The sequence below is a fragment of the Corallococcus carmarthensis genome (assembly GCF_003611695.1).
GTDB lineage: Bacteria > Myxococcota > Myxococcia > Myxococcales > Myxococcaceae > Corallococcus > Corallococcus carmarthensis.
In genome coordinates, this window is sequence record NZ_RAWE01000063.1 from 1 (window position 1) to 45,901 (window position 45,901).

General features: G+C 69.9%; 41 protein-coding genes. 17 read left to right on the forward strand and 24 right to left on the reverse strand.

What is annotated here, in order from left to right; translation table 11 throughout:
- Positions 1 to 410 precede the first annotated feature (410 nt).
- The 4 genes from D7X32_RS18675 to D7X32_RS18690 all read left to right on the forward strand — a co-directional run bounded on the left by D7X32_RS18675 (position 411) and on the right by D7X32_RS18690 (position 5,682).
- On the forward strand, positions 411 to 872 hold the full coding sequence (locus D7X32_RS18675; RefSeq protein ID WP_120603917.1) for a hypothetical protein: 462 nt from the start codon (positions 411 to 413) through the stop codon (positions 870 to 872).
- 65 nt (positions 873 to 937) lie between these two features.
- A complete protein-coding gene (locus D7X32_RS18680) occupies positions 938 to 2,365 on the forward strand; it encodes a sensor histidine kinase (RefSeq protein ID WP_120603918.1) in 1,428 nt (475 codons plus the stop codon).
- Positions 2,362 to 3,723 carry a sigma-54-dependent transcriptional regulator gene (locus tag D7X32_RS18685; RefSeq protein ID WP_120603919.1) on the forward strand — a complete coding sequence of 454 codons (1,362 nt, stop codon included), beginning with the start codon at positions 2,362 to 2,364 and terminating at the stop codon, positions 3,721 to 3,723. Before D7X32_RS18680 ends, D7X32_RS18685 begins: the two co-directional genes overlap by 4 nt.
- Before the next feature lie 141 nt (positions 3,724 to 3,864).
- Entirely contained in the window at positions 3,865 to 5,682 is a 1,818-nt protein-coding gene (locus tag D7X32_RS18690; RefSeq protein WP_120603920.1) for a L,D-transpeptidase family protein, read from the forward strand.
- Here D7X32_RS18690 and D7X32_RS18695 read toward each other — a convergent pair.
- The 3 genes from D7X32_RS18695 to D7X32_RS18705 are packed head-to-tail and all read right to left on the reverse strand — an operon-like array spanning position 5,679 to position 7,552.
- Positions 5,679 to 6,095, reverse strand: a complete 417-nt coding sequence (locus D7X32_RS18695; protein ID WP_120603921.1) for a secondary thiamine-phosphate synthase enzyme YjbQ — start codon at positions 6,093 to 6,095, stop codon at positions 5,679 to 5,681. The two genes, D7X32_RS18690 and D7X32_RS18695, sit on opposite strands and share 4 nt — an antisense overlap.
- 21 nt (positions 6,096 to 6,116) lie before the next feature.
- The gene (locus tag D7X32_RS18700) at positions 6,117 to 6,851 is read right to left on the reverse strand and encodes an alpha/beta hydrolase (RefSeq protein WP_120603922.1); all 735 of its coding nucleotides are present in this window, start codon (positions 6,849 to 6,851) and stop codon (positions 6,117 to 6,119) included.
- Positions 6,848 to 7,552: a peptidylprolyl isomerase gene (locus D7X32_RS18705; protein ID WP_120603923.1), complete on the reverse strand. Its 705-nt coding sequence runs from the start codon at positions 7,550 to 7,552 to the stop codon at positions 6,848 to 6,850. Before D7X32_RS18705 ends, D7X32_RS18700 begins: the two co-directional genes overlap by 4 nt.
- A gap of 74 nt (positions 7,553 to 7,626) precedes the next feature.
- Between D7X32_RS18705 and speD the strand changes: the two genes are divergently transcribed.
- From speD to D7X32_RS18735, 7 genes are read left to right on the forward strand one after another with little or no spacing between them, the layout of a single operon-like run.
- Positions 7,627 to 7,977, forward strand: coding sequence for an adenosylmethionine decarboxylase (gene speD / locus D7X32_RS18710; RefSeq protein WP_120603924.1), 351 nt, complete (start codon positions 7,627 to 7,629; stop codon positions 7,975 to 7,977).
- Positions 7,974 to 9,890: a DUF4178 domain-containing protein gene (locus D7X32_RS18715; protein ID WP_120603925.1), complete on the forward strand. Its 1,917-nt coding sequence runs from the start codon at positions 7,974 to 7,976 to the stop codon at positions 9,888 to 9,890. Before speD ends, D7X32_RS18715 begins: the two co-directional genes overlap by 4 nt.
- A gap of 34 nt (positions 9,891 to 9,924) precedes the next feature.
- Positions 9,925 to 10,086: a hypothetical protein gene (locus D7X32_RS45980; protein WP_167506487.1), complete on the forward strand. Its 162-nt coding sequence runs from the start codon at positions 9,925 to 9,927 to the stop codon at positions 10,084 to 10,086.
- Positions 10,086 to 10,313, forward strand: a complete 228-nt coding sequence (locus D7X32_RS18720) for a DUF350 domain-containing protein (protein ID WP_120603926.1) — start codon at positions 10,086 to 10,088, stop codon at positions 10,311 to 10,313. The genes D7X32_RS45980 and D7X32_RS18720 overlap by 1 nt, the downstream gene beginning before the upstream one ends.
- Positions 10,314 to 10,326: 13 nt before the next feature.
- Complete coding sequence (locus tag D7X32_RS18725) at positions 10,327 to 11,823, forward strand: polyamine aminopropyltransferase (RefSeq protein WP_120603927.1); 1,497 nt, start codon at positions 10,327 to 10,329, stop codon at positions 11,821 to 11,823.
- Complete coding sequence (locus D7X32_RS18730) at positions 11,814 to 13,445, forward strand: FAD-dependent oxidoreductase (protein WP_208752471.1); 1,632 nt, start codon at positions 11,814 to 11,816, stop codon at positions 13,443 to 13,445. The genes D7X32_RS18725 and D7X32_RS18730 overlap by 10 nt, the downstream gene beginning before the upstream one ends.
- Before the next feature lie 26 nt (positions 13,446 to 13,471).
- Entirely contained in the window at positions 13,472 to 14,758 is a 1,287-nt protein-coding gene (locus D7X32_RS18735) for a threonine aldolase family protein (protein WP_120603929.1), read from the forward strand.
- Positions 14,759 to 14,831: 73 nt separating this feature from the next.
- Here the strand turns inward: D7X32_RS18735 and D7X32_RS18740 are convergent, their stop codons facing one another.
- The 9 genes from D7X32_RS18740 to D7X32_RS18780 form a co-directional block, all read right to left on the reverse strand.
- Positions 14,832 to 15,263, reverse strand: coding sequence for a cupin domain-containing protein (locus D7X32_RS18740; protein ID WP_120603930.1), 432 nt, complete (start codon positions 15,261 to 15,263; stop codon positions 14,832 to 14,834).
- A gap of 269 nt (positions 15,264 to 15,532) precedes the next feature.
- On the reverse strand, positions 15,533 to 16,687 hold the full coding sequence (locus tag D7X32_RS18745; protein ID WP_120603931.1) for a protein kinase domain-containing protein: 1,155 nt from the start codon (positions 16,685 to 16,687) through the stop codon (positions 15,533 to 15,535).
- A gap of 155 nt (positions 16,688 to 16,842) precedes the next feature.
- Positions 16,843 to 18,657, reverse strand: coding sequence for a serine/threonine protein kinase (locus tag D7X32_RS18750; protein WP_120603932.1), 1,815 nt, complete (start codon positions 18,655 to 18,657; stop codon positions 16,843 to 16,845).
- The gene (locus D7X32_RS18755; protein ID WP_120603933.1) at positions 18,654 to 19,523 is read right to left on the reverse strand and encodes a DUF2381 family protein; all 870 of its coding nucleotides are present in this window, start codon (positions 19,521 to 19,523) and stop codon (positions 18,654 to 18,656) included. The genes D7X32_RS18750 and D7X32_RS18755 overlap by 4 nt, the downstream gene beginning before the upstream one ends.
- A 100-nt stretch (positions 19,524 to 19,623) precedes the next feature.
- The gene (locus D7X32_RS18760; protein WP_120603934.1) at positions 19,624 to 20,379 is read right to left on the reverse strand and encodes a DUF5953 family protein; all 756 of its coding nucleotides are present in this window, start codon (positions 20,377 to 20,379) and stop codon (positions 19,624 to 19,626) included.
- On the reverse strand, positions 20,376 to 21,014 hold the full coding sequence (locus D7X32_RS18765; RefSeq protein ID WP_306414651.1) for a DUF6310 domain-containing protein: 639 nt from the start codon (positions 21,012 to 21,014) through the stop codon (positions 20,376 to 20,378). Before D7X32_RS18765 ends, D7X32_RS18760 begins: the two co-directional genes overlap by 4 nt.
- A gap of 367 nt (positions 21,015 to 21,381) precedes the next feature.
- Positions 21,382 to 21,783 carry an arsenate-mycothiol transferase ArsC gene (locus D7X32_RS18770; protein WP_120603936.1) on the reverse strand — a complete coding sequence of 134 codons (402 nt, stop codon included), beginning with the start codon at positions 21,781 to 21,783 and terminating at the stop codon, positions 21,382 to 21,384.
- The gene (arsB, locus tag D7X32_RS18775; protein WP_120603949.1) at positions 21,780 to 22,901 is read right to left on the reverse strand and encodes an ACR3 family arsenite efflux transporter; all 1,122 of its coding nucleotides are present in this window, start codon (positions 22,899 to 22,901) and stop codon (positions 21,780 to 21,782) included. The genes D7X32_RS18770 and arsB overlap by 4 nt, the downstream gene beginning before the upstream one ends.
- 32 nt (positions 22,902 to 22,933) lie before the next feature.
- Positions 22,934 to 23,296, reverse strand: a complete 363-nt coding sequence (locus tag D7X32_RS18780; protein WP_120603937.1) for an ArsR/SmtB family transcription factor — start codon at positions 23,294 to 23,296, stop codon at positions 22,934 to 22,936.
- Positions 23,297 to 23,577: 281 nt separating this feature from the next.
- On the opposite strand from D7X32_RS18780, the gene D7X32_RS18785 reads away from it, so the two are divergent.
- Positions 23,578 to 24,720 (forward strand): hypothetical protein, encoded by a 1,143-nt coding sequence (locus D7X32_RS18785; RefSeq protein ID WP_120603938.1) that lies wholly within the window; start codon positions 23,578 to 23,580, stop codon positions 24,718 to 24,720.
- Positions 24,721 to 24,733: 13 nt separating this feature from the next.
- A complete protein-coding gene (locus tag D7X32_RS18790) occupies positions 24,734 to 26,905 on the forward strand; it encodes a bifunctional alpha,alpha-trehalose-phosphate synthase (UDP-forming)/trehalose-phosphatase (protein WP_120603939.1) in 2,172 nt (723 codons plus the stop codon).
- A gap of 21 nt (positions 26,906 to 26,926) precedes the next feature.
- Here D7X32_RS18790 and D7X32_RS18795 read toward each other — a convergent pair whose 3' ends face one another.
- The 5 genes from D7X32_RS18795 to D7X32_RS18815 form a co-directional block, all read right to left on the reverse strand.
- Complete coding sequence (locus D7X32_RS18795; RefSeq protein ID WP_208752472.1) at positions 26,927 to 29,218, reverse strand: hypothetical protein; 2,292 nt, start codon at positions 29,216 to 29,218, stop codon at positions 26,927 to 26,929.
- Positions 29,219 to 29,302: 84 nt separating this feature from the next.
- Entirely contained in the window at positions 29,303 to 32,965 is a 3,663-nt protein-coding gene (locus D7X32_RS18800) for a DUF3857 domain-containing protein (RefSeq protein WP_120603940.1), read from the reverse strand.
- 256 nt (positions 32,966 to 33,221) lie between these two features.
- Positions 33,222 to 35,258 carry a glycosyl hydrolase family 18 protein gene (locus tag D7X32_RS18805; RefSeq protein WP_120603941.1) on the reverse strand — a complete coding sequence of 679 codons (2,037 nt, stop codon included), beginning with the start codon at positions 35,256 to 35,258 and terminating at the stop codon, positions 33,222 to 33,224.
- 57 nt (positions 35,259 to 35,315) lie between these two features.
- A complete protein-coding gene (nagA, locus tag D7X32_RS18810) occupies positions 35,316 to 36,488 on the reverse strand; it encodes an N-acetylglucosamine-6-phosphate deacetylase (protein ID WP_120603942.1) in 1,173 nt (390 codons plus the stop codon).
- A 100-nt stretch (positions 36,489 to 36,588) separates the two neighbouring features.
- Entirely contained in the window at positions 36,589 to 37,635 is a 1,047-nt protein-coding gene (locus D7X32_RS18815) for an SIS domain-containing protein (RefSeq protein ID WP_244239070.1), read from the reverse strand.
- Between the two features lie 266 nt (positions 37,636 to 37,901).
- Here D7X32_RS18815 and D7X32_RS18820 point away from each other — a divergent pair, with 266 nt between their 5' ends.
- Positions 37,902 to 38,219, forward strand: coding sequence for a DUF3817 domain-containing protein (locus tag D7X32_RS18820; protein WP_120603943.1), 318 nt, complete (start codon positions 37,902 to 37,904; stop codon positions 38,217 to 38,219).
- Position 38,220: 1 nt separating this feature from the next.
- Here the strand turns inward: D7X32_RS18820 and D7X32_RS18825 are convergent, their stop codons facing one another.
- A complete protein-coding gene (locus D7X32_RS18825; protein WP_120603944.1) occupies positions 38,221 to 38,469 on the reverse strand; it encodes a hypothetical protein in 249 nt (82 codons plus the stop codon).
- 338 nt (positions 38,470 to 38,807) lie between these two features.
- Between D7X32_RS18825 and D7X32_RS18830 the strand changes: the two genes are divergently transcribed.
- On the forward strand, positions 38,808 to 39,602 hold the full coding sequence (locus D7X32_RS18830) for a Uma2 family endonuclease (RefSeq protein WP_120603945.1): 795 nt from the start codon (positions 38,808 to 38,810) through the stop codon (positions 39,600 to 39,602).
- A gap of 9 nt (positions 39,603 to 39,611) precedes the next feature.
- On the opposite strand, the gene D7X32_RS46275 is transcribed toward D7X32_RS18830, so the two are convergent.
- The 4 genes from D7X32_RS46275 to rsfS form a co-directional block, all read right to left on the reverse strand.
- Positions 39,612 to 40,313, reverse strand: a complete 702-nt coding sequence (locus tag D7X32_RS46275) for a ComF family protein (protein ID WP_208752473.1) — start codon at positions 40,311 to 40,313, stop codon at positions 39,612 to 39,614.
- 57 nt (positions 40,314 to 40,370) lie between these two features.
- On the reverse strand, positions 40,371 to 41,516 hold the full coding sequence (locus D7X32_RS18845) for an RNA ligase RtcB family protein (protein ID WP_120603946.1): 1,146 nt from the start codon (positions 41,514 to 41,516) through the stop codon (positions 40,371 to 40,373).
- A gap of 81 nt (positions 41,517 to 41,597) precedes the next feature.
- Positions 41,598 to 42,062 carry a 23S rRNA (pseudouridine(1915)-N(3))-methyltransferase RlmH gene (locus tag D7X32_RS18850; RefSeq protein WP_120560138.1) on the reverse strand — a complete coding sequence of 155 codons (465 nt, stop codon included), beginning with the start codon at positions 42,060 to 42,062 and terminating at the stop codon, positions 41,598 to 41,600.
- A 4-nt stretch (positions 42,063 to 42,066) separates the two neighbouring features.
- The gene (rsfS, locus tag D7X32_RS18855) at positions 42,067 to 42,612 is read right to left on the reverse strand and encodes a ribosome silencing factor (RefSeq protein WP_171449617.1); all 546 of its coding nucleotides are present in this window, start codon (positions 42,610 to 42,612) and stop codon (positions 42,067 to 42,069) included.
- Between the two features lie 61 nt (positions 42,613 to 42,673).
- Here rsfS and D7X32_RS18860 point away from each other — a divergent pair, with 61 nt between their 5' ends.
- Positions 42,674 to 42,988, forward strand: coding sequence for a tetratricopeptide repeat protein (locus D7X32_RS18860; RefSeq protein ID WP_120603947.1), 315 nt, complete (start codon positions 42,674 to 42,676; stop codon positions 42,986 to 42,988).
- 3 nt (positions 42,989 to 42,991) lie between these two features.
- Here the strand turns inward: D7X32_RS18860 and D7X32_RS18865 are convergent, their stop codons facing one another.
- Complete coding sequence (locus D7X32_RS18865; RefSeq protein WP_120603954.1) at positions 42,992 to 44,047, reverse strand: hypothetical protein; 1,056 nt, start codon at positions 44,045 to 44,047, stop codon at positions 42,992 to 42,994.
- A 136-nt stretch (positions 44,048 to 44,183) separates the two neighbouring features.
- Here D7X32_RS18865 and D7X32_RS18870 point away from each other — a divergent pair, with 136 nt between their 5' ends.
- On the forward strand, positions 44,184 to 44,726 hold the full coding sequence (locus D7X32_RS18870; protein ID WP_171449616.1) for a hypothetical protein: 543 nt from the start codon (positions 44,184 to 44,186) through the stop codon (positions 44,724 to 44,726).
- 19 nt (positions 44,727 to 44,745) lie between these two features.
- On the opposite strand, the gene D7X32_RS18875 is transcribed toward D7X32_RS18870, so the two are convergent.
- Positions 44,746 to 45,789 (reverse strand): TetR family transcriptional regulator, encoded by a 1,044-nt coding sequence (locus D7X32_RS18875; protein WP_120603948.1) that lies wholly within the window; start codon positions 45,787 to 45,789, stop codon positions 44,746 to 44,748.
- Positions 45,790 to 45,901: the final 112 nt, after the last annotated feature.

Sequence of the window (45,901 nt, forward strand, 5' to 3'; positions counted from 1 at the left end):
GGCGGCGGCCGGGGCCGGGGTGTTGGCAAACGCGGCGGAGGCGGCGAACAGGGCGGCGACGATGACGGTCTTCATGGATGGCTCCGGGGACGACACGCCGACGCGGGATTGCATCGGTTGATGCCAGAGCCCTAGAGCACCCGCCGTGCCAGGGCCGGTTTCAAGCAACTTCGCGGGGTTCTCCGGGTGGGAGCGGATCCGCCATGGGGAGAATCTCCTCAGTTGCGATCGAAACAATGGGTGCAAGCTCCCCAGGCAGGCGCACGTTGCTTTGACGGCAACGGCGCTCTTCTGCAAGCTGCACCGCGTCCATGCGTTCCGAGCGCCACGCGCCGGACGTGACATGGAGCATGAAGCCCGGTCGTCCTCGTCGTGCATGCCGCGCGGCCAGGTGTCGGGAGAGATGGCGTATGCGGCACCTGCTGGTGGCATGGAGTGTGGCGTGGCTCGGAGTGGGATGCGCCGCGACCATTCCCCCTGAACGCCTCCAGGCCCAGGTGTCGGAGACGGAGCGCTGGCAGCGCGAGTACCAGGCCGAGCGCGAGCGCACCGAAGCGTTGGCGGCGAGGATGGCGGCCCTGGAGTCCGCGCTGGAGGAGCTGGCGCAGGAGCGCGCGGAGGCGGAACAGGCGCGCGCGGAAGCGGAGCAGGCGCGCGCGACCGCGGTGGACGAGCTGGCGCGGCTGGAGACGGAGCGCCACACGCTGGAGGAGCACAACGCGCAGCTGCTGGCGCGGCAGCGCGAGCTGGCGGCGCTGCACGAGGAGCTGTCGGACGTGTGGTACGAGTCCGCGCTGGAGCGCGCGCGGCGGCGCACCCAGCCTCCGCTGCCGGGCGCTTCCTCCACCGAGGCCAACGGGCCGGTGCCGTAGTCTCTTTTCTTTCGAAGTCTTCTCCGGATTCTTCCAGGGATTCTCCCAGGAGCGTGCCCGTGGCGATGAACTCGCGGACCCCCATCCGTGGATACCGCGCGGGTTTCTTCTTCGTGGTGATGCTCCTGTCGGGCGTCACCGGCTTCATGCTCTGGACGGAGGTGCGCACCGGGCATCAGGTGGACGCGCTGGTGCTGGAGGCCCTGGAGCGCGCGAGCCTCATCGGCCGCATCCGCGTGGACGTGATGTCGCTGGAGTCCGCCATCGAGGCGCACGTGCGCTCCAGCGGCGACGCCGAGCGCAAGGAAGCCGACGCGGTGATGGAGGACATCCTGGGCAGCATCCGCCAGTCCTCGGAGGCGTACATGCGCCACCTGCCGCCCGGCGAGAAGGAGGTCTGGCTGCGCTTCAACGGCGCGTGCCAGGGGCTGGCGGATCAGGTGCGCGCGGCGGCGGTGTTCTCACGTCAGCGTGACGCGGAGCGCGCCCGGCGCCACCTGGTGGAGAGCATCCGCCCGCTGGCGGCGGAGGTGGACCAGCTGGCGGGGCAGCTGGCCACGGAGAACGCGTCCGACGCGCGCGTGCTGGTGGGACGGCTGGGCACGCTGCGGGTGCGCAACACGGCCCTGGGCGCGGCCACCACGCTGCTGGCCATCCTCCTGTCCATGCTGGTGGGCTGGCACATCATCTCCCTGCTCAAGCGCCAGGACGCCACCATCCAGGGACAGTTGGAGGAGTTGGGACGGCACAACCAGGAGCTGGATGCGTTCACCCGCCGCGTGGCGCACGACCTGATGGGGCCGCTGTCTCCGCTCAAGGGCTACCTGACGCTCATCCGGCGCTCCGGCGCGGTGAAGGACCCGGGCGCGCTGGAGATGATTTCGCAGTGCGAATCCAGCGCGGTGCGCATGGGCGAGTTGATTGAAGCGCTGCTGCGCTTCTGCCGCGCCGGCACGCGGGGCGACGGGACGATGGGGGAGCTGGACACGGCGGTGAGCACGCTGCTGTTGGAGGTGAGCCAGACGGCGACGGCGCTGGGCGTGTCGCTGGAGCGCGAGCTGGAGCCGGGCGTGCTGGTGGACTGTCCGGCGCAGTTGCTCCAGGTGGTGGCGCGCAACCTCTTGTCCAACGCGGTGAAGTACACGGCGGGGCGGCCGGATCCGCGCGTGAAGGTGCGGGTGGCGACGGAGGGGACGGACGCGGTGGTGGAGGTGACGGACAACGGGCTGGGGATGAGCGCGGCGACGCAGGCGTCGCTGTTCCAGCCGTTCTTCCGGGCCGCGGAGGTGCGGGGCATTCCGGGGCACGGGCTGGGGCTGGCCACCACCCGGCGCGTGGTGGAGGCGCACGGCGGCACGCTCACGGTGCATTCGGAAGAAGGCAAGGGGACGCGGATCCGCGTCCGGTTCGCGCGTGTGGCGCGCACTCCGGCGCCGCTTGTGGTGGAGTCCGGGCCGCAGCGCGACGCCCACTCCATCCGCAAGGCCTCATGAGCACAGCTCGAATCCTCGTCGTCGATGATGACCCGCATGCGCGGGACCTGCTCCAGCGCCTCCTGGGCGTGCTGGGGCCGGTGACGCAGGCGCCGGACCCCAAGGGCGCGGCGGAGCGGATGGGCGAGCAGTCCTTCGACCTGGTGCTCACGGACATGGCCATGCCCGACCCGGGCGACGGCCTGAAGGTGCTCCAGACGGTGAAGTCGAACCTGCCGGACACGCCGGTGATTGTCGTGACGGCGTTCGGCAACATCGAGGGCGCGCTGGACAGCATCCAGCTGGGCGCCTTCGACTACCTGTCCAAGCCGTTCGACGTGGACGCCATCATGCGGGTGGCGAAGCGGGCGCTGGAGCAGAAGCGGCTGGTGGAGGAGAACCGCACGCTGCGCAAGCAGGTGGAGCGCACGTCGCTGGTGGGCCGCAGCCAGGCGCTGCTGGAGGTCTACAAGCAGGTCGCTCGCGCCGCGACGAGCAACGTGCCGGTGCTGATTACCGGTGAGACGGGCACGGGCAAGGAGATGGTGGCGCGCGCGCTGCACAAGCGTTCGGCGCGTTCGGCGGGGGCGTTCATCCCGGTGGACTGTGGCGCCATCACCGAGTCGCTGATGGAGAGCGAGCTGTTCGGCCACGCGAAGGGCAGCTTCACGGGGGCGTCGGGTGCGCGGCGCGGCCTGTTCGAGGAGGCCAGTGGCGGCACGCTGTTCCTGGACGAGATTGGCGACGTGGGGATGAAGGTCCAGTCGCAGCTCCTGCGCGTGCTCCAGGAGGGAGAGATCCGCCGCGTGGGCGAGAGCGTCCCGGTGAAGGTGGACGTGCGGGTGCTGGCGGCGACGAACAAGGACTTGAAGGCGAGGGTGGCGGAGGGGCTGTTCCGCGAGGACCTGCTGTACCGGCTGGACGTGGTGCACCTGCACCTGCCGCCCCTGCGCGACCGGCGTGAGGACATCCCGGCGCTGGCGGAGCACTTCGCGGCGCTGCACGCGCGGGGCGGGGTGCGGCCGGTGGTGACGGCGGACGCGATGGCGCGGCTCACGGTGTACGACTGGCCGGGCAACGTGCGGCAGTTGGAGAACGTGATGGCGCGGGCGCTCGCGCTGAACGTCACGGGCGTGCTGGGGCCGCCGGACTTCCCGGAGCCCATCGGTGACGCGCCCAAGCGGCTGACGGGGCTCGCGGGGGATCTGCCGAGCCTCGCGGAGCTGTCGCGGCGGTACGCGGCGCACGTGCTCCAGCACGTGGGCGGCAACAAGAGCGAGGCGGCGCGCCTGCTGGGCGTGGACCGCAAGACGCTCTACAAGCTCCTGGAGACGCCGGAAGCGCCCGAGGGGATTCCGCCTGCGGAGGGGCGGAGCTGATCCGCGGAGTCACTTTCCGCCGTTCGTGGCAATCGCCGTTCGGGGCGCATGCCCTGCCCACCCACGCGCTTTCGCGCGCAGGAGATCGCACCTGGGCCGACGTTGAGGATGTCAGCGGGGACCCGTAGCGTTGCGGCCTGTATGCGCCGCCGCTGGTTCCCCCTCGGACTCCCCCTGTTGTTCTTCGCGTGCGCTCCGGTGGAGCCCCCCATTCCCATCGCGCCGGTGGATGCGGGCACCGTGACGGCACAGGCCCCCGCGCCCGAAGCGGAGACCGCGCCGCCGACGGAGTCCGCGCAGGCGCTGCACTCCGCATGGCAGGCCACCGCGCCCGAACCGGCCGATGACGGCGGCGTCACGCATGCGACGGCTCCGGCCCTGCTTGGCGCGGTGGAGGGTTCAGAGGACGCGGGCAGTGCGCTCTCGTTGTCAGTGGAGCCTTCGCTGTCGCAATCCGCCTCCGTCGGAGGGAACTCCGAAGCCCTTCCTGGCGAAGAGGAACCGCAGGTCATCACGGAATCCGAGGTCCCCGTGCTGGAGCTGGGACCGGACGGCGAGCCGTTGATCGACGCGGATGACTCGGCGACCGGTACGGATGCCCTCGCGCAAGCCGATGAGGATGCGCTGGACGGAGGAATCGCTCCAGGCTCGTCCGTTGTCGTGGGCACCGACGGCGATGAGGACGCCATCGCCGATGCACCGCTCACGGACGTCGACGCGGGCATGGAGCCCTACGCCATTCCGTACTCCCCGGACGCGGGCTCTCTGCGCGTGCGCCGCTCCATCGCGGTGCGCTCGGAGCCCCGGCAGGACTCGCCTTCACTTGGCACCGTGGCCCAGGACATGCGCGTGCGCTGGAAGGGCGCGATGCGCGGACCGGACTGCGAGACGTGGGTGGAGCTGGAGCCGCGCGGCTGGGTCTGCGAGCGCTACCTGGAACAGAACTTCCGCGAGCCCCGCGTCCGCCCGCTGCCCCGCGTGGAGGAGGGCGCGCTCACGCCCGGCATCTACGCACGCGTGGTGGGCCGCCGCGTGCGCGCCTACCCGAGCCTCGCGCTCGCCCGGAAGAAACGACAGGGCGTGCTGCTCAAGGGCTCCGTCACCGTGAAGCTCCTGGGCCAGGTGAAGGTTGGCCGGCGCACCTTCTGGCGCACCTCCGACGGCCAGTACTTCGAAGCGCGCGTGCTGCGCGAACACCGCCCCTCCGACTTCAGCGGCCTGGACGCGGAGGCCCTCGCGTCCCTGCCCATGCCCTTCGCCTGGGCGCAGTCCCGCGCCGCCCCCCGCACCGACGTGGTGGTGCGCAAAGCCCCCGACGCGCGAGCCGAACGCGAAACCGTCCTCCCTCCGCGCACGCTCGTCTCCGTGCGAGAGCTGTCCCCCGACGGCCAGTGGGTCCGCATCGCGGAGGACCACTGGGTGGCGCGCGACGACCTGCACGTCGCGTGGTCGCTGGCATCGCCGTCCATCGTGGATCCCGGCGCGCGCTGGCTGGACGTGGACCTGGAGGCGCAGACGCTCATCGCCTACGAGGGCGACCGCCCCGTCTACGCCACGCTCATCTCCTCCGGCAAACCCGGCACCGACACGCCCGAAGGCCTCTTCCGCATCTGGGTGAAGTTCGCGGAAGCCGACATGACGGGCCGCATGGGCAGCGCCAGCTACCGCGTGGCCACCGTGCCGTGGACCATGTTCTTCGAGGGCGACTTCGCCCTGCACACGGCCTACTGGCACGACCGCTTCGGCGAACCCGTGAGCCACGGCTGCATCAACCTGGCCCCGAAGGACGCGCGAGCCCTCTACGGCTGGACCACGCCTGACGTGCCCACCGGCTGGTCCATGGCCCACGCGACGCAGGACGACCCCGGCACCTGGGTGCGCATCCGAGGGCAGGCGCGCGAACAGCCGAAGAAGCGGCGCAACCGCACGGCCGTCGTCGCCACCGTGCGCGACCTCTAGCCGCCCAGCACGGACACCGTGACGCGGCGGCGGTGCGGCGACGTGCGGTGCTCCCAGACGTAGACGCCCTGCCACGTGCCCAGGTCCGCCTCGCCGTCCTTCACGGGCACGCTCAGGGACACCTGCGTCAGCACCGTGCGCACGTGCGCGGGCATGTCGTCCGGCCCCTCCGCGTCGTGCTGGAACAGCGGGTCTCCGTCCTTCACCAGCCGGGAGAAGAACGCCTCCAGGTCGCGCTGGACGACGGGGTCCGCGTTCTCGCTGATGATCAGCGACGCGCTGGTGTGGTGCAGGAACAGCGTGCACAGGCCCTCGCGGATGCCCGTGCCCTTCACCGCCTTCTGCACCTCACCGGTGATGTCCACCAGGCCCCGGCCCCGCGTGGACACCGTCAGCTCCTTCGCCTGATACACCCTGCGCCTCCGTCCCGCGGCTCAGCGTCCGTCCAGCCGCTTCACGAGGAACGCCGCCAGCTGCTCCAGCTCCTCGCTGATGAGGGTGTGCCCACCGTCGAAGGGTAGGAACTCCACCGGCATCCCCGCGCCCGTCAGCAGGTCACGCAGGCGCTCGGCCTCCTGGAAGGGGAGCAGCGGATCCTGCCGGCCATGTCCCTGGAACACCGGCAGGGACGGCCGGGCGCGGGCCTTCGCCGTCCACTCGTCCCGGGCGACCGTGGCCCCGGACAGCAGGCACAGCCCGGCGGGGCACTCCTCCAGCCGCAGCGCCACGTCCGTGGACATCATCGCGCCCTGGCTGAAGCCTCCCAGCACGACGCGATTCAAGGGCACCTGGAGCGCCGCCACCGTGCTCATCAGCGCCCGGCGCGCGGCGGGCATCCCCGCCGGCACGGCCTGGGAGTACTGCGCCCAGTCGCGCTTCTGTCCCATCAGGTACTCCATGGGGATCTCGAACCACATGCGCCCGCCGCCCATGCCCAGATGCTCCATGGTCAGCGGCGCCTCCGGGAACACGAAGCGCACGGACGAGGCCAGCCGGGGCGCGGCCGTCATCAGCTCCGGCGCCAACGCCACCAGGTCCGTGCCCGGCGCGCCCAGGCCGTGGCTCAACACCACCACCAGCTCCGGCGTCGCGCCCTCGGGGAGCGCGTCCACCACGTGGCAGTTCAACTCCCCCAGCTTCGTGCGCACGTGGCGCGGGCGGAGGCTCACGGCTGCGTGTCGCTGATGGTGATGTGCTGGATGACCATCTCCGTCTCCGGGCGGTCCTGCGGTCCGCGCGGCGTGTTGGCGATCTTCACCACCACGTCGTTGTAGCCCTTCACCACCTCACCGAAGATGGTGTGCCGGCCCTTGAGGAACTGCGGCGTGGACGTGGTGATGAAGAACTGGCTGCCGTTGGTGCCCGGGCCCGCGTTGGCCATGGCCAGGAGGCCCGTCTTGTCGAAGTCCCGGTTGCTCTTGAACTCGTCCCCGAAGCGGTAGCCCGGGTCGCCACGGCCGGTGCCCGTGGGGTCGCCGCCCTGGATCATGAAGTCCGGGATGACGCGGTGGAAGATGACGCCGTCGTAGAGCGGCTTGCCCTCCACGCGCTCGCCCGTCCTGGGGTTGATCCACGGCTGTTCGCCGGACGCCAGGCCCACGAAGTTCGCCACCGTCTTGGGCGCGTCCTTGGAGAAGAGCTTGAGCACGATGGTGCCCTGGTTCGTCTCCATCGTGGCCCAGAGGTCCTGGCCCTCCAGGGCCTTCTTCTGGAAGCCCTTCGCGGAGGCCACGTCCGTCTGCAGGCTCACCGTGCGGGTGTCCGGCTCGGAGTTGGCGGGGGCCTTCGCGGCGGGCGGCTGCTCCTTGTCCTTGGAGCACGCGGTCAGGGCGAGGCAGAGGAGTCCAGCGGTCAGGAATCGGGTGCGCATGGGGCGCGCATCCTAGCGGCTTTCGACCGGGCTCCAGCGTGTTAAAGAGGGTGGCATCCCCGGAGGTTTTCCCTGTGACAACCGGACAGGAATGGCTGGTTGACGCGAGCGGCTGCGCGCCGGAGCGGCTCAAGGACGCGGCCGCGCTGGCGGGACTCTTCGAGGAGCTGGTCGTCCTGATGGACCTGAAGGTCGTGGGCCAGCCGCAGTGGCATGTCTTCCCGGAGCCCGGTGGCGTCACCGGACTGGCGCTCCTGGCCGAAAGCCACCTGACCGTCCACACCTTCCCGGAGCACGGCTTCGCCGCGCTCAACGTTTATTGCTGTCGCACCCGCGCGCGTCCGGACTTCGACGCGCTGGCGGCGAAGCATCTGGGCGCCACGTCGTGCCGCGTGCGCGAGCTGTCGAGAGGGGTGGAGGCGTGACGCAGGGGGCGTGTCCGTCGTGTGGCGCGAGCGTGGAGTTCTCCGCCGGGTCCGCGCAGGTGGTCGTCTGCGCCCACTGCCAGACGATGGTGGCGCGCGTGGGCGCGGAGCTGGAGGCCCACGGCAAGGTGGCCCGCATCGTGGAGACGGACTCCCCGCTGCGCCTGGGGCTGGAGGGCCGCGTCAACGGCACCGCGTATCAAATCGTCGGGCACCTCCAGAAGGACCACGGCGCCGGCCCCTGGGACGAGTGGTACGTGGAGATGTCCGACGGCCGCACCGGCTGGCTCAGCGAGTCCGAGGGCGCCTTCCACCTGCTCTCCGACGGGGGCGTGGAGGAGGGCCTCGCATTGCAGGACCTGCACCCCGGCGAGCGCCTGCGCCTGCGCAACCGCCCGCTGGTGGTGGAGGAGCGCGGCCACGGGCGCGTCACTTCCGCGGAGGGACAGCTCCCCAGCGACGTGGATCCGGAGGCGGACAGCTACTACGTGGACGCCACCGGCCCGCGCGGCCTGTTCGTCACGCTGGACTTCGGCACGCGCGACCGCGACCCGGAAGTGTTCCTGGGGCAGAAACTGGAGCTCGTGCAGCTGGGCATCCCCGCGGGGGAGCTGCGCCCGCGCGTGCGCAAGGCGCAGTTGCAGCAGGCGCGCTGTACCCACTGCAACGGCCCGCTGGAGCTGCGCGCGCCGGACCAGACGCTGCGCGTGGCGTGCCCGTACTGCGGCGCGCTGATGAGCGTGGCCCAGGGCAAGCTGGCCTTCCTCAAGCTGCTCCAGAAGCCGGAGCTGCCGGCGGCCCTCGCCCTGGGGCAGAAGGGGACGCTCGACGGCGCGGAGTGGATCTGCATCGGCTACCAGGAGCGCTCGTGCGTGGTGGAGGGCACGCGCTACCCGTGGATGGAGTACCTGCTCTACCACCCGGCGCGCGGCTTCACCTGGCTGATGGAGTCCAACGGCCACTGGGTGTTCCTGAAGCCCCTGGCCGCCGGTGACGCGAGCGTGGTGCCGCAGGTGTCCGCCTTCTACGACCGCCGCCGCTACAAGGCCTTCCAGTCCGTCACCGCCGTCACCGACGCGGTGGTGGGCGAGTTCTACTGGAAGGTCTTCCAGGGCGAGACGGCGCGCGCCACCGAGTACGTCGCGCCGCCGTACTCGGTGAACGAGGACGCCACCGACAACGAGGTCACGTACACGCACGGCGAGTACCTCACGCCAGAGCAGGTGCGCGACGCGTTCAAGCTGAAGGAGCCGCTGCCCAGGCCCCGGGGCATCGCGCCCAGCCAGCCCAACACGCGCCGCGCGGCGATGATGCGGACGCTGCGCTGGTCGGCGCTGTGGCTGCTGGGCTTGTTCGCGCTGGCGGCGGTGCTCCACGCGCGCGCGCTCAACGCGCAGGTGCTGGACATGATGGTGAAGCTGGACCGGGACGCCGCGTCGGGCACGCCGGCCGCCATGCACTTCAGCCAACCCTTCGAGCTCACCCGGGACGGCAACGTGCGCGCCCAGGTGTCCATGGGCAACGCCATCGACAACGCGTGGGTGGGCGTGCAGGGCGACCTGGTGAACCAGGAGACCCAGGACGTGGTGAGCTTCTACGAGGAGATCAGCTACTACCACGGGCGCGACAGCGACGGTTCGTGGAGCGAGGGAGGCCAGCAGGGCAGTGTGTTCCTGTCCGCGATTCCCAAGGGCCGGTACGTGCTGCGCACCACCACGTCGTTCGACCCCGCGCTGGGGCTCAGCGCGGCCAACGGGACAGCGCCCATCGTCTACCGGGTGGTGCTCACGCACGACACGCCCAACGAGAGCTGGTTCGGCATCGCGCTGGTGCTGCTCCTGGTGATTCCGGCGCTGTCGTTCTTCGGCGCCCACAGCTTCGAAACCGAGCGCTGGAAGGAAAGCAACCTGTAGTGCTCAAGGCCCTCGCGGCAAAGGGAGGTGGACGATGCGGTACCTGGGAGGACTGGTGCTCATGGCGTACGCGTGGGCCACCTATACGGGTTGGGCCCCGTTCAGTGAGGAGGAGCGCGGGCGGGTGACCGGTGACGTGAAGCGCGGTCCCGGCGGCGTGCTGCTGTGGACCGGTGGATTCATGGGAGGCAAGTGATGCTGTTGCTCGGAGTGGTGGTCACCCTGCAGGGAGTGCTGGCGAGCATCATCTATTCGCTCATCGGCCTGGTGGTGTTCGTGGCGGGCTTCTACGTCATCCGCCTCATCCTGCCGTACGACGTGCACAAGGAGATCGAGGTCGACCAGAACGTCGCGCTGGGCATCGTCATCGGCTCGTTCATCCTGGGCCTGGCCATCATCATCGCGGCGGCCATCAGCGGCTGAAACACGTGACGCTTTGAACAAGACGCTGCTCTTCCTCACCGTCCTCGTCATCGCGACGTGCGGGCTCATCTACGAGCTCATCGTCGGGACGCTCGCCAGCTATCTGCTGGGGGACAGCATCACCCAGTTCTCCACCGTCATTGGCGGCTACCTCTTCGCCATGGGCATTGGCAGCTACCTGTCGCGCTTCGTGGAGCGCGGGGTGGCCCAGCGCTTCGTGGAGATCGAGCTGGCCGTGGCCCTGGTCGGCGGGCTGTGCGCGCCGATGCTGTTCCTCACCTTCACGCTCACCGGCGTGTTCCCCGTCGTCCTGTACGGCAGCGTGTTGATCATCGGCACGCTGGTGGGGCTGGAGATTCCCCTCCTGCTGCGCATCCTGCAGGACCAGCTCAAGTTCAAGGACCTGGTCAGCCAGGTGCTGACGTTCGACTACCTGGGCGCGCTCGCGGCCAGCGTGGCTTTCCCACTGCTGCTGGTGCCGAAGCTGGGCCTGGTGCGCACGTCGCTGCTCTTCGGACTGCTCAACGCGGGCGTGGGGCTGTGGAGCACGTGGCTGCTGGCGCCCGTGCTGGCCAACCCGGTGCGCCTGCGCGTCAAGGCGGTGTTGCTGTGCGCGGGGCTGCTGGTGTGCTTCGCGTTGGGGGACCGGCTCACCACGTTCTACGAGGACCAGCTCTACGCGGATGAGGTCGTCCACGCCACGAGCTCCCCCTACCAGCGCATCATCGTCACGCGCGGCAAGCGGGGCTTCTCGCTGTTCCTCAACGGCAACCTCCAGTTCGCCAGCATCGATGAGTACCGCTACCACGAGTCCCTGGTGCACCCCGCCATGGTGCGCGCGCAGAAGGTGGAGCACGTGCTCATCCTGGGCGGCGGGGACGGGCTCGCGGCGCGCGAGGTGCTGAAGTATCCGGAGGTGAAGTCCATCACGCTGGTGGACCTGGACCCCGCCATCACCGGGCTCGCCACGGGCTACGGGGAGCTGGCGGCGCTCAACCACCACTCCATGACGCACCCGAAGATGCGCGTCATCAACACGGACGCGATGCAGTTCCTGGCCGAAGGCGCGAACACCTGGGACGTCGTCATCGTGGACTTCCCGGACCCCAACAACTTCGCGCTGGGGAAGCTGTACACGACGGGCTTCTACAAGATTTTGAAGAAGCGCCTGGCGCCGGGCGGGGTGGCGGTCATCCAGAGCACCAGCCCGCTGTTCGCGCGGCGCTCGTTCTGGTGCGTGGAGACCACGCTCAAGGCCGCGGGCTTCTGGACGCAGCCGTACCACGCGCTGGTGCCGTCCTTTGGCGAGTGGGGCTACGTGCTGGTGGCGCAGGAGCGCGCCGGCCGCTACCGCCCGCTGCCGGAGGGGCTGGCGTTCCTGGATGAAGACACGCTGGAGGGGCTCACGCGCTTCTCTCCGGACATGTCGCCGCTGCCGGCGGAGGTGAACCGGCTGAACAACCAGGTGCTGGTGCACTACTACGAAGAGGAGTGGCGCCGGTGGAACTGACGCGGCGCGAGCTGGTGGCCGCGTTCCTGGGCGCCTCCGTGGCGAGCGCCTGTACGCGGCAGGCCGCTCGCGCGCCGGTGCCGGGCGCCATCGTGGACCGGGCGGTGGACACCGGCCACAAGTTGCGCACAGGACCGCTGCCGCGCGCGCAGACCTTCGAGCCGGTGGACGTGCTGATTGTCGGCGCGGGCGCGGCCGGCCTGTCCGCCGCGTGGCGCCTGTCCGCCGCGGGCGTGAAGGACGTGCGCGTGGTGGAGCTGGAGGCGGAGGCCGGCGGTACGTCGCGCTCCGGCCGCAACGGCGTGTCCGCGTTCCCGTGGGGCGCGCACTACCTGCCGTCGCCCCTGGAGGACCGGGGGCCGGTGATGCGCCTGCTGCGGGAGATGGACGCCGTCACCGGCGTGGACGCGGAAGGCCATCCGTCGTTCGCGGAGGAGCTGCTCATCCAGGAGCCCGACGAGCGCGTCTTCTACAAGGGCCACTGGTACGAGGGGCTGTACCTGCGCGCGGGCGCGAGCCCCGAGGACCTGGCGGAGTTGGAGCGCTTCGACGCCAAGATGAACGCCTTCGCCGCCGCGCGCGACGCGAAGGGGCGCAAGGCGTTCGCGGTGCCGGGGGCGCTCTCCAGCGACGACGCGGAGTGGACCGCGCTGGACGCGGTGAGCATGGCGCGGTGGATGGAGGTGGAGGGCTTCCGCTCGCCCCGGCTGAAGTGGTTCGTGGACTACGCGTGCCGCGACGACTACGGCGCCACCTCCGAGCACGTCTCCGCCTGGGCGGGCATCTGGTACTTCGCCGCGCGGCAGAACGGGAAGGGGGAGCGCAGCGACGGCTTCCTCTCCTGGCCCGAGGGCAACGGCCGGCTGGTGAAGCAGCTGGCGTCGTCACTGGGGCCGCGCCAGCTGGAGACCCAGGTGCTGGTGCACACGGTGGAGCCAGGGGAGGATGGCTGCCGCGTGCACGCGCTGGATGCTCGCACCGGAGCGCCCCGGGCCTTCCACGCGCGGCAGGTGGTGCTGGCGTGCCCGCGCTTCGTCGCCGCGCACGTGGTGGCGCCCTGGCGCGAGGCTCGGCCCGCGTGGATGGAGGCCTTCGTCTACAGCCCGTGGGTGGTGGCGAACCTGACAGTGTCCGCGCCGCCAGTGTCGCGAGGCTTCCCGCTGGCCTGGGACAACGTCTTCTACGAGAGCCAGAGCCTGGGCTACGTGGTGGCCACGCACCAGTCGCTGCGCCAGGACGCGCGCGGGCCCACGGTGCTCACGTGGTACCTGCCCATGGCCGGCGCGGACGTGAAGGCGGAGCGCAATAAGGCCCTCTCCGCGACGTACGGGGACTGGGAGGCGCTGGTGATGGCGGACCTGATGCCGGCGCACCCCGGGGTGGGCGCGCTCGCGCAGCGGCTGGAGGTGCAGCGCTGGGGCCATGCCATGGTGCGGCCCCAGCCCGGCTTCCTCTGGGGCGAGGCACGCCGCGCCGCGCAACAGAGCCTGGGGCGGCACCTGCACTTCGCGCACACGGACCTGGGCGGCATGGCCCTCTTCGAGGAGGCCAACTGGTTCGGCGTGCAGGCCGCGGAGCGGGCCCTGACGGGAATGGGGCTCAAGAGCGCCAGTTGGTTGTAGCCATCGGAAGCGGGAGGGAAGGGCACATGAAGGACAGTCGCTTCAGCCGGGCGGAGTTCCTCGGACTCACCAGCCTGCTCGCGGGCTCCACGCTGTTCCCGGGACGGGGCGAAGCGGCTCCGGACGGGGGCACGCCCTCCCTGCGCACCGTCAAGTCGCCGGGGCTCACGGGCGTCCTTTCGCCGGACGCGGGCGTCGCGGCCCCCAGGGCAGGCGCGGCGGCGGGCTCGCAGGCGGAGTACGAACAGCTGCGGCAGGGCTGCACCGCGTCCCTGCCGGTGCGCTCCTCGTCCGATGACGGCGCGGAGTTCGTGCGCATTGGCGAGTGGATGCAGCGCCAGAAGCTGTCCAGCGACGTCTACGGCAACGGCGACTTCGTGCAGGCCTTCGAGAAGAAGGTGGCGGACCTGCTGGGCTTCGAGGACGCGTGCTTCATGCCCACGGGCACCATGGCGCAGCTCAGCGCGCTGCGCATCTACGCGGACGCGAGCAACGTGCGCACGGTGGGCGTGCACCCGTCGTCGCACCACGTGCTGCACGAGGACGACGCCTACTCCGTGCTGCACCAGCTGCGCGCCGTGTACCTGGGCCCGTGGACGCGGCCGCTGCTGGCGGAGGACGTGGCCCAGTCCCGCGATGTGCTGGGAAGCGTCAGCGTGGAGCTGCCGGTGCGCTGGCTGGGCGGGCAGCTCCAGACGTGGGAGCAGCTCAACGAGCTCAAGCGCACCTGCCGCGACAAGAAGGTGAAGCTGCACATGGACGGCGCGCGGCTCTGGGAGAGCCAGCCCTTCTACGGCCGCTCCTACGCGGAGATCTGCAAGGGCTTCGACTCCGTCTATGTGTCCTTCTACAAGATGGTGGGCGGCATCGGCGGCGCGATGCTGGTGGGCAACCGCGACTTCATCCAGGAGTCGCGCGTGTGGCGCCACCGGCACGGCGGCAACCTGTACCACCTGGCCCCGCTGGTGGCCTCCGCGGCCATGCGCTTCGACGCCGCGCTGGCCGCCGTCCCCGGCTACGTGAAGCGGGCCAAGGCGCTCACCGCGCTCATCGCGGCGGACACGCGCGTCACGGTGCTGCCGCAGCCCGTGCAGACGAACATGTTCCACGTGTTCCTGCGCGGCTCACCGCAGGCCTACAACCGCCAGCGCGACCGCATCGCGCGTGAGGACCGGGTCTGGGTGGCGGGAGGCTTCGGACAGACGCGCGTGCCCGGCGTCGTGTCCACGGAGCTGCAGGTGAGCGAGGGGCTGGGGGGCATCAGCGACGCCGACGCGGCCCGGGCCTTCCTGCGCCTGCTGGAAGCGGCCTGAAACCTGGCCGCCTGCCTTGACGTCGGGTGTCAATGTCAGACACCCGACGGGTGAAACACAGCAGGCCAGCGCGTCAGGCCGCCTTCTTGAGGCTGTACTGCGGCTCCTGCTCCTGAGCCTTCAGGAAGAACTCCGAGTCCAGCAGCATCACGATGCGGCCCTTGTCGTCGTGGAACGCGATGGGGCCGTGCGCGGTGAAGTGGATGAGCGACTCCTCCAGCGCGGTGGTGGCGGGGTGCTCGGCGCCCAGCGGCTCGAACTCGTAGTCGCCCGCGCGGGTGATGCCCAGGCGGTCGTGCGTCGAGCCGGAGAGGATGAAGATCTCCGCCGGGCCCAGGTGCTTGTGCGGCGCGAAGACGGCGCCCTTCTCCATCTTCAGGATGGCGCTCCACACGCCCGTCTCCGCGCTCACGCGCAGCAAGCGGTAGGAGGTTCCAGGCCCGAGCGGCTTCCACTCGAGGTCCGCGGTGTGCACCAGGCCATTCATCATCGCCATTCCGGACATGACAGCCTCCTCGCTCAGCCCTGCGTCTGTGTGTCTTCAGCCATGATAACGCCCAGGAATGAAATCCTTGCAAGTTAGTCGCACGTGTCGGGTTGTTGTCTTTGACGCATCCCTTTGTCTCAGGAAGATTCCATGGCGGCTGTCCGCAGGGGCCGCTACCGGTCGCATTTTCTGATCAGGCAGCACGCGGCCGGTGTTTCCGGACCCCTGTGGAAACCCCTCATCCGAGGGCGTACCCGCAGCAAATCCGAGTCGCACTGCCCTGCCTGTTATCTCGTGGTGATGTCGTCCAAGCGCACCGAAGAAGGACGGCGGCTCCGGAGTCCCAGCTCCACCAGGGCCTGCCCCGCGTCCGTCACGGCCTTCTCCAGCTCCGCGGCGGCTTCCTCCTGTCCGAAGACGACACCCTTCCCGAGCCAGCCATTCAGCTCGGACGCCAACGCACGCGCCGACGGGTAGCGGTCAGCGGGCGAAGGCTGGAGGAGCTTGCGAAGCGGCAGGCGGAGGGGCTCGGGGAGCTTCGCGGTCAACGCCTCCAGGTCCGCCTGTGTGTAGGTCGCCGCGCGCCAGATGGCCGCCTCCGTCCGGACGTCGCATCCCGCCAGCCGCGCCCGGCGAATCGCGCGCCGGACTCGCACGAGCTTCCGCTTCGACAGCGAAGCCTTCACCTCTTCGGTGACGTCGTCCGGGGCATCCAGCAGGTTCCTGCCCGTGGCCAGTTCGAGCATCACCACGCCCAGGTTGAACAGGTCCGAGCGCGCATCAACACGGCCGGACAGGAGCATCTCCGGGGATGCGTAATAGGTGTCCCCCTGCGGCCGATGCACGGTGGAGGAAACGCGCCCCGGCAGTGAGGACAGCGCGAGCCCGAAGTCGGAGACCCGCACGTTGCCCTTCCAATCGACGAAGACGTGGTCCAGGTCGATGGCACGGTGAACGATGTTCAAGGGATTGCCGTTCGCGTCCTTCGCCTCGTGCGCGTGCGCCAGCGCCTCCGCGACCCGCGCTCCGACGTGCAGCACGAAGAGCGGCGAGAACCAGCGACGGCACTCCGAGACGATGGTCAGCAGGTCGCACAGGCTGTGACCGGACGGATGCTCCGTGATCACGTACCAGGAGCCTTCCGCCTTCTGCATCCCCTCGACGCGGAAGATGCCCGGGTGCTCCAGGAAGGAGGCAAGGCGCACCTGCTCCTCCAGCTTCGCTCGCGCCCGCTTCACGCGCGTCATTCCCTGGTCGCTCGAAACGCCAATCGCCTTGAGCAACACCCGGCCCTTGATCTGCCCCTCTTCCGTGCGACGCCGCGCCACCAGGAGGCTGATTCCGTGATGCGCCTCCCCCAGGTCATCGCGGAACTCGTACTGGAAGCCATCCTTCGTGAAGAGGATGGACCCTCTTGGAGCCTTGAACTCGACTGACGCCATCCGCCGTCTCCTCTCGCCCGGGCAACATCCCGACGCGATACCGTGCACGTTACCCAGGGGATGGGGAACATGGGAACGACCCCCTGAGGTCATGTCGCGCCACGAGCGGAATCCGGCAAGACCAACCACCTACCCAGGACGTCTCTCCGTCCCGCTCAGGGCCAGCGGTCCACGACCTTGCCGCGAATGATGTTCGCCACGGCCTGCACCCGGCCATCCTTGAAATCTTTGGCGGGCATCGCCACCACGAAGCAAACGGGCTGCTCGTCCTGTCCAGGGAGCTTCACGCGGTCATATCGAATGACGGCCGTCGGCCCTTCGTTAATCCCCATGGGGTGGGGGGTGTAATACGCCGTGCCGTAGAAGCGCGTTCCGGGAGGAGCCACCTGCACCGCCCGTGGATCGTCGTGACCCTTGGGAACAACAGCCACCACCGCCGCACCTGCGGTAAGCCAGGGTGACTCATTCGTGCCGTAACGGTCATCCGCGATGACGAGGAAGGTTTCGCGCACTTCCCAGTGAAGTTCTTCCCGCATGGCCCGTTCCGCACCGGCCGGGCACGTGAATGCCTCGGGGCGAATCTGGGAGCCGGGGCAGCCCGCCGCCAGCGCCGCCACCAGGGACAGCGAAGCGCACCCGGCGGCACCGGGGGGGCGCTTCTGCATGCGGGGCGCGGCCTGGGGGGGCGCTTCGAGTGACGGGGTCTTCACGGGTGAACCTTCCTTGGGGGCGGCGACGATTTCGGGTCCCGGTGTGGATACGGACGCCGGGCCAGTGGGTGACATACCAGGGGCTGGGGGCGTGGACGGCGAGGAACGAGCGGTGCCGGGTGGGGTCGGCGTGGCAATCACGGGCGGTGACTGCGGGGGCGACGCTTCAGGGCGAAACCAGAAGGCCGCAGCGGCGACGAGCGCGACGACAGCGACGACGACGCCCGCGAGCCAGCGCCGCGTATCGCGGGAGCGTGGCATCAGGCTGACGTGCCGTTTGAGCGGGGCGGGATGAAGCGACGGCACCAAGGCGGCAGGGGGCACGCTGCCAGCGGGTTCCACCTGCCGCTGTTCAGAGGGGGCATGCGCCGGCACGTCGTAGTCGCTCCCAGGAGCGGCGAGCAGCTCCGAGAACTCGCGACGCAACGCTTCGGTATCGACCGGGCGCCTCTTGGGGTCACGAGAAAGGATGTCGTCGACGAGATCACTCAGCGCTTCGGGAGCGCGGGCATTGACCGCGCGAGCAGCGGGCGGCGGCGCGACCGGGCTGTTCAGGGCAAAGCGCCCGTTGAACTCCGTCGGGCGCGGATCCGTCAGCAGCTCATAGAGCATGGCACCGACGGCGAAGATCTCGTCCGCCACCTTGAAGGCGTACCGCGCCCGGTGCTCGTCCTTGTGCTCCCGTAGGAACTGGAACTGCTCCGGTGCACGGAAGCGATCTGTCCCCGGGGGCAACCCGCCCTCCGTCAGCTCTTCAGCGAGCGTGTGGGTCGCACAACTGAAGTCGATGATGACGGGCTCGCCGTCGCTCTTGCGGATGAGGACGTTGCTCGGCTTCAGGTCGCGATGAAGCACGCCACGCCCGTGCATGTAGGACAGCGCGGCGCAGAGCTTGTCAAAGACCGTCAGGATCTCGCGCACCGTGGGGTGTTTGCGTTCCTTCCACTCCGCCAGCGTCCATCCCTCCACGTAGTCGAGTGCAAGGTAGGCGTTGCCGCTCTCCGCGTAGCCGTACCCCCGGTGCCCGACGATGTTGGGATGGTCCAGCAGGAGCAGCGCCGTCAGCTCGCGCAACGTGCGGGCATGGGTCTTCTTGAGGTCCCCGCTGGTTTCACGGTGACGCGCGATCTTGAGCGCGCTCTGAATTCCGTTCTTCTCCACGCGGTAGACGACGGCGAAGCCCCCATTGCCAAGCTCTCCTGTGACGCGCCATCCGTCCACGACGGCACCTGACGGAAGTCTGAGCAAGGTCGCGGTCATCGGGCTTCCCCTGGAGTGGGTCTGGGAAAGCGCACCTTGTGGATCGTGAGGCTTCGTCCCCCATCCCCGCGCACCTCCAGGGTGAAACTGGGGCTGGCCTCCAATCCTTGCGTATCCGCCACCACCAGCACCCGCCGCTCCTTCCCTGGAGGAATCGCTCCCTCCTGGACATTCACGAGCCGTGCCCTCAAGGGTCCCCCCACCCTGCCCAGCAACAGTGCCTCACGCGGCGTCCATTCTGGCCGGCCCACCTCGTTGAAGATTCGGAGATCCACCAGCACCCACCCCTTGCCCCTGAAGGACACGGTCTTGTCTGACGAAAGCCCCTGGGCGCCGGGCTCGACGATATTGACCTCAGAGGTCGTGACTCCCATCTCGTCCACGTAGCCCAGCAGCACGAAGTCCTCCGGCTGCGGCACCTTGGCTTGAGCGGCGGTCTGGCAAGCACTGTCCGGAAGCGCGGGACGCTGCACGTCGATCCGCGTATCCACTTCGGCCGGGTCAGTCACCAGCGAGAAGGCGGCCCGCGCGGGTGCCCTGCCGTCCGCGAAGAAGACCCCCATCTCCTGCTGCTCGTCCTTCCGGAGGTCGGACACGGCTTGGACGATGACCGACCGCTCCCCCGCATCCAGGACGCGGATCCGCGACTCGTCGACGGTGAGGGACTTCCGTTGGATCGGAGCGGGGAACAGGAGCAGCGTCGGTGTGTCCTGGGCGATGTGGACCACGGGCAGAGCTTCACCTGTGGTACTCGCGACGGTGACAGGCCGTTCCCGTCTGACGCGGCCCCCAGGTGACGGCTCGGCGTGCGCCGCGGCTCCCCATGCGAGCGCCAGCGCAAGGGCCAATCTGAAAGGTTGGAGCAAGGATGCGTGACCTCCCGGATGGGCACGCTACCATCGCGGATGCACGCGCAGTGGCGCTCTTTCCCTCAGCCCGAGCCGCATCCCAAGCCCCCTGATTGGATCAAGGCGCCGCCCGTCCGCCGATCTCCGGGAAGCGCTGATAGGCGCGCTTGAGTGCATCCAAGTGGGTTGGGTTGTCCAGATCGAGCGGCGCGTCGGTGAGTTGCACAACCCACCCGCCCGACTCCGTGCGCCGCGCCCGTGAAAGCAGCTCGGCGTCACGGGTCGGGTCGGGGAATCCAATGGTCCGCGCGGCAGCGGCTGACCAGTAGTTGAGCCACCCAAGGTAATAGGGGATCTCTGGTGCGCGTATCTGCTCGAGGAGCTTGAGGGCCGGCAGCCCCCGACGTGGGGACGGCGGCCCCTCCAGGGTGGGGGCTGTCTGATACGCGATGTCCAGCGCAGCGTCATCCGGCGTCGCATGCCCCCAGAACGCGCAGGCGCCCTCCGCTACTCGCTCCAGCATCTCCCCTGCTGCCGCGACAACGGCCGCATCTAGCGGTAACTCCGCTTGGACATCGAGCAGCGGCTGACCACCCGGTCCGAGGCGTCCCGACCTCCCCCTTCCTGAAACCGTCACGGGGTAGCTCTCCTCGCCATTGCACAGGAGTGGGAGCTTTCCGCGTGGTGTCGCCTCAACGAGCCAGGCGTCGCGTTGAGGTAACTCGATAGGGCGCCCTCCTTTGCCCACTTCCCAATTCAGGCGCAAGCCGGGCAGCGCCCGTTCCATGCCACGGACGACCGCGAGTGTGCGGCCATCATTGGCCACGAGCACTGGCGCGTAGACGGTCAGATCGAGGCGTTTCCGAGTGGTCATCGCTTGCATCCTGTGACGACGACATTGAGGAATCGATTCGCTCGCAACAGCGCGTCCTTGTGCGCGTGGGTGCTCACCCCGATCACGTAGCCATATCCGCATGCCGCCGCAGCGTCTTGCTCCCTTTCTATTTGCTCCAGCTCCTTCGCAATCTCCTGCCTCCGGATGAAGTCATTGTACGTGTCGAATCGATGGGTCTTGATCTCCCACAGCACGCGCACGCCAACTTGCAACGCATCGAAGCGTACGCCGCCAATGACCACATCCATTCCGGGATAACGGTTGGGCGGGAACTTGTCGGCACATTCATTATGCGGGTCGTCCTCACCCGCGTGAGGCACAGGAACAGGTTCGCAACTGGCGCGGCCCGTCCTGTCCACGGGCACGGGTGGCACTGGGGGCTGCCAGTCCTGCCCCGCTGGCTCGGGCTTCAGCTTGGGCTTGCGTTGCGCTTCAGCTTCCCGAGAGGACACCTTCGCTCCTCGTGAGGTCCCTGCTTCCTCAGGGTAGGCGTGGCGAAGTTCGTATGCATCCAGCTCTTCCTTGATGGCGACGGCGGCCACCACCACGCCAAGAACGATCACGGCTCCCACGACAATCTCAGGAGCCACCAGAACGCAGAGCCCGATTCCCATGGCACCAGCGCCAGCGGAGGCGACAGAGCATCGTCCCGTGGTGTCATGGAATTCGATCCGGTCATGGTCGAGGGCTCGATAGCACTGCTCCACGAGAACGGGCCAAGGCTGGGAAGCCTCTCGGACAACGCAACGTCCCCCGTCAGTCCAGGGCAGTCTTGCCGCTCGCTGAAGGTTGGCAAGCCTCGGGTTCCGCGTTCCCCGCACACTGGGAGGCGGTGTCGACGAAGCGCAGGCCGAGAGGAAGAGTAGGAGTGCGATGCAAGCGCGGAAACGCATGACTACGAGCCGCCTACCGACACAGAAGAGGAAAGAAGAGCCTGGATCGCAACCAGGTCGCCGGGGCGGGCAGCGCGTAGCGTGAGGGTCATCGACGCCACTCCTCTTGGGACAGAAGGACCAACACCCGAGAGCGCACGTCGTCCCGGATCTCACGCACGCGCTCCAGGGATTTACCCTTGGGGTCCTCCAGAGGCCAATCTCCCCGCTTCAAGCCAGGCACGAAGGGGCACGCATCCCCGCATCCCATGGTGATGAGCCACTGTGCGTCCCGGGCGAGTTCATCCGTGAGGAGCTGGGGTTTGGCCTCCGACAGGTTGATGCCCACCTCCGCCATGACCGTCTGAACTTCGGGATGCACACGGGCCCCCGGCTGCGTACCGGCGGAAACGGCATGCGCTCGCGTCGGGTCCGCCATGGCGTTGAAGAACGCAGCCGCCATCTGGGAACGACCCGCGTTGTGCACACAGGCGAAGATGACCTTCTTCATCGGGAAGACTCCTCGGACGGGCTCTCACCGAAGCGGCGAGGAAGGACCGCGCTTCCCGCCGTGGGGAACAGCCGGCGCCGCAGCCACAGCGAGAGGTAGACGAGCGCGATGAGGGCGGGCACCTCGATGAGCGGGCCCACCACACCGGCCAGCGCTTCTCCAGAAGACATGCCGAAGACCCCCACGGCGACGGCGATGGCCAACTCGAAGTTGTTGCCCGCCGCCGTGAAGGAGAGCGACGCGGTCTCCTCGTAGCTGAAGCCCAGCTTGCGCGAGAGCAAGAAGGCGCCAGCGAACATGAGGATGAAGTAGACGAGCAGCGGAAGCGAGATGCGCAACACGTCCAGCGGCAGGCGCGTCAGCTTCTCCCCCTGCATCGCGAACATGAGGACGATGGTGTAGAGCAGGCCCAGCAGCGCCGTAGGGCCCAGTCGGGGCAGGAAGCGCTGCTCGTACCAGGCCTCTCCCTTGAGGCGGGTAAGCCCCACTCGCGTCAGCGCGCCCGCCACCAGCGGCACGCCCAGGAAGATGAGCACGCTCCTGGCGATGCTCCACATGGACACGTCGAACGCCGCGGCATCCGCTCCCAGCCAGCCCGGGATGACGGTGAGGAAGAGCCAGCCGAGCACCGAGTAGAAGAGGATCTGGAAGACGGAGTTGAGGGCCACGAGCACGGCGGCGACCTCGTTGCTGCCGCACGCCAGCATGTTCCAGATGAGGACCATGGCGATGCAGCGGGCAAGGCCGATGAGCACCAGGCCATTCCGGTAGTGCGGCAGGTCCGGCAGGAAGAGCCACGCCAGCGCGAACATGAGCAGCGGCCCCACCACCCAGTTGAGAAGGAGGGACGTGGTGAAGAGCTTCCCCCGCGCGCGCAAGCCACCCAGCTCGCCGTAACGCACCTTCGCGAGCACCGGGTACATCATCCACAAGAGGCCCAGTGCGATGGGCAGCGAAACGGTGTCCAGCTTCACCGTGTCCAATCGGCTCCCCAGGTCCGGGAAGGCGCGGCCCAGGCCGATGCCCAGGCCCATGGCGGCGAAGATCCACACCGGCAGGAAACGGTCGATGAGGGAGAGCTTCTTGACGACGCTGTCGGAGGCGGTTGGCGAGGACATGGACGGGAGCAACCAGGGAAGGGGGATAGGCGCTACTTGCAGGCGTCGGGGCCACAGGACTTCAGGACGCGCGCCACTTCGCGTTGCAGCGCCGCGCGCGAGGCGAAGGCGGCGACAAGGGCCTGCACCTGGGAAGCGCACAGCGCGTCCATCTGCGGCGCCAGCCGGTAGTAGACCCAACTGCCCTCGCGACGCGCCTCGACGAGCCCAGCGGCCTTGAGGACGGAGAGGTGCCGGGAGGTGTTGGACTGAGGAATGGAGAGGGCGCTTTCCAGATGGCAGACGCACAGCTCCGAGTGCGAGAGCAGTGCCACGATGCGCAGGCGCGTCTCGTCGCCCAGGGCCTTGAGGACGCGGGTCAGCGGGCGCACGTCGAGAGAAGGAACAGAAGACATGTCGATATGAAGATATCCGCATGTCATTGTTCCGGCAACCTGTACACGGGCGCCCCCGCACGAACGGACACGGTGCGCTTCGCGGAGCTCGGCTTGCGCTTGAAGGGGCGGGTTGGTGGCATGGCGTATCGCATGAAGGGGAACGCGCTCACGGAGGGCACGCTGCCCCTGGGCGGACCGGTTTCCGGCATGCAGGGTGAAATCAAGGCGGACCCCATGTGGGGCTTTGTCCGGGATCGCTTCGTCCGGGGACGCCGGAGGTTGCTATCCTCCGCGTCCCGATGCCCCGTCTCCTCTCGCCCGCGCAGGCCTGGCTGTTCGGCCGTGGCGTGGACCTCACCGTGTTCGCCGGCAGCGCGCTCGTGTCGGTGGCCTTCGTGCTGGCCGCGCCGTGGCTGGGCGCGGTGGGGGACACGCCCGCGTGGGCGTGGCTGCTGTTCGTGGTGGGCGTGGACGTGGCGCACGTCTGGTCCACGCTGTTCCGCACGTACCTGGACGGCGAGGAGGTGTCGCGCCGCCCCGGTCTCTACGTGGGCGCGCCGCTCGCCGCGTATGTGGCGGGCGTCTTCGCGTACATGGCCTCTCCCGGCGCGTTCTGGAGCCTGTTCGCGTACGTGGCGCTGTTCCACTTCATCCGCCAGCAGTACGGCTGGGTGGCGCTCTACGACCGCAAGGCGCGCGCGTCCGCCTTCGAGCGGCGCCTGGACGCGGCGGCCGTCTATGCCGCCACGCTGGGCCCCGTCGTCTGGTGGCACGCGAACCTGCCCCGCGGCTTCTGGTGGTTCGTGGAGAACGACTTCCTCTCCGGACTCCCCGCGTGGGCGGGCACGGTGGCGCTGGGCGCGCACGCGGCGGTGCTCACGCTGTGGGCGGGCTTCCAGTGTCTTCGCATCGCGCGGGGCGAAGGCGTGCAGGCCGGCAAGGTGCTGCTGGTGGCGGCCACGTGGGTGGCGTGGTTCGGCGGCATCGTGCTGGCGCGGGACGACTTCGCGTTCACGGTGATGAACGTGGTGCTGCATGGCGTGCCGTACTTCGCGCTCCTGTTCCGCTACGCGCGCGGGCGCCACGCGGAAGGTGGCTTCGGGGACCTGGGCGTGCTCCTGCGGGCGGGGCTGCCCGGCTTCCTGCTGTTCCTGACGGTGCTGGCGCTGCTGGAGGAGGGGCTGTGGGACGTGCTGGTGTGGCACGACAGCCCGGTGTTGTTCGGCGACGGTGGCCCCGTCCTGGAGGCCGATGTGCTGGCGCTCGTGGTGCCGCTGCTTGCACTGCCGCAGGCCACGCACTACGTGCTGGACGCGTTCGTGTGGAAGGCCGGGAAGGAACCCGCGCTGCTGGACAGGCTCGGCTGGTCCCGGACGGGCCAGGGTCCTGCAACCGTCAGCCAGGCGCACGAGGTGGTAGCCATTCCCGGAGGGGGTGAATAGAGCTAGTGGGTCTATGGCTCGACTCCTCCTCGTTTCGAACCGTCTTCCCGTCACCGTCAAGGCGGAGAAGGATGCCGTCTCCGTGGTGCGGAGCGCCGGAGGGCTCGCCACCGGCCTCAGCCGCCCGCACGAGCGCTCCGGAGGCCTGTGGATCGGCTGGCCCGGAGATGTCTCCCGGTTGACGGACGCCCAGCGCACGCAGGTGGAGCAGCAGCTGTCGGACCTGCGCTGCGTGCCGCTGTACCTGTCCGCCAGCGAGGTCAGCCGCTTCTACGAGGGCTACTCCAACCGGGTGCTCTGGCCGCTGTGCCACTACATGCTGGACCGCGTCCCCCGGCAGGACCGGGACTGGGACGCGTACCGCAAGGCGAACGAGCGCTTCGCCGACCTGGCCGCGAAGCACTACCAGCCGGGCGACACCATCTGGGTGCACGACTACCAGCTCATGCTGGTGCCCGGGCTGCTGCGCCAGCGCCTGCCGCAGGCGCGCATCGGCTACTTCCACCACATCCCGTTCCCGTCGTCTGAAATCTTCAGCACGCTGCCCCGGCGCGTGGAGCTGCTCAAGGGCCTGCTGGGCGCGGACCTCATCGGCTTCCACGCGGTGAGCTACGTGCGGCACTTCTCCGGCACGCTGCTGAGGCACCTGGGGCTGGACACGGACATCGACCGCGTCCTCTTCCAGGGCCGCGAGGTGCGCGTGGGCGCCTTCCCCATGGGCATCGACTCCACCGCCTTCGAGACGCTGGCGGGCGAGCCCGCGGTGCTGGACGAGGTGAAGACGCTGCACGACCGCGCCCACGGCGAGCGGTTGCTCGTGGGCATCGACCGGCTGGACTACACCAAGGGCATCCCCCGGCGCCTGCTCGCGGTGCAGCGCGTGCTGGAGCGCGACCCGTCCCTGCGCGGGCGCCTGCGCTTCATCCAGGTGGCCGTCCCCAGCCGCACGCAGGTGCAGGCGTACGCGGAATACCGCGAGACGGTGGATGAACTGGTGGGCCGCATCAACGGCCTCTATGGCACCGTGCACAGCACGCCCGTGCACTACCTCTACCGCTCGCTCAACGAGAAGCAGCTGGTGAGCCTCTACCGGGGCGCGGACGTGATGCTGGTGACGCCCGTGCGCGACGGCATGAACCTGGTGGCCAAGGAGTTCTGCGCGGCCCGCCCGGACGAGGACGGCGTGCTCGTGCTCAGCGAGTTCGCGGGCGCGGCGGCGGAGATGCGCGACGCGCTGCTGGTGAACCCCTACGACGTGGAGGGCATGGCGGACGCCATCGAACAGGCGCTGGAGATGCCCAGGCCCGAGCGCCAGGACCGCATGCGCTGCCTGCGCGCGGGCGTGAAGACGCGGGACGTGCACTGGTGGGTGGCCAGCTTCCTGGACCGGCTCCAGGGCCTGCCCTCCGTGGCGGAGAAGCCGCCGCTGCCGGACGGCATGACGGCCCTGGACAAGCTGAAGGGGCCGGGCAGGAAGGTGCTGTTCCTGGACTACGACGGCACGCTGGTGGGCTTCGCCCCCACGCCGGAGCAGGCCGCGCCGGACGCGGAGTTGATGACGCTGCTCCGGGAGCTGTGCGCCCGGCCGGACCTGTCCGTGCACATCGTGAGTGGCCGCCCGCGCGAGACGCTGGAGGCATGGTTCGGCGAACTGCCCCTGGGTCTGCACGCGGAGCACGGCCTGTGGTCGCGCATGCGGCGGGGCCAGCCGTGGCACGCGCTGCCGGGCGTGTCCTTCGAGTGGAAGTCCCAGGTGAAGCCCGTGCTGGACGCATTCGCGGCGCGGGTGACGGGCTCGTTCGTGGAGGAGAAGACGGCGTCGCTCGCGTGGCACTACCGCAAGGTGGACGCGGAGTTCGGCGCGCTCCAGGCGCGCGAGCTGCGACTGCTGCTCTTCGAGAAGTTCTCCCAGGAGCCCATGCACATCCTGCCCGGGGACCGGGTGGTGGAGGTGAGGCCCCGGGGCGTGAACAAGGGCCGGGTCGTGTCCGAGGTGCTGAAGCAGGAGGCGCCGGACGTGCGCGTGCTGGCCGTGGGCGACGACGTCACCGACGAGGACCTCTTCGCGGCGGTGCCCCCCGGCGGCATCACCGTGCACGCGGGCAACAAGCACACGCGCGCGGCGTACCGCGTGGAGGGACCGCCGGAGGTGCGGCGGTTGTTGAAGGCGCTGCTCGGGAAGTAGCCGCGAGGCGCGGCGTGGGCTTCAGAGGTTGAAGCCCACGTTGCCCACGGAGATGCTGGGTCCGAAGATGAAGGACCACTTGCTGGAGGGCACCACGGTGTCGGTGTTGGGGTCGCCGTTGGTGCGCCGGGTGATGTCGCCCCGGAACTCACGGGCAATCCACGCCTGCGCGCCCACCGCCGCGCCCGGACCGATGGGCACCCGCAAGCCCAGCCCCAGCACGGCCGCGAGCGTGGGCGGGAACTGGATGTCCCCGGACTGCGGCACCAGGCCCAGGCCCATCAGGCCCAGCTCGATGCCCAGCAGGCGCTCCTGGCCCTCGTTGTTGAGCAGCGCCAGGCGCGACAGCACGCCGAAGTTGATGGCCAGCTGTCCCGTGGGCTGCGTCGCGCGGTAGAGGCCCGCGGGGATGGTGGCCATGGTGTAGAGGCGGAACATGCCGCCGCGCACGATGGCGGTCCATTGCGCGGACGGCAGGCCCGTGCGGTCCACCGTGGAGAGGGCGTAGCGGGATTCATCCGCGACGTGCGCCACCTGCACCAGGATGCGGTCGTACTGGCCCAGGTTGCCCTGCACGGGGATGACGCGCACCTCGCCCTTGGGGCGCAGGAACAGGCGCTGGTCCACGCTGCTCTCGCCCCGCGTGGAGTTGTCCGACTTCGTCACCGTGATGCGCAGGGTGATCTCCTGGTTGCCCTCCTCCGGCGTGAGGCGCTCGCGGTGGATGATGACGCGGCAGGTGTTGCGCATGGCGTAGTCCACCCGGTGCGGCCGGCTGGGCGTGAGCTTCTCGTCGTTGCCCTCCTTGTCCGCGCAGATGAACTCCACCAGGTTCTCCACGTTGGTGGGCACGCTGGCTTCCCGCACCGCGCGCTGCACGCGCTCGTTGGTGAGGAAAAGGTCGGACGTGGCCAGCTCCGCCGGCAGCGTGGGCAGACGGTAGCCGAAGCGCAGCGACACGAAGCCGCCCGCGGTGGCCTCGCCCTGGATGAGCGTGGCGGACTCGCGCGTCGTCACGGTGTACGCGCCGCCCAGCGGGCGCAGCACGAAGCGGCCCAGGCCGCCGTTGGAGGCCACCGTCACCTCCGCCGGGCGGTTGGTGGGCACGAAGTCGATGGTGCCGTGGCCGGGCAGCTCCAGCGTCGCGCGCGGATCCGGCACGGGCTTCGTGTCCGCCGTCTCCGACGCCACCACCGTGCCGTCCACGCGCGAGGTGATGGCGGTGACGGTCACCTGTGGCTCGTTGGTGCCGCTGGTGCGCAAGAGCACGTAGGTGCCGTCCTGCGCCTTCACCACGCGCTCCACGCGCACGCGCGCGCCGTTCACCGTCCACATCAGGCCGCGCGGGTCATGCGCGCAGGCCGGGTCCAGGCGCATCACCAGCCCGGAGTCCTCCGCGTCGCGCAGCACCGTGCCCTCCACCGCGGTGAGCGGACACGCGAGCACGGGCAGCGTCTCCGTCACGGACGTCTCCAGCGCGTCACCCTTCGCGAAGAACACGCGAGGCACCAGCCGCAGCCGCAGCGTCACCGTGGGGTTCAACCCCGGCACGTTGCGGATGGACACGGCGCCTTCGGTCACCTCACAGCGCGCGGTGCCGCAGTCCACGGACGCGACGGCCTCCGAGTGCGTCACCGACGCGTAGCCGGGGCCCTTGGACAGGTCCACGCCGGAGGACTGCACCAGCGGCCGCGTGAGCACGGTGCGGCCGGGGCGCAGGCGGAAGTATTCGTCATCCAGGAAGCGCCCGTTGGCGTCGTACGTCGACACGCCCGCGCCCCTGCGACCGTAGGGAGGCACCCACGACAACGTCGCGTCCGTGGGCAGGCCGGGCGTCAGCGGGACGGCGCACTCGTTGGGCGCGTTGGGTTCCAGGCAGGCATCCTCGCCGTCCAGGGAGGCCGTCTTCGGATCCTCGCCCCGGGGCGTCCCGGACCAGGCGATGGCCACGTTCTTCAGGCCCGTGCCCTTGAGCTCCAGGCGCCCGTCGTCCGGATAGAACGTGGTGGAGGCGCTGTCGATGCGGGGGAAGGGCCCGGTGGCCACCACCACCACGGTGTCGGTGGCCGTGGCGCACCCGGCCTCGTCGTCCGCGACCTTCAGCTCCAGCGTACGGCTGTTTTCCTCCGCGCGCGTGGGCGGCTTGAGCGTGCGGCCCTCCAGCACCCAGCCGCCGCGCACGGGGCCGCACAGCACGCCCTTGGGGATGACCTCCACCGCCCGTCCCCCTTCAGGAAGCTGGACGACGGGAGCGGCGGTGGCGGCCCCCGCCACCAGCAGGCAGCCAAGGACGAGCGCGCGTGCACGGTGCATGCACTTGCTTGAACACGGAGGGCCGCGTCCGGGTCAAGCCCTCCGTGCGAAGCGGCGCCATTGAGGCGCCGCGAGTGTCCGCGATTACCGCGAAGCCGTCTTCTGCCCCGGCCCCTGCAGCAGGATGCGGCGGCCGAAGGCGCGGTCCACCCGGCCCAGGAACTCACGGAACTGGGGGTACTCGTCCGCCTTGATGCGGGCGACGGAGAGGGCGACCTCGCCGTCGGCGACGAGCGCGCCGTTCTCCACGCGGTAGCTGAGCTTCACGTGGCCGAACTTCGTGGTCTCCTCCACGGCCTGGGGCAGCTCCGTCACCGTGTAGCCGCCGGGCAGCGTGTAGCGCAGCTTGAAGGTGTTCACCCAGGGGCTCTGCATCACCAGGTCGAAGCGGCGCTCGGCGAGCGACGCGTACGCCTGCTGATAGGTGCGCCCCGTGCCGAAGGGCAGGAAGCGCAGGCTGCCGCCGGGCAGCACCTCCGCGTAGCGCGGGATGCCCATGTTGAAGTCGAGCGTCACGTCGTCATCCAGGCGGGTGGTGTCGCTGAGCTTCACCTCGCGCACGGTGAGGCCGGGGAAGCTCTGCGCCCAGGCGCGCTCGAAGGTGGACTTGCGCGTGGACTCCGGGCGGTAGGCGCGGCGGTAGTCCGGGGCGGACTGGCCGGACACGCTGCTCTGGCCCTTCACGTCCGCGCCACCGTCCGGACGCAGCGCCACGCTCATGGCCAGCGTCGTCTTGTTGTCGTCCGCCTTCGCTTCCGGCGTGGTGAGGAAGTTGCTCGTCCCGTTGGGGTCCACCACCAGCACGTTGGCGACGCGGTCCGCCGACGGAAGCTCCTTGGCGCCGTGGAACTCCGCGGTGCCGTCCAGGTACAGGTCGAACTTGGGCACGTACGCGATGGCGTGGTTGAAGGCCGCCAGCGACGCGGGCTCCGCGTCCAGCGCGCCCAGGTTGCGCATGCGCAGCAGCACCAGCCGGCTGTCCACGCCTGCCACCTTCAGCATGGAGTGGATGAGGCTCGCCTTGTCCTTGCAGTCACCGAAGCGGCGGGCCAGCACGCGGTCCACGCGATACGGCTTGAAGCCGTGGATGCCGAACTCCAGCGCCACGTAGCGGGTGTTGGTGACGACGAACGAGTAGATGGCGCGCACGACGGCCAGCTGGTCCTTGCGGTCCACGCCGGTGAGCACCTGGTCCACCGTGGTCTTCAGCTCCGCGTTGGGCTGGAGCTGGTCACGCACCAGGCCCCACCAGTAGTGGCCCACCTGGTCCCACGTCTTGTACGTGGAGATGTGCAGGTTCTGGGCGACCTCCGCCCAGCCCGGCATGCCCGGCTCAGGCACCACCTTGGAGACGTGCTTGGCGCCGAAGCGGTACACGGTGCGGCCGGACTCGGGGGCCTCCTGCTGCTGCTCCACGCCCGCCAAGCGGCTCTTGTTCCAGTACAGCGGCCGCTCCTTGGGCATGTCCACGACGTACTGGAAGCGCACCTTCGGGTAGACGCCCTGCACGCTCTCCACGTCGCCCCAGTAGTCCGACAGCAGGTTGTCCTGCGCGGTGTCGTCCAGGCGGTAGGTGAGCTCCAGCGTGTCACCGGCGGCCAGCGACGGGAACGACAGGATGCGCGCGCGGGCGTCGTAGTACATGCCCGTCCACGGCTCGTTGATGTTGCGGTCCGCGTCGCCGTAGCTGTCCACCACGGAGCCATCCGGCTTCGTCACGCGGGCGCGCAGCACGCGCACCTCCTGACGGTCCGGCGAGTAGGTGATGGGCACGCTGCGGAACGCGTCCACGCCGCGCTGGTTGTACACGCGCACCGCCATCTGCTGCATGCGGCTGGACAGGCCGCTCTTCTGCACGCGCACGTAGGTGTTGTCCACGAGGTACAGCGCGTCCTCGTTCATGTAGCCCTCGGCCTCCTTGGACAGGGGCTTCGCGTCCACCAGGTACTGGGTGCCCGCGCTCTCGGACTCACCCTTGAGCGTGCGCAGGGCCTCCTTGAGGCCGGGGTTCTGCGGGCGCAGCACCAGCGACCGCTCGAAGGCGGCCAGGGCGGGCTCGCGCTGACCGGCGGCCAGCAGCGCGCGGCCCTCGCGCTCGTAGACTTCGGGCTCATCCGGGGAGAGGGCCTTGGCCTCGGTGAAGAGGGCGGTGGCCTCCTCCACGGCGCCGTTGGCGGCCTTCAATTCCGCCAGCCGCACGCGGCTGCCGTTGTCGAAGGGGTTCAGGTCGGTGAGCTTCGCGTACTCGCGTTCGGCGGCGTCCACCTTGCCCGCGTCCGCGAGCATGGAGGCCAGCTGCCGGCGGGTGTTGACGTCGTCGTAGCGCAGCGCCAGCACCACGCGCATGCGGTCCATCGACTCCTGGTCGCGGCCCAGCTGACGGGACGCCGCGGCGGCCACGCGCACCACGCGGGGCACGCGCGGCTGCTGGCGGAAGGCCTCCTCCACCAGGGCGTTGGCCCGGGCGCGCTCGCCCAGGGCTTCCGCCGCGCGGGCCAGCAGCAGCCGCGCGCCCGGCACGTTGCGGCCGTCCTCCACCTCCAGGATGGGGGCGAGCAGCGGCTGCACGCGCTCCGGGTGGCCGCGGTCCATCTCATGGTCCGCCAGCGCCAGGCGCGCCGGGGCGTAGGTGGGGTCCGCCTTCACGGCGGCCTCCAGGAAGCGGCGGCGCTCGTTGAGGTCGTCCGTCTGGGTGTTGGCGGCCAGGACCTGCAACCGCGCGTCGCCGGGGGCGCTCTCCGCCGCGAGCGCGGCCTCTGCGCTGGCGGTGTGCTCGCGCTCGTCATACGCGCGGAAGAAGGCCAGCACCTGGGCGTAGTCGCCTCGCAGCTGGGCGTCGTCCGGGTTCTTCTCCACCAGCGCGCGCAGCGAAGAGGTGAGGGTGGGCAAGGGCTGCGGCGCGGGCGCGGGCATGCGCTCCAGGGCGGGGGCCTTGGCGGGCAGCGAGGCGCGGGCGGAGGCCGTCTCCGAGCGCAGGTAGAAGCCCAGCGGGCCGGATTCCTGGCACACCTTCACCAGCACGCGGTTGAGGCCCTTCTTGAGCTTCACCGACACGCGCGTCTGGTCCGGGCGGGGCAGGTTGTAGCGGTCCTCCTTGGAGGCGAGCTGCCCGTTCACCCACAGGCGGTAGCCGCCGGAGGTGCCCAGGCCCAGCGCCACGCGCGTGTCCTGCGGAACCTCCAGCCAGGTGAGCGCGTACGCCACGGACTCCTTGTTGGGGCGCACCGCGGTGGCCAGGTCCACGTAGCCGTCCGCGGACGTGACGGAGAGCTTGCGCCAGGTGGCCTCGTGGCCCTTCGCGCCGGGGTAGCGCGCGGTGAGGTCCAGGTTGGCGGCCTCCGGACCGAAGTCCGTGTCGCAGCCGGCCTTGCCCTCGTTCTCGAAGCCGCCGACGACGTAGTAGTCGTTGACGAAGCCCAGCCACTGGCGGACCTCGTTGGCGCGCACCATGCGGCCGCGGGAACGCTCCGCGTCCATGAGCAGGATTTGAGCGGTGGTGCGCGTGTTCGCGTCCGACGTGCGGCGGGACGCGATCTGCTGGTAGGTGCTCACCAGCGGGGTGAGGTCCTCCACGTCATCCACCAGCGCGTGCATGCGCAGGAGGGCGGCGCCGCCGCGCGGCGAGTTGGCGCCCTTGACGGCTTCGGCCGCGTACTCGCGGGCCCGGTCGTCCGCGTTCGGCTTCGCGAGCCCCAGGACGGGGCAGGTGAGCACGACAAGTGCGGCCAGCGATGTGAAACGCGACATCCGTTCTCCTCAGGTAGCAGCGGCGCCCGGGGGCAGGCAGGGGGCGATGACGCCAGTGAACAGGCGGACCCGTCACGGCCTTCCCCTGCATGCGGCCCCGGACGGCGGGCAGGCAACCAATTCGCGTCCCACTCTATGCCGGACCGGTGTGGGGCGGGGTGGGCCCGTGGAGGCAGCGGCGGAAAAACGCACAGGGCCGGCGCGGGCGTGATGCCCGTGCCGGCCCCGGTGTGTGTCCCCTGCGAGGGGGGAAGCGTCAGTGGAGCTTGTTGTAGAGCGCGTTGACGAGGCCGCCGTCGTCACCGCTCAGCTCCCAGAACATCGCGCCGCCCAGGCCCTTGGCCAGGATGTAGTCCGACTTGGCGGCGACGCTCTCCGGGTCGTCGTAGGCCACCCACACCTTCGTCGTGGGGCTGTAGACGTAGGCCTGCTTGCTCTCCGGGTGGAAGAACTTCGAGTAGCCGGAGCCTGCCTTCTCGAAGCGGGCCTTGATGTCCTTGTAGTCGAACACGCCGGTGAGGCCGGACTGGCCGTCATCCCAGGTGCCCTGGGTGGGGACGCCGGTCTGGAACAGGCCGTTGTTCACGTTGGGCACGTTGCCCCAGCCGCGGCCGTAGAAGGGCACGCCCAGGACAATCTTGGAGGCGGGCACGCCCAGCTGGAGCATCTTCGCGATGGAGCCGTCGGTGTAGAAGCCGTCGTTGGCGCCCGGGTCGCCCGTCACGCGGTTGAGCGCGGAGTGGAAGTTGACCGTGCTCTCGAAGGCACCGTGGTAGTCGTAGGACATCACGTTGATCCAATCGAGGATGCCGGCCAGCTTCACGGTCTCCTGCTTGTTGGCGAGCAGGTCCGGCGACGCGCCCGACGCGATGGTGAGCAGGTAGGGCTGGCCCGTCTGCGCCGTCACGGCGGCCAGCTGGGTGCGGAACTCCTGCATGAGCAGGGTGTAGTTCACCTTGTCCGCGGGGCTGCTGATGTTGTCCGGCAGGCCGCCGCCGGTGGGGTACTCCCAGTCCACGTCGATGCCGTCGAACACGCCCACGCCGTTGGCCGGGGTGACGCCGGGGAACTGGCCCTTCACGTACAGGTCCACGCAGGACTTCACGAACGCGGTGCGTGACGCGGCGGTGGCGGCCACCTGGGAGAAGTACTTGGACCAGGACCAGCCGCCAATGGAGATGAGCAGCTTGAGGTTCGGGTTCGTCTTCTTCAGCTCCTTGAACGCGCGGAAGTTGCCGCGCAGCGCGCCGGGGTCCCACTCACCGGGGTAGCCGAAGCCCTTGTCGATGTCCGCGAACGCGTCCCCGAGGATGCACTTGCCGTCCGGGGAGATGTTGGAGAAGGCGTAGTTGATGTGCGTGAGCTTCGACGCCGGGACGTTGGACACCTGGTAGTTGCGGCCGTAGATGCCCCACGCGGTGAAGTAGCCGACGATCTTCTTGCCGCCCGGAGGAGGCGTGCCGGGCAGCTCCACCACGACGCTGACCGTCTTGGTGCCCACGTTGCCCGCGGCGTCGTACGCCTTCACGGTGTACGTGTACGTGCCGTTCTGCGCGGACGTGGAGAACGCGCGCGTGAACGACGACGCGGTGGCGACGAGCGTGCCGTTCTCCAGGATTTCGATCTTCGTCACGCCCGTGTCGTCGGTGGCGCTGCCGGAGACGGTGACGGAGCCGGCGGCGGTGATGCGCGACGCGCTGGCGCTGGCGGTGACGACCGGGGCGGTGACGTCTCCGGTGGAGGGGATGGCGACGGTGACGGTGACCGTCTTCGTGCCCACGTTGCCGGCGGCGTCGTACGCCTTCACGGTGTATGTGTACGTGCCGTTCTGCCCGGAGCCGGAGAAGCTGCGCGTATAGGAAGACGCGGTGGCGACGAGCGTGCCGTTCTCCAGGATCTCGATCTTCGTCACGCCCGTGTCGTCGGTGGCGCTGCCGGAGATGGTGATGGAGCCGGCGGTGGTGACGCTCGTCCTGCTGCTGGTCGCGGTGACGACGGGCGCGGTGGTGTCGCCGCCGCCCGTCACGGGGCCCAGGTCGAGCCACAGCGACGCCACGGCCGACGGCGTCCAGTCCGCCTGCGACGTGTGGGCCTGACGGCACTGATAGACGCGGCCTTCATAGGTGACGCGCGTGCCCACGGAGTAGGCGACGCCCACGGCCCACGCGGCATCCAGCGGCGCCTTCATCACGCTGCCCGGGCCCTCGGCTTCGGGCGCGAAGGACTCCTGGCCACAACCGGCGACGGTCAGCGCGGACGCCACCAGTCCCACAATCCACTTGCTACGACGCATTCGTGTTCTCCTCGCCTGCGGTACACGCGGAAGGAGTCACGTCCCCATTTTTCCGGGTTAATGGCTGGCTTTGGATTTCACCTGCCCGCCCACCCAGGTGGTGTGGACGGAAAGGTCCGGCTTCAGCAGCACGAGGTCCGCGCGGTGTCCGGGAGCGATGCGGCCGCGGTGGCCGTGCACGCCGATGAACGTGGCGGGGTGGAGCGAGGCCATGCGCAGCGCTTCCTCCAGGGGGACCCCGAGCGAGTGGATGCAGTGGCGCACCGCCGCCGTGAGGTCGATGTCCGCGCCCGCGAGCGTGCCGTCCTCCGTCTCCAGGCGGCCGTGGCGGCGAAGGATGGTGCGTCCCTGGAGGGTGAAGGACGTGACGGGCGTGCCGACCGGCGGCATGGCGTCCGTGACGAGGAACACCTTGCCCTGCGGTTTGACCTTGAGGAGCAGGCGCAGGTTGTCCGCGTGCACGTGCACGCCGTCCGCGATGACGCCGCACCACGCATCGTCTTGGAGGAGCGCGGCGACGACGGGACCGGGCTGGCGGTTCATCATCGGAGGCATGGCGTTGAACAGGTGGGTGAAGCCTCGCACGCCTGACTGCAAGGCCTGGGTGGTGCGCTCGCTGGTGGCGGCGGTGTGGCCCGCGCTGAGCACCACGCCGGAGGTGGCGAGGCGGCGCAGGGTGGCGCCGTCCACGCACTCGGGAGCGAGAGTCATCAGCACGCGGCCACCGTGCACGGCGAAGCGGCGGGGCAGGGCGGTGAGGTAGTCGAGGTCGCGAGGGTCGGGCGTGCGGATGAATGACGGCACGTGGACGCCAGCGCGCTCGTGGCTGATGAAGGGGCCTTCCAGGTGGATGCCGAGCACGCCGCTATCAGGGCGCGAGGTGGCGGTGAGCGCGGCCTCGCAGGCTTCGCGCATGCGAACGGCGTCATCGGTGATGAAGGTGGGCAGGAGGCCGGTGGTGCCGCACTCGCGCATGGCGGAGGCGATGGCGAGCGCGGCCTCCTCGGTGGGCGTGTCGTTGAAGAGCACGCCGCCCGCGCCGTTGACCTGCACGTCCACGAAGCCGGGAGCGAGCAGCGTGTCACCGGGCAGCGTGTGCACGGTGGCGCCGGTGGGGATTGCGGAGGGAGGCACGACGGCGCGGACGGTGCCGCCTTCAAGGACGACGGCGTGGCCTTCGAGGAGCTGGTCCCCGGTGAAGATGCGGGCGCCTTGAAGGACGGTGGGCATCACACGGTCTCCGTGACCTTGCGCAGGAAGACGGCACGGCCTTCAAGGCGCGGGCTTCTGGTGAAGACATGCGTGCGCTGGAGAGCGACAGGCCTGGGCATCACACGGTCTCCGTGACCTTGCGCAGGTGCGCGGGCGCATCCGGGTCCAGCCCGCGTGCCGCCGCGAGCTGGTGCACCGCGAAGTAGAAGCTCTGCACCTGGCACAGCGGTGCGAGCGCCGCGGGAAGGCCCGGCAGCGTGGGCAGGGGCTGCGCGCCGGGAACGGACAGGGCGGTGTGGACGCTCGCGCCCAGCTCGACCATGCGTTGCACGACGTCGCGAGTGCCCTGCGCGGCGTTGTCCTCCTGCCCCAGCGCGAGCACGGGGAAGCCCGGCCGCACGAGCCCGAGCGGACCGTGGAGCACCTCCGCGGTGCTGAAAGCCTCCGCGTGCAAGCGGCAGGTCTCCTTGAGCTTGAGGGCCATCTCCAGCGCGGCGCCCAGGCCGCTGCCCCGGCCGACGACATAGAGGCTGGTGGCGTCCTTGAGCTTCGCGAGCGCGGGCCACCAGTCGAGCTTGCTCGCGGCCTCCAACGCGTCCGGGAACCGCCTGGCGGCGTCGTGCAGCTCCGCGGAGTCCGACCAGTGCGCGACGAGCTGGAGGAAGGCGAGGCCGGAGAGCAGATAGGACTTGGTGGCGGCGACGCTGTGTTCGGGGCCGGCGGACAGCGGGATGCGCACGTCGCACAGCGCGGCCAGCGGCGAGGCTTCATCGTTGATGAAGCCCAGCACGACGGCGCCTCCCGCGCGGGCGGCCTCGGTCATGCGCAGGAGGTCGGGGCTCTGGCCGGACTGGGAGATGGCGATGAAGAGCGCGTCGCGCAGGTCCAGGGAGCGCGTGTTGTAGATGGACGCGACACTGGGGCCCATGGAGGCCACGGCGCGCCCCAGCGTGGTTTCAATGAGGTACTTGCCGTAGACGGCGGCATGGTCGGAGCTGCCGCGAGCGCAGGTGACGACGAAGCGGGGAGGCGTGCGGCGCAGGCGGGCACCCAGGTAGGCGAAGGTGTCGCGGCACCGTTCGAGCTGGCGGCGGGCCGCGGCCGGAGCCTGGGCGGCCTCGCGAGCGAGGGCGGGGAGAGAAGGGTTCGTCTGGGTGGGGTGCACGCGCAGGGGGATAACAGCCTCCGGGGGTGGACGGGTGGAGGAAGGCGCAGGGCGTGATGCGTCCGACATCCCGTGAGCGGCTTGGAGGCCCTGGCGTCAGGCCGGACCTGGAGCGGGCAGGCTCGGAGGCGCCAAGGGGCATCGCGAGGACGCCCTGCGACAATGGAGCCTGTATCACCGGGGCTCACCGCGCTGACGACGGGAGCCCATACCGCTTCGGCTGCGCGCCTTGACGCCGCGGGAAGGGGCGGAGGAGAGAGGAGCTCATGCTGAAGACCGCCCTGGGCCGTTTCCGCGCCGTCGCCTTCTGGGAAGGCCTGTCCTTCCTGGTGCTGCTGCTCATCGCCATGCCGCTGAAGTACGCGCTGAACATGCCCCTGGGCGTCCGCGTGGTGGGCATGGCGCACGGCCTGCTGTTCATGGCGTACCTCTACACGCTGATGATGGCGGCCATCGAATACCGCTGGGGCGTGAAGCGGATCGCCGTGGCCTTCGTGGCCTCGCTCGTGCCGGGCGGGACGTTCTGGCTGGACGGGCAGTTGCGCGGTGAGGCGCTCGCGTTGGAGACGGCGAAGACGCGCTGATTCACCACTTGTCGACGATGATCGGCAGCACGAGCAGCAGCATTCCCCAGAGGAACGGAGGGGTGTTGAGCATGATGCCGATGATCGCGGGCACGAAGATGCGGGCACTGAGGTGGCTCCGTTCCCGGACGAGCGCCACGACGCCACAGGCGAGGCCCAGCGGGAAGCCGATCAGCAGGAGGATCAGCCACAGTGCGTCCATGTCCGTACGTTGCGCCAGGTAGATTCCCGCTGCCGTGAGGAAGGCCATCACCAGGTACTCGCCCAGGCTGGAGCGGTTGTTGGGAAGGACGGCGCCCGTTGCCAGCAGGTGCCGATGACACGTCCGGCAATGCGCGGGCTCGCTATCCGGGGCAACGCACGCCCCGCACATGAATGCACCGCATCGCGCGCATTCCACCGCCGCGGCCCTGGAATGCGGGGCACAGCGCGGCTGCGCGTTCGCCTCATTGCCAGGGGTTGAGTCCGCGGTGGGAGTCATTCGCCGTGAAGCATGGACGGCGTCTGAGAGTTTCCTTGGCGTGTTGCTTGCTCATGGCCGGGTGGGGGCGATTGACCATGAGACCTACCCGACGCAGGCTTGAGGTCATGGGACGTCATACCGACAAGGTTGGAGACGCCTTCCCCCGGGCGCCTTCACAGGAAGAGTGGGAGCGGATGGGGCAGGAGGAGCGGGACCGGGTGGTGGCGGCACTGCCGGGTGAGGTGACGTACGAAGAGATGGCGATGCCCGAGGGGGACAGCCATCAGGAGCCCAAGGCACTCGCACGCGAGGCGCTCAGGGGCTACTTCAAACGCCGTGGACGCAAAGCCTACGTGGGCGCGGAATTGCCTGTGTATTACCCGGCGGAACGACGCTTCGCGCCGGACCTGTTGGTCGTGCTGGACGTCGAAAACCATCGCCGGAAGAAGTGGATGGTCAGCCACGAGGGGCACGGGCTCGACTGGGTGATGGAGATCCACGTCGGGGGCGACCGGAAGAAGGACGCCGAGTTCAACGTGAGCCGGTATGCCCGGCTGGGAATCCCCGAGTACTTCATCTTCGATGGGGGACGGCTCACGCTGGAGGGCTACCGGCTGGCGACACCGGATGCGCGTGTCTATTCGCGCATGGCGTCCCGGAACGGCCGCTACGTCTCGGAGGTGCTGGGACTCGAGCTCCAGGTCGAGGGCGAGGACGTGCGTTTCTGGGCGGGCAACGCGCCGTTGCTGGTCTCCGAAGAGTTCATTGAACGCTTGGAAGACCAGACAATGAGCCTGCAACGCCGTGCCCAAGAAGAATCCCGGCGCGCGGACGAGGAGGCCCGGCGCGCGGACGAGGCTGAACGCCGTTTCAAGGAACTCGAGGCCGAACTCGCCCGGCTCAAGCAGTCCCGGGACTGAGCCGCTGAATCAGGCGAGGGTGAAAGCCCTCGCCAACGTCAGCACTTCCACTCGCACCGCGCCCGCGTCCCGCAGCGCGACGGCGGCGGCCCGCGCGGTGGACCCGGTGGTGAACACGTCATCCAGGAGCAACACCTCCTGCCCCTTCACCGCCCGCGACGCCACGAACGCTCCGGCCACGTTGCCCGCGCGTTCCGCTTCACTCAGCCCCACCTGCCGGCGCGTCTCCCGCGAGCGCTCCAGCCAGCCCCCCGGTGCCGTCCGCCCCGTGGCCTTCGCCAGCTGCCCCGCGAGGAGGTGCGCCTGGTCGTACTTCCGCTTCCGGAAGCGCCGCACATGCAGCGGCAACGCCACCACGCACCCGGGCGCGGTCCTCAGGAACCGCCGCGCCTCGTCCGCGAGCAACGCTCCCAGCGGCGCCGCGAGGTCCGGGTGGTCCTCGTACTTGAACCGGTGGATGGCCCGAGCCACAGGCCCCTCGTGCGCGAACGGCGCCCAGGCCCGGCTGAACGGTGGTGGCACCGTCCGGCAGCGGGGACAGGTGTTCCCCGGGAACGCACCGGGCTCCGCGCACGTCCGGCAACACACCGGCGGCAGCCGCTCCAACGCCGTGTCACACGGTTCGCAGAACACCGCGCCCACGCCCGGCAGCACCTTCGCGCAGGCCAGACACATGGGCGGATATAGCAAATCCAGCAGGGCCTTCCACATCACCGGGACTCCCAGGGGCAGCGCATCTTCGCGCCCCTCGTGCGAGCCCCGTGCCGCTCACTCCGACGCGCGGCTCCGCGTCTTGTACGTGAGCACCGGCGCCAGCGTCGCCACCACCCGCACCAGCCCCGCGTCCACCAGGTCCGTCACCACGCGGTCGATGGCCTTGTACGCGGGCGGCGCCTCCTCGAAGAGCAGGTCCCGGTCCTCGCACACGACGTGACTCTTGAAGGACGTGCGTGTCAGCGACTCCGCCGTGAAGCGCTCCTTCAGCCGCTCCCGCGCCGCCGTGCGCGTCCACTTGCGTCCCGCGCCGTGCGCCAGGCTGTGCGCGCTCTGCTCGCCCGTGCCCACCGGCAACACCAGATAGCTCAGGGCCCCACGGCTGCCGGGAATCACCACCGGCCCCTCGTCCCAGGGCGCCGCGCCCTTGCGGTGCAACCACCCCACGCGCCCGCCCTCATGCCGCGGCGTCACACTGTTGTGGCACACGTCCAACACCCGCCGCCCCGTCGCGCCAATCCCATCCAGCGCCCGTTGGGCCACCAGCGCCCGGTTCGCCTTCGCCCACAGCACCGCGCCGTCGTGCCGCGTGAGGTACGCGCGCGCCTCCTCCGAATCCGCCGCCAGGCCACCCGCCGCGTGCCGGTCCACGTGGGTGCGCAGGATGGCCTCTCCCAGTCCTCTCGACCCCGAGTGCACGAGCAATAGCAACCGCTCCTCCCGCAGGCCCAGCGCCTCGAAGACGCGCGCGTCGTGCACCTCCTCCACCCGCTGCACCTCCGCGAAGTGGTTGCCGCCTCCCACCGTGCCCAGCGCCGCCTCGAAGCCGGTACTGCTCGCGCCGTGCTCCGCGAGGACCGCGTCCGTGTCTCCCACCCACGGCCCCTCCAGGTCCAACTTCGCCGCCCACCGCTCCGCCTTCGCCTTGCGCGTCAGCAGGTCCACGTCCCACAACCCCATGCCACAGCCGATGTCGCTGCCCACGAGGTAGGGATAGAGGAACCCCTCGGATTCGAAGGCCGCTCCCACCGGAGCGCCCTTTCCGGGATGCAGGTCCGGCAGTCCCACCGCGAGCCGCATGCCGGGCAGACGCGCCACCGCCTCCAGCTGGCGGACGGCCTCGCCCTCCACCCAGGACTGGGGCGAGGCGATGATGCGCACGGTGGCGGCCGTGGAGGTTTCAGAAGAGGGCGTGTTCATGATGGGCGCTCCCGACGCGGGGCCTTCCCACGCCCTGACGCCCCGGACTCCAGCGCCCCGGCGGACAGGCTGCCCGGCCGCCTACTTGTGGTAGGGCTCGCCCTTCAGGATGGTGAACGCGCGGTAGAGCTGCTCGATGAGCACCACGCGCGCCAGCCGGTGGGGCAGCGTCATCCGCGACAGCGACATCACCTGATGCGCCGCGCCGCGCACCGAGTCATCCAGCCCCTCGTCCCCGCCAATGACGAAGAGCAGGTCCTTCGCGCCCGTCTGCGCCTTGGCGACGTAGCGGCTGAGCTCCACGGAATCCAGCAGGGTGCCGCGCTCGTCCAGCGCCACCACCCAGTCCTGCGGCTTGCGCTTGCCCAGGATGGCGGCGGCCTCCGCGGACTTCGCCTCGCCGGGCTTGAGCTTGCGGCCCGATGCCTCGGTGAGCTCCAGCAGCTCGAAGCGCGTGTAGTGCTCGAGCCGCCGCGCGTACTCCTGCACGGCGGGCTCGAACAGCCCGGAGCGGTCCTTGCCGATGGAGAGGAGCCGGACCTTCACGGGACTAGGACAGCTTCACCCGGGGCGCGTCCGCCCACAGTCCGTCCAGGTCGTAGAAGGCACGCACCTCGCCGTTGAACAGGTGCGCCACGACGTCGTCGTAGTCCAGCAGCACCCACTGGCCCGTCTCCAGGCCTTCGGTGCTGATGGGGCGCAGGGGCTGCTGCTCCTGCTTGAGCTGCACCTGGACGTTCTCCGCCATGGCGCTCACCTGGCGGTCGCTCTCGCCGGAGGCGATGACGATGTAGTCCGCGTAGGACGTCATCCCGCGCATGTCGAGGATGACGACGTCCGTGGCCTTCTTGTCCAGCAGCAGGTCGCCAATGCGGCGCGCAAGCTCCCGTGCCTTCGGGTTCTCCGCGGGCTTGGGCAACGGGGGCGGAGGGGCGGCCTTCGGGGCCTTCTTGCGCGCGGCGGCGGTCTTCTTGCGCGGAGGCGGGCGCAGGCTGCTCTTCGCCTTCTTGGCGGCGGTCTTCTTACGGGCCGGAGCCCGGGTGCCGCTCTTCGCCTTCGCCTTCTTGGATGCAGGGGTCTTCTTCTTCGTGGCCATGTGGCGGATACCCTATCGCACCCTTGGCAAGCTTCCAGCGCTCCTCTAATGGGTTCCGTCCATGAGCGACGCCCGCCTGGAGCAGTTCAAGAAGATGGTGGCCCAGTTCCCCGACGCCCCCATGGCCTGGTTCTCCCTGGGGAAGCTCCAACTGGAGCGCAAGGAATACGACAGCGCCATCCAGAGCCTGGAAAGCGCCGTCCGCCTGGACCCGAAGTACGCCGCCGCCCTCGTCTCCCTGGGGGACGCCTACGCGGGGGCGGGCCAGACGGACAAGGCGAAAGAGGTGCTCACCACCGCCCGGGACCACGCACTCGCCCAGCAGCACCCCAGCCTGGCGGAGGAGATTGACGAGCGCATCGCCGACCTGGACTGACCCCTAGTCCTGGTCACGCCAGGTGAAGCCCACGCCGAACACCTGGCGCGTGTAGCTCAGGTTGTTGCGCGGCAGGCGCGTGCTCCAGAGGCCCCAGGACACCTCCAGGTCCACGCGGGCGGAGACGGGCCGGGCCAGCTTGAGGGACAGCGAGTCCTGCCCCTCGTCCTCCTCCACCAGGACGATCTCCGGCGACAGGAAGATGCCGTCCGGGTAGCGCGCCAGGCCCAGCGTCCCCTGCGCCAGCAGCGTCACCCGCCACGGCAGCCGCACCCCAGCGCTGCCGGTGAGCCGGTGACGCAGCGCGGTCTCCCCGAAGCTGTTGGAGCTGACCTCCTGGAAGGCATACGTGAGCGACAGCTTCACCGGCCCCCGGTACGTGTAGCCCGCCCCCGCCACCAGCGCGCCGTCCTGCCGCCGCCCGGGGGACGTGCTGACGCCCGGGAAGGGGCGGGCGAAGGGGCCGTAGCGGCGCGAGCCCCACTCGCCGAAGACGTTCAGCGTGTGGCGCGGGCTCAGCCGGTAGCGGGCCAGCACCCCCACCTCCGCCCCTCCGAAGTCGGCCGTGTGGTCCGGGCGGTACACGAAGCGGCGCGCGCCCAGGCGCATGCGCAGGGCCAGGCGCACGTCCGGGGCGTACTCGGCGAAGAGGCTGGTGCCCAGGTCCGAGTACGCGCGGCTGCCGCCCCGCCGGTCCTTGGCGTGTGCTTCCGCGCCCACGCCCCACTCGGTGCCCAGGGCGAGCGAGCCCTCCAGCGCGCCCGCCTGCACCAGCGTGTCCTCGTTGGCGTAGTCCACGTACTTGCGCGCGCCCAGCTCGTACCGGCCCACCACCTGGGCGCGCTCGCCGGTGCCCCGGCCTTCCGCCACGCCCAGGGCGCTCAGCGCCAGGTCCGTGCTGGGGCCGGGCGTGGCGCCGTCGGAGAAGTCGCGCGGGGCGTTGCTGTCCACGAGCACCCGGCCGGTGCCCCGGAGCGAGCCCTGCCACTCGGCCGCGCGCGCACCTCCGCCCCAAGGCAACGCGAGGGCGAAGAGGAGCGGGAAGAGGCGGCGGTCCAAGACGCGCGCACCATACTCCGGCCCGCTGGCCTGCCCCACCCTCGCAAGTGTCCAGGCCGTCCGAGTCGTGCCGGGGACACCCGGGGTGCGCCCGCGGTCGGTGACGCCGCACCCGGCCGCCCGGTACATTGCGGCCATGTCTTACGCGTCCTTCCTCGCGGTGGCGGCCGGCCTGTCGCTCTCCGCCTGCTCCTCGTCGTCCTTCCTCACGGAGGTCCAGGGCGAGGCGACGGTGCCCGCGAGCCCCGCGGGGACCCCCACGCTCCTGAATGCCTTTCCCGCCATCAGCAGCTTCTCGGCGCTGGACTTCAACGAGAACCAGGACTTCAAGAACCGCGACGTCACCAAGGACGAGGTGACGCGCGTGCAGGTGAAGTCGATGACGCTCAAGATCCTGAGCCCCAACGAGCAGGACTTCGGCTTCCTGGACTCACTGGAGGCCGTGGCCCGCGCGGGAAACTCCGAGTCGCGCTTCGCGTCCCGCGAAGGTATCGCGGGCATGGGCCTGCGCCCGCCCAACCCCACGGTGGGGTTGAACACGGACGGGAGCCTGGACTTGAGGCCCTACGTGGCCGCGCCCAGCATGGCCATCATCCTGCGCGGCTCGGGGCGCCTGCCGGAGCGCGAGGTGCGCGTGCAGGCCACGGTGGTGTTGGAGGTGGAGGGCGGCCTGCTCTAGCGGCGCCCCCGCTGCTTCTTCAGGGCGCCAGCGTCTTCGCGCGGTGCTCCAGCGCGCCCGCGCGCCCGTCCAGGTCGCGCGCCAGGGATTCCAGCCGCGCGGCTTCCTGCTCCAGCGAGGAGAGGTCCTCCGGGCCGCCCGCGGCCAGCGCCTGGGCGCGCACCGGGTCCACCTGGGGCCGCCGGTCGCTGGCGGTGACGGTCGGCGGTGACGGCCCGCCCGCGGTCGGGTTGCCCCCAACCCCCGGACCGGGATCAGAGTAGTTCGGCGTCTCCGCCATGTCGTCCGTGGTCACCACCGGCAGCCGGCTGCCGCCGCCCCGCTGGGTGGGCGCCACCTGCAGGCCCTGGTCGCCCGACGTGCGCAGGCGCAGGCGCCGGTCCTGGTCGTCGAACATGGACTCCTCGCCCAGGAAGTCGTTCATGCGCCGGTCCAGGTCGCGCTCCTCGCGCACCTCGGTGATGCGCGCCTTCAGGGCCTGGAGCCGCTGGCGCACCTTGTCCTGGCTGTCGCGCAGCGCGTCCGCCTGCGCGAGCAGGTCCTCTGGATCATCCCCGCGCGCCGCGCCCTCCAGCGCCGGCACCTGGGAGGCGGGCAGCGCCGCGCGCACGGCATCGCGCTCGCCGCGCACCGACCGCATCTGTTCCACCAGCCGCGCCCGCTCCGCCCGGTCCGTCGTCGCGTCCCACGCCGCGCGCAGCCGCGTCAGCTCCTGGGACAGCGCGCCGTGCAGCGCCAGGTGCGCGCGCTCCACCTCGCCGTCCGCGCCGGACACCGACTGAGCCAGCCCCGTGAGCTCCCCGCTCAGCTCCTGCGAGCGGCGCAGCGCGGACTCCAGCTCGTTGCCCGGCGTGAGCTTTCCCTGGCGCTGGGCCTTGAGGGCTTCGATGCGCGCGGCCAGGCCATTGAGTTCGTCGCGCAGCCCCTGCTGCCGGGTGCGCAGGGTGCGAACCTCCGTGCGCGCCGCCTGCGCCTTCGCGCGCGCCTGCTCCAGGCCGGACATCGCCCCGGCGGGAGCGGCCACGAACAGGCACAGGAGGAGGGGGAGGGCACGCAACATCATCGGGGGAACACCGTCAGCAAGGCGGATGCCAGTCCTTCCCTCCTACCCCGTTCCCTGGCCCCACGGAAAGCGCCGTGGTTCCGGGCACCTGCACGAGCAGGGTGGGGCGGGG

Bases quoted from the DNA above. Each gene is read 5' to 3' on its own strand.
- D7X32_RS18720 (WP_120603926.1), top strand. From the start codon at position 10,086: ATGCTGTTGCTCGGAGTGGTGGTCACCCTGCAGGGAGTGCTGGCGAGC.
- D7X32_RS18780 (WP_120603937.1), bottom strand. From the start codon at position 23,296: ATGTCTTCTGTTCCTTCTCTCGACGTGCGCCCGCTGACCCGCGTCCTC.
- D7X32_RS18860 (WP_120603947.1), top strand. From the start codon at position 42,674: ATGAGCGACGCCCGCCTGGAGCAGTTCAAGAAGATGGTGGCCCAGTTC.
- D7X32_RS18765 (WP_306414651.1), bottom strand. From the start codon at position 21,014: ATGGGAATCGGGCTCTGCGTTCTGGTGGCTCCTGAGATTGTCGTGGGA.
- arsB (WP_120603949.1), bottom strand. From the start codon at position 22,901: ATGTCCTCGCCAACCGCCTCCGACAGCGTCGTCAAGAAGCTCTCCCTC.
- D7X32_RS18705 (WP_120603923.1), bottom strand. From the start codon at position 7,552: ATGCGCACCCGATTCCTGACCGCTGGACTCCTCTGCCTCGCCCTGACC.
- D7X32_RS46275 (WP_208752473.1), bottom strand. From the start codon at position 40,313: ATGTGGAAGGCCCTGCTGGATTTGCTATATCCGCCCATGTGTCTGGCC.
- D7X32_RS18740 (WP_120603930.1), bottom strand. From the start codon at position 15,263: ATGTCCGGAATGGCGATGATGAATGGCCTGGTGCACACCGCGGACCTC.
- D7X32_RS18745 (WP_120603931.1), bottom strand. From the start codon at position 16,687: ATGGCGTCAGTCGAGTTCAAGGCTCCAAGAGGGTCCATCCTCTTCACG.
- D7X32_RS18845 (WP_120603946.1), bottom strand. From the start codon at position 41,516: ATGAACACGCCCTCTTCTGAAACCTCCACGGCCGCCACCGTGCGCATC.
- D7X32_RS18830 (WP_120603945.1), top strand. From the start codon at position 38,808: ATGGGACGTCATACCGACAAGGTTGGAGACGCCTTCCCCCGGGCGCCT.
- D7X32_RS18870 (WP_171449616.1), top strand. From the start codon at position 44,184: ATGTCTTACGCGTCCTTCCTCGCGGTGGCGGCCGGCCTGTCGCTCTCC.
- D7X32_RS18690 (WP_120603920.1), top strand. From the start codon at position 3,865: ATGCGCCGCCGCTGGTTCCCCCTCGGACTCCCCCTGTTGTTCTTCGCG.
- nagA (WP_120603942.1), bottom strand. From the start codon at position 36,488: ATGCCCACCGTCCTTCAAGGCGCCCGCATCTTCACCGGGGACCAGCTC.
- D7X32_RS18825 (WP_120603944.1), bottom strand. From the start codon at position 38,469: ATGGCCTTCCTCACGGCAGCGGGAATCTACCTGGCGCAACGTACGGAC.
- D7X32_RS18785 (WP_120603938.1), top strand. From the start codon at position 23,578: ATGCCCCGTCTCCTCTCGCCCGCGCAGGCCTGGCTGTTCGGCCGTGGC.
- D7X32_RS18805 (WP_120603941.1), bottom strand. From the start codon at position 35,258: ATGCGTCGTAGCAAGTGGATTGTGGGACTGGTGGCGTCCGCGCTGACC.
- D7X32_RS18680 (WP_120603918.1), top strand. From the start codon at position 938: ATGAACTCGCGGACCCCCATCCGTGGATACCGCGCGGGTTTCTTCTTC.
- D7X32_RS18770 (WP_120603936.1), bottom strand. From the start codon at position 21,783: ATGAAGAAGGTCATCTTCGCCTGTGTGCACAACGCGGGTCGTTCCCAG.
- D7X32_RS18685 (WP_120603919.1), top strand. From the start codon at position 2,362: ATGAGCACAGCTCGAATCCTCGTCGTCGATGATGACCCGCATGCGCGG.
- D7X32_RS18790 (WP_120603939.1), top strand. From the start codon at position 24,734: ATGGCTCGACTCCTCCTCGTTTCGAACCGTCTTCCCGTCACCGTCAAG.
- D7X32_RS45980 (WP_167506487.1), top strand. From the start codon at position 9,925: ATGCGGTACCTGGGAGGACTGGTGCTCATGGCGTACGCGTGGGCCACC.
- D7X32_RS18795 (WP_208752472.1), bottom strand. From the start codon at position 29,218: ATGCACCGTGCACGCGCGCTCGTCCTTGGCTGCCTGCTGGTGGCGGGG.
- D7X32_RS18675 (WP_120603917.1), top strand. From the start codon at position 411: ATGCGGCACCTGCTGGTGGCATGGAGTGTGGCGTGGCTCGGAGTGGGA.
- D7X32_RS18800 (WP_120603940.1), bottom strand. From the start codon at position 32,965: ATGTCGCGTTTCACATCGCTGGCCGCACTTGTCGTGCTCACCTGCCCC.
- D7X32_RS18760 (WP_120603934.1), bottom strand. From the start codon at position 20,379: ATGACCACTCGGAAACGCCTCGATCTGACCGTCTACGCGCCAGTGCTC.
- D7X32_RS18820 (WP_120603943.1), top strand. From the start codon at position 37,902: ATGCTGAAGACCGCCCTGGGCCGTTTCCGCGCCGTCGCCTTCTGGGAA.
- D7X32_RS18875 (WP_120603948.1), bottom strand. From the start codon at position 45,789: ATGATGTTGCGTGCCCTCCCCCTCCTCCTGTGCCTGTTCGTGGCCGCT.
- D7X32_RS18750 (WP_120603932.1), bottom strand. From the start codon at position 18,657: ATGACCGCGACCTTGCTCAGACTTCCGTCAGGTGCCGTCGTGGACGGA.
- rsfS (WP_171449617.1), bottom strand. From the start codon at position 42,612: ATGGCCACGAAGAAGAAGACCCCTGCATCCAAGAAGGCGAAGGCGAAG.
- D7X32_RS18735 (WP_120603929.1), top strand. From the start codon at position 13,472: ATGAAGGACAGTCGCTTCAGCCGGGCGGAGTTCCTCGGACTCACCAGC.